Raw genomic sequence first — 57,671 nt, forward strand, 5'->3', positions numbered from 1 at the left:
GTCGGTCGGTGCGTCGGTCCCGGCGAGCGGGACCGGCGGTGACGGTGTCTCCGCCGACCACCGCGTGCCGGCGGCAGCGGATGCCGGGACGACCGCCCGGGCGGCGGTCGAGGTCGTCCGGTCGCTGCAGCGCGGCGAGCAGCCGGACACGGGAGACCGCCGCGGGCGCAGCGGCGCCGGGGACTGACGTCGGGACCCGGGCCGGCGGACCGTCGCGATCAGCGTGACCGGGCGAGGGGCCGGGCTCGGGAGCGGGGCCGTGTGCCGGCTCGGCTCAGTGCCACCAGGCCGGGAACGACAGGGTGATCGTCTCGACCAGGGACCTCCGGGAGCGTCGGGGTCCGGCCAGCCACGCCTCGATCGCGCCGACGAAGCCCTGCGCCACGAACCCGGCTGCGACGTCGTCGAGCAGGGGCGGGCGTGACGCGGGGTCGAGCTCGCGGATGTGCTGCGCGCTCGACACCGTGAAGTGCTGGACGAGCAGGCGGTGGAGGGAGGCGTCCTCGGTGTCCGGCAACCCGCGGGCGTAGATGTCGCGGTGGGCCACGACGTGCTCGACGACGGCGTCGATGCCCCGGCGCGTGATGGCGGCGAGCTCGTCCTCGCCGGCCCCGCGGGCGGAGGCGGTCCGGCGAGCCTCGACGTCCTCCTCGCGGATGCGGTCGAGCTCGGGCGTCAGCACGTCGGCCAGGAGCGATCCGGGGGAGACGGCGTGCGAGTAGAACGTGGCGCGGTTGATGCCGGCTGCGCGCGTGACGTCGGCGACCGTGATGGCGGAGACCGGGCGGTCGGCTGCGAGTCGGAGGACCGCCTCACGCAGTGCTGCCGTGGTGTGCACGATCCGGGCGTCGACCACGACACCACCCCCTCTTCGTTCCGTCCGCACGAGGCGGCTGTCGAGCAGTCCGACGTTACCGCACGGCGACCGCGCGGACTGGACGAGGAGCGCAGTGTGACGGGCGCGTTGCGGTCGGGGCGTCGCGAGAGCGCTCACGCAGCCCGTAGGATGGTTCCGGGGCCGAATCGATTCGAGTCGATCCGCCCCGGTCCTGCTCGGTCGGTCCTGACGTCCACCACGTCGACGGCGACCGGCCCCGATCCCGTCTCTCCTGCACCCGACCCCCTGTGAAGGACCGCTCGTGACCGCGCCCGCAACCACCGGCTCGCTCCGCGTCGTGCTGCACCCCGGTGACTCGCTCACCCGGCGGCAGCGCCTCGTCTACGTCTTCGTGCTCGGCGCGCTCACCGCGCTCGGGCCGTTCACCATCGACCTGTACCTGCCGGCGTTCCCGTCGCTCGAGCGCGAGTTCGGCATCAGCGAGGGTGCGGTGCAGCTCACGCTCACCGCGACCACGCTCGGGTTCGCGGTCGGGCAGCTGCTCGTCGGGCCCTGGAGCGACAAGGTCGGCCGGCGTCTGCCGCTCATCATCGCGACCTCGGTGCACGTCGCGGCGTCGGTCGGCGCAGCGCTCGCGCCGAACGTCGAGGTGCTCGCGCTCTTCCGCGTCCTGCAGGGCATGGGGGCCGCGGCCGGCGGTGTCGTCGCGATGGCAACCGTGCGCGACCTGTTCGGCGGCAAGCCCCTCGTCCGGATGCTCTCGCGCCTGGCGATGGTGAACGGCCTCGCGCCGATCCTCGCGCCGCTGATCGGCTCGCAGATGCTGCAGTTCGTCAGCTGGCGCGGCGTCTTCGTGTTCCTCGCGTGCTACGGCGCAGCCGTCGTCATCGCGTCGTCCCTGCTCATCGTCGAGACCCTGCCGCCGGCTCGGCGGAAGGAGGCCGGCCACTCGACGATCGGGCAGCGCTACGAGGCCCTGCTCTCCGACCGGATCTTCGTCGGCGTCGCGCTCATCGGGGCGATGGTCTTCAGCGGGCTCTTCTCGTACCTGTCGGCGTCGCCGTTCCTGTTCCAGACGGTCTACGGCCTCGACGCGCAGCAGTACGGCCTGCTCTTCGCCGTGAACTCGATCGGCGTCGTCGTCGGCGTGCAGGTGTCCTCGCGCCTGGCGCAGCGGGTCGGCCCGCAGTGGATCCTCGCCTGCTCGACGGCGACGCTGTTCGTGTCCGCCGTCGCGATCGTCGTGCTCGACCAGCTCGGTGCGGGTCTGGTCGGGGTCCTCGTGCCGCTGTGGTTCTTCATCGCGGCCTGCGGGTTCACGTTCCCGCTCGTCCAGGTGATCGGTCTCGCCGCGCACGGGAAGGAGGCCGGCACCGCCGCGTCGCTCCTCGGCGCACTGAACTTCGGGGTCGCCGGGCTCGTCTCGCCGATCGTCGGGTGGCTCGGCATCACCGCGGCGACACCCATGGCGAGCGTGATGGCCTGCACGGCGGCGGTCGCCGTCGTCGTGCTCTGGGTGGTCGTCCGGCCGCGGACCGTGCCGGCGCTCTCGCACTGACACGTCGCACAGCCGGACGTCGTCACGACGAGCGGACCGGAGGGTCGACGCGTCCGTAGGCTGCGGACATGACCGACGCGGTGGAGCAGGCACGGGCAGCGGCAGCAGCGGCGCAGGCGGCGGCCGAGGAGGCACGGCGGCTGGCGGACGAGGCGGCTCGTCGGGCCGAGGAGCTCGCGGCGGCGCTGAGCCGCGCGGCCGACGCGAGCGCGGTACCGGAGGCGACCGGGGTGCCCGACGCGAGCACGGCCGCACGCGGGACGACGCCGGGGACGGCCACCGAGCCTCCGGGCCGCGCGCCGCTCGACGCGACCACCACGCCGGAGGCGACGATCGCGTCGACCACACCGCCGAGCGCACCGCAGTCCGGCCCTCTCGGGCCGGAGGCCGTCGACGCGATCCGCACCGGGTACGCCGTCGAGGGCACCGCCCTGGAGCTCGGTGCCCTCGTCAACGGTCGCCCGCTGCCCGACGTCCAGGTCCGGATCCCGCTCGGCATGCTCAACCGGCACGGCCTCGTGGCCGGTGCCACCGGCACGGGCAAGACCCGCACGCTCCAGTTGCTCGCGGAGCAGGTCGCCGCGAACGGCGTCCCGGTGTTCGCGGCCGACGTCAAGGGCGACCTGTCCGGGCTCGCCGTGGCCGGGCAGCCGGACGAGAAGCCCCTCGCTCGCACCGAGGCGATCGGCCAGGACTGGCGGGGCGTCGCGAGTGCGGTGGAGTTCTACTCCCTCGGCGGGCAGGGCACCGGTGTGCCGATCCGGGCGACCGTCTCCGGGTTCGGTCCGCTCCTGCTGGCCAAGGTGCTCGGCCTCAACGCGACGCAGGAGTCCTCGCTCGGGTTGGTGTTCCACCACGCCGAACGCGCCGGGCTGCCGCTCGTCGACCTGTCGGACCTGCGCGCCGTGCTGACCTACCTGGTGAGCGACCAGGGCAAGGCGGAGCTCGCGGAGCTCGGCGGGTTGTCGAAGCAGACCGCCGGTGTGATCCTGCGCGAGCTGGTGACCTTCGCCGACCAGGGTGCGGACCGCTTCTTCGGGGCACCCGAGATCGACACCCGTGCGTTCCTGCGCACCGCCCCGGACGGCCGCGGGATCGTGAGCCTGCTCGAGGTGCCGGGCGTGCAGGACCGGCCCGAGGTGTTCTCGACGTTCCTGATGTGGCTGCTCGCCGACCTGTTCAACGAACTCCCCGAGGTCGGCGACACCGACCGGCCGGCGCTCGTGTTCTTCTTCGACGAGGCACACCTGCTCTTCTCGGGGTCGTCGAAGGACTTCCGCGAGCAGGTCGTCCGCACCGTGCGGCTCATCCGTTCGAAGGGTGTCGGCATCGTGTTCGTCACGCAGACGCCGAAGGACCTGCCCGACGACGTGCTCGCACAGCTCGGCTCGCGGGTGCAGCACCAGCTCCGTGCCCACACGCCGGACGACGCGAAGGCGCTGCGGGCGACCGTGTCGACGTACCCGACGAGTGACTACGACCTGGGGGAGGTCCTGACCTCGCTGGCGACCGGCGAGGCGGTCGTGACGGTGATGAACGAGGACGGCGCACCCACGCCGGTGGCGTGGACCCGTCTGCGCGCGCCGCAGGGATCGATGGACGCGCTGCCGTCGGACGTCCTGGAGGCGCTGGTCGCCTCGTCCCCGCTCCTCGCCCGGTACGGCACCACCGTCGACCCCGAGTCGGCGCGTGAGCTCCTGGCCGCCCGCATGGAGTCCGCCGCCGCGGACGCCGCCGCAGCGCAGGCGCAGGCGGATGCCGAGCAGGAGGCTGCGCGCGCCGCCACGGCGGCGGCGAAGGAGGCGGCCGCGCAGGCTGCGCGGGACGAGCGCGAGCGGAAGGCCGCACAGGCGGAGTACGAGCGGACGCAGCGCGAGTTCGAACGCGCGGAGCGGGCAGCGGCGGGTCGCCGGTCGCGATCGACGTCGACACGGACGTCGCGCTCGGCCGGGCGCACTGCGGACGACCCGCTCGGCGGACTGCTCGGGAACGGCCTCGGGCAGACCATCGCGAAGGAGGTCGTCCGGGGCATCTTCTCGACGCTCCGCCGCCGCCGCTGAGCTGCTGCCGGCCCGGTGCCGCGCGTCGCCTCGGCCGGTCTCAGCGGGTCAGGAGGCCGACGGCCTCGACGGCGAGCAGGCCGGCCACGATGCACGCGGTCGCCGCGCCCACCGCGAGCACACCCCCGCGGCGCTCGTACCAGGTGCGGCTCGTGGGCCAGCGACGGGTGGCCTCGCGGACGTGGACCGGTCGGCGCTCGTGCTCGACCGGCACGCCCAGCACCTCGACCACGCGGTCGAGGGCGTCGTCGCCCCAGACGTCGCCGCGCAGCCGGAAGAGGTGCGTGCCGTCGGCGTCGAACGCGAGGAGCTCACGCGTGGTGCGGTCGGGCGATGCGCCGTACGTCGGGGTGACGACGAGCCGGTCGATCCGCTCGCGGGCGATGCGACGGTTCGGGGTGAGGACCGCGTTCAGGGCGACGACGTCGGCGTCGATGCCGAGGAAGGCCTGACCGAGTCGGACGAAGAGGACCCCGACCAGCACGGCGACGGAGACGACGAGCCCGGCGACGAGGACCCACCAGCGCTCCGGCAGCGAGGCCCAGACGAGCGCGACGGCGAGGGGGACGGCGGAGCAGACCACGCTGAGGACGGTCGACCGGACGAGGGAGCGCCGCGGGCGGAGGACCACGTCGTGGACCGGCGTCCGCAGACGCCCGGCAGCTGACACCGTCGCTTCCCCCACCTGGGTCTCCTCACCCCTCGGGCGCACGGGCAGACCGATCTGCCACCCCGCGGGCGACGCCCCTGCCGCCCGCTGCACCGTGTCCGACCCGTCCCGGGGTCGTCCGTCTGCACAGGATAGGGCGAAGCGGGGGCGGAGGACAGCCCGTTCCACCCCCGTTGGGCGTTTCCCGGCCAGGACGGGCCGAGCGGGGTGCGAGCGTGTCCCGCGAGTGGGGGACTCCGCGGGCCGCAGCCGGGGCCGCGCCGGTCGGGAGCCGTGCCGGTCGGGAGCCGTGCCGACGGGGACGTGCGCCACCCGGGAACGACGAAGGGCGCGTCCTGCTGGACGCGCCCTTCGGTACTGCTGGCGGAGAATGGGGGATTCGAACCCCCGAGGGCTTGCACCCAACACGCTTTCCAAGCGTGCGCCATAGGCCACTAGGCGAATTCTCCTCGTGCCACCTCGCGGTGACGACACCCCATGGTACAGGTTCGCGGGGGTGGTCACGACCACGTCCGTCCACGGCCCCGTCGACTCCCAGAGCGCACGGTGTGCCCGCGACTAGCCTGGAGGGGTGTCGACCCGCATCTACATCACGTCAGCAGAAGGACACACGGGCAAGAGCACCGTCGCGCTCGGTGTCCTCGAGACCCTCGCACGCTCCGTCGGACGCGTCGGCGTGTTCCGACCGGTCGCACGGTCGGTGGCCGAGCCGGACTACGTGCTCGAGCTCCTGCTGCAGCACAGCGCGGTGGGGCTCTCCTACGACGAGGCCGTCGGCGTGACCTACGACGACGTGCACGCCGACCCGGATGCCGCCCTCGGCACGATCCTGAACCGGTTCGCCCAGGTCGAGCGGCAGTGCGACGCCGTCGTGGTGCTCGGGTCCGACTACACCGACGTCGGCAGCCCGACCGAGCTATCGTTCAACGCCAAGGTCGCGGCGAACCTCGGCGCGCCCGTGCTGCTCGTGCTCGGCGGTCGGGACTCCTCGGAGCGTGGCGTCCGCACGCCCGAGGCGATGGCGCAGGTCGCGGACGTCACCACGAGCGAACTCCGGGCGGCGCACGCCCAGCTGCTCGGCGTCGTCGTGAACCGTGCGGACCCGGACGCCCTGGCCGCGATCGTCCAGAGCGTGGAGCACGCCGTGCGCGACGACCACCCGGACACCCCCGTGTGGGCCATCCCGGAGGACCGGGTGCTCGTGGCGCCGACGGTGCGCGCCCTGCTCGAGGCGACGGGTGCCACGCTCGTCCGCGGTGACGAGGCGCTGCTCGACCGGGAGGCCCTCGGCACGGTGGTCGCCGGCATGAGCATGGAGAACGTGCTGCCGCGGCTCATCGAGGGCGGGATCGTCGTCGTGCCGGGGGACCGCAGTGACGTGCTCCTCGCGACCGTGCTCGCGAACCAGTCCGAGACCTTCCCGAGCCTGGCGGGCGTGATCCTCAACGGCGGGTTCGAGACCTCGCCGCAGATCACCCGACTGCTCGAGGGCCTGTCGAGCTCGCTGCCGATCGCCCGGAACGACCTCGGCACGTACGACACCGCGCTCCGCATCACCCACACCCGGGGGCGCCTCGCCGCGGACTCACCCCGCAAGGCCGACCTGGCACTGGCGCTCTTCGAGCAGCACGTCGACGCCGACGCGCTGCGCGACCGCCTGCAGCTCACCCCGTCCGGGGTCGTCACGCCGCTCATGTTCGAGCACGGGCTGCTCGACCGCGCGCGTGGGTACGGCAAGCGGATCGTGCTGCCCGAGGGCGACGACGACCGCATCCTGCACGCGGCGTCGACGCTGCTCGCGCGACAGGTGTGCGAGCTCACGATCCTCGGCGAGCCGACGTCGATCCGGGCACGCGCCACCGAGCTCGGCCTCGACCTCGACGGTGCGCAGCTCGTCAGCCCGTTCGACCCCGAGCTGCGCGAGCGCTTCGCCGAGGAGTACACGCGGCTCCGAGCACACAAGGGCATGTCGATGGAGCTCGCGCGGGACACCGTCACCGACGTGTCCTACTTCGGCACGCTCATGGTGCAGCTCGGACTCGCCGACGGCATGGTGTCCGGGGCGAAGCACACCACCGCGCACACCATCCGACCGTCCTTCGAGATCATCAAGACCCGGCCGGACACCTCGATCGTCTCGAGCGTGTTCCTCATGGCGCTCGCCGACCGCGTGCTCGTCTACGGTGACTGCGCGGTCATCCCCGACCCGAGCAGCGAGCAGCTCGCCGACATCGCGATCTCGTCGGCGGAGACGGCCACGCAGTTCGGCATCGACCCGCGCGTCGCGATGCTGAGCTACTCGACCGGCGACAGCGGCACCGGTGCGGACGTCGACAAGGTGCGTGCCGGGACGGCCTTCGTCCGGGAGCGCCGCCCGGACCTGCTCGTCGAGGGACCCATCCAGTACGACGCCGCCGCCGATCCGACGGTCGCCCGCACGAAGATGCCGGACTCGCCCGTGGCGGGCCGGGCGACGGTGTTCATCTTCCCCGACCTCAACACCGGCAACAACACGTACAAGGCCGTGCAGCGCTCGGCTGGTGCGGTCGCGATCGGACCCGTCCTCCAGGGCCTGCGCAAGCCGATCAACGACCTGTCCCGCGGTGCGCTCGTCAGCGACATCGTGAACACGGTCGCCATCACGGCCATCCAGGCCGGCACCGCGACCGACGCGGCCTGACCGACCATCGCCGACCGCGACCAGCCCACCCGCCCGCACCGCGCCTCCAGACCGTCCCGAGAAAGGCACCCCACCGTGATCGCAGCCCTCGTCGTCAACTCCGGATCGAGTTCGTTCAAGTACCAGCTCATCGAACTCGAGGGCGAGCGCACGCTCGCCTCCGGGCTCGTCGAGCGCATCGGGGAGTCGTCGGGGGCGTGGAAGCACACCAACGCGCTGACGGGGGAGTCGTCGTCGAACGACGCGGCGTCCGTGCCCGACCACGCGGCCGGCTTCCAGGCGATGATCGACGCCTTCGCCAAGGTCGGGCCGTCGTTCGACGAGCACCCGCCGGCGGTCGTCGGACACCGCGTCGTGCACGGGGGGACCACCTTCGACGCGGCCACCGTCGTCACCGACGAGGTCGAGCAGCAGATCGAGGACCTGAACAGCCTCGCGCCGCTGCACAACCCCGCGAACCTCGAGGGCATCCGCGCGGCGAAGCAGGTGTTCTCGGACGTGCCGCACGTCGCCGTCTTCGACACCGCGTTCCACCAGACCATGCCGCCGCACGCCTACACGTACGCGATCCCGGCCGACCTCGCCGAGCGGTACCGGATCCGCCGGTACGGCATGCACGGGACGAGCCACAAGTACGTGTCCGAGCAGACCGCGGAGTTCCTCGGCCGCCCGCTGGCCGAGCTGAAGACGATCGTGCTGCACCTCGGCAACGGGGCGTCGGTCGCGGCGATCGACGGCGGGCGGTCGATCGAGACGTCGATGGGGCTCACGCCGCTCGAGGGCCTCGTGATGGGCACGCGCTCCGGCGACCTCGACCCGGCGGTGCTCATCCACCTGCACCGCGAGGCCGGCATGTCCTTCGACGACCTCGACACGATGCTCAACAAGCAGTCCGGTCTGCTCGGCCTCACGGGCAACGGCGACATGCGCGACGTGCAGGACGCGGCGCTCGGCGGCGACGACGAGGCCGAGGCGGCGCTCGCCGTGTACCGGCACCGGATCCGCCGCTACGTCGGGGCCTACACGGCGCAGCTCGGCGGGCTGGACGCCGTCGTGTTCACCGCCGGGGTGGGGGAGAACAACGCGCTGCTGCGGCGGCGCGTGCTCGCCGGGCTCGAGCACCTGGGCATCGAGGTCGACGCCGACCGGAACGAGCTGCACTCGAAGGAGGCCCGGCTGATCTCGACCGACGCGTCGCGGGTCGCGGTGCTCGTCGTGCCGACGAACGAGGAGCTCGAGATCGCCCGGCAGTCGGCGGCGGTCGCGCTGTAGGGCCGTCGGGCTGTAGGGCCGTCGGGCTGGTGGCACGGCGTGGCGGCTGGTGCGGCGTGCCGCGGTGCCTGGGCCTGCGCCTGGTGCTGCGCCGTCGCCGAGGCGCCGCCAGCCACTCGAGACGCCGCCATCTCGTCGAGACGCCGCCACTTCCGACGGCGTCTCGCGTTGTGGACGGCGTCTCGCGCTGACGCCGGCGTCTCGCGCTGACGCCAGCGTCCCGCCCGCGTCAGCTCAGGGCGTGGAGGGCGGCCGGGATCGGGGTGTTGCCGCTCGTCACCTCGAACTGCACCCCGACGGCGGTGTCGTCGAGCAGTGCGTGCAGGACGAGGGCGGCGACGTCCGCGCGGGGGATCGACCCGCGGGGGACCGTCCGGCCGACGTGCACCGTGCCCTGCGGCGGGGTGTCGAGCAGTGCTCCCGGGCGGATGATCGTCCAGGCCAGGTTCCGCATCCGGATGTTCGCATCGGCCTCCGACTTCGCGCGGAGGTACACCTGGAAGACGTCCGCCTCCGTCCGGGCAGGGACCACGGCACGCTCGCGGTCGTAGGCGTCGGCACCCATCGCCGACACCATCACGTACCGCTGGATCCCGATCCGCTCCGCCGCGTTCGCCAGGGTGATCGCCGCGTCGCGGTCGACGGATTCCTTGCGGTCGGCGCCGCTGTTCGGCCCGGCACCCGCGGCGAAGACCACGGCGTCGACGCCACGGAGGCGCAGCGCCAGCTCGTCGTCGTCCACCTGCTCCAGGTCGACGACCAGGGCCGTCGCGCCCTGCTGCTCGACGTCGGTCACGTGGGCAGGGTTGCGGATGATCGCGACGGCGTCGTGGCCCGCGTCGGTGATCAGGCGGGCGAGGAGCAGTGCGATCTGGCCGTGTCCTCCGGCGATGGCGATCTTCATGCGTCCGATACTGCCCGGAGCATCCGGTAGACTTCCGGAGGCTCCTCACGTGACGCCATCCAGGCCAACTCCCCCAGGGCGGAAACGCAGCAAGGGTAACCGGGCTCTGGCGGGTGCGTGAGGAGTCTTCTTCGTTCCGGGGCGAGGACGCAGCCGGAGCGACCGGGGCTGTGTCGTCCTGTGCGTGAGGAGTCTTCTTCGTTCCGGGGCGAGGATGCAGCCGGAGCGACCGGGGCTGTGTCGTCCTGTGCGTGCGGAGTCTTCTTCGTTCCGGGGCTGTGTCGTCCTGTGCATGGGAAGTCTTCGCCGTTCTCCGGCAGATCCGCGATGGTTCCGGTACGCCGAGCGGACTCGCCGACGAAATCTCGTGCAACCTCGTGCGCGGTTCCTGTTCATGTGTAAAGATCACCCTCAGGAACCCCCAACCAGGGTTCCGACCCTCTCCCGTCTCACCAGCGGGGGAGTCCGAGGATCAGGTGGCAGGCGAGCCTGCCAGGAAACGGGACACGCATGCGCAGGCACGTGTCGCTCCGGGGTACCCCTGTGCCCGCAGGAGCGGTCAACTGGACACGATGGATCACCGGCGACGGGAACCGGGCTCGACGACGAGCTCCCGGTGACCGGAGCCTCCTCCTGCGCGGCGGTGTCGTCGCCACGGTGACGGCATTGCTCGCCGCCACCGTGGCGATCCAACCGGCTGCAGCGGCGCAGACGGACGTCGCCGAGGCCGAGGGCTTCCTGCTCAGCGGTTCCGGCATCGTCGACGTCGACGCGCTCGCCCAGCTCCGCGGTGCCTACTCCGCGAGCAGCGCGAGCACGGTCGGCGGGACGACGAACCAGCCGCTCGACCTCACCGCGCTGAACAGCTTGGGCGTCCGACTGTCGAACAACGTCGACCTGCTCGGCGCGAACGGCATCCTGACGCTCGGTGTCGACGGGCAGTTCGCGACGACCTCGCAGACGGGCGCCCGCGGTTCCTCCGGCCTCGTCGGCAACGACGGGGCGATCGGCGTCGGGAGCGGCACCGGGGCCGGTGCGTCGACGCTGAACCTGAACCCGCTGCTGACCCGGGTCCGCGCGGACTCGACCGTGCTGTCGAACGCGCAGCTGCAGGTGGGCGCGCTCGCCTCGACGATCAGCGCCACACGTGGTGCGACGGTGAGCACCGCGAGCGACTACCGCATCGCCGGCGCGAACCTGCAGCTCACCAGCCCCGCGGTGTCCCGACTCGCGACGACCCTGCGGGCGAACGTCGCGCCGCTGTCCGCCTCGGTGAACACCGCGCTGAGCGGAGCGGTGACGACCGACGCGGTCACGGGGGCGTTGGGATCGCTGCTCTCGCCGCTGGTGTCCGTTCGGAACACGAGCGTCCAGACGACCGCGAACCTCGATCTCGGGCCGACCATCGACGGGGTCCTCGCGCAGCCGATCACGGACGGTGCGGTGACCATCACCCCGTCGACCGGTTCGATCACCGTCGACCTCGACACGTTGACGCGGCTCAACGACCAGCCGGCGAACACCCCCGTGCTCACCGATGCTGCGGTCGCCGCGATCAACAGCAGCATCACGAACATCCTCGGGACACAGCTCCCTGCCACCCTGAGCACCGCCGTCACGAACGCGGTCGACGCCGCACGGGTGCGCGTCCAGGTCAGTGCCACGCTCAGCGCGGCCGGGGCGGTCAACCTGCCGATCAACGTGACCGTCGACTCGACCATCGGTGCGCTCGCCGTGTCGGGCGCGGCCACGCCGCAGGTCTCCGTGTCGACGGGAACGATCCTCGGGATCAACGTCGCCCCCGTGCTCGGGACGCTCGTCAGCGGCACCGTCGTCCCGGCCCTCCAGACCGCGGTGCGGCCGCTGGCGAACTCCGCCGCCCTCACCCAGCTCAGCACCACGCTCACCACCACCACGACCGCGGTCGCGACGGCGCTCTCGCCCGTCGTGCTCCTGCTCCGTCAGGTGGTCGACCTGACGGTGAACGCGCAGGACGACCCCCGCTTCCGCGACCCTCGCGGGTACGACCCAGGGGCGCAGAGCGTGACCGCCCTGCGCCTCACGGTGCTGCCGGGACTGAACGCCGCGACGGTCGACCTCGCCACCTCCACGGTGCGCGCCACGGCGTTCCTGGCCCCGACGATCACCGCACCCACGGCAGGGCAGCAGTTCAGCGTCCCGACCGACACCTCCACCCGCTCGGTGACGGTGCGCGGGACCGGTGAACCCGGTGCCGGCATCGCGCTCGCCGCGGGCGGTGGCCTGACCGCCCCCGCGACGGTCGCCCCCGACGGCACCTGGACCGCCACACTCGCGGACGTCCCGGTCGGGGACCGGACCGTCACCGCGACGCAGACGGTCGGCGGCGCCGCCGCGGGCACCGCGACGCAGGCCTTCTCGGTCGTCGCGCAGCGTCCGCTGGTCATCGACACGCCCACTGCCGGGCAGCAGTTCACCACGACCGGGACCACGACCCCGGTGACCCTCACCGGCACGTCCACCGCGAACGCGCGGATCGACGTGACGATCGGCGACGACGTCACGGCGAGCGGCACGGCGGACGGCAACGGCGTCTGGAGCGTCCCCGTCGACGCGGTCCCGGTCGGGCTGCAGACGGCCAGCGTGACGCAGACCGTCGGCGACACCACCTCGGCCGCGGTGACGCGGGACTTCGAGGTCGTCGCCGCTCGGACGCTGACCATCGACACTCCGGCCCCCGATGCGGTCCTGCCGCTCGTCGGGGACACCCGCGCCGTCGTGCTCACCGGTGCTGCCGAGGGCGGTGCCCGCGTCGACGTGACGCTCGTCGACGGTCTGACCGCCACCACCACGGCGAACACGAACGGCACCTGGACCGCCACGGTCGAGGACGTCCCCGCGGGCGACTACACGGCCACGGCGACCCAGACCGTCGACGGCACGACGAGCGCTCCGGTGACCCGTGACTTCTCGGTCACCGCCGTTCCCGGCATCACCATCGAGGAGCCGACCGACGGAGCCGTCCTGACGGTCGCCGACGCCACGTCGACCACCCCGGTCACGGTGACCGGCACCGCTGCGCCGAACGCGTCCGTCGCGGTCGACCTCGGCGGCTCCTTCACGGCGATCACCGAGGCGGACGACGACGGCGACTGGACCGCCACCTTCCCGGGGGTCCCGGTCGGTGAGCGCACGATCACCGCGACGCAGACGGTCGCCGGCACCACCTCGGCGCCCGTCACCTCGGCCTTCGAGATCGCCGTCGGTGCCCCGCTGACGATCGCGACCCCTGCGGACGGCGCCACCGTGCCCGTCCTCGACGCCGACTCGACCGCCGACCTCGACGTCACCGGGACCGCCGAGCCCCGGGCCCGGGTGTCGGTGTCGCTCGGCGGCGGCCTCACGGCCACGACGACGGCCGACGGAGACGGTGACTGGAGGACGACGGTCGAGGACGTGCCCGTCGGTCGGTACACCCTGACCGCGACGCAGACCGTGAACGGCACGACGTCGCCGGCCCAGCAGCGGATCGTCTCGGTCGTCCCCGCGGCAGCGCTGCAGGTGACCGCACCGGTGCAGGGCGCGACGACCGTGGTCGCGAACGACGACGACACGGTCGACGTCGACGTGACCGGGACGGCGCAGCCCGGTGCGGAGGTCGACGTCGTGCTCGACGAGGGAGCGCCCGTCACGACGACGGTGGACGACGACGGCACCTGGTCGGTGACCCTGCCGGACGTCGGGACCGGCGGTCACACCGTGACGGTCACCCAGACGGTCGGCGGACAGACCTCGCCGGCGATCGAGCGGGACATCTCGATCGAGGTCGGTGACGACCTCGAGATCACCGCTCCCACCGAGGGGCAGGAGATCCCCGCCACGAGCACCGGCGATGCGTCGGTCGTGGTCCGCGGGACCGCGGAACCGGGTGCGACGGTCTCCGTCAGCATCGACGGGGCAGCACCCGTCGACGTCGTGACCGGCCCCGCTGGCAACTGGGTCCTCGACCCGGTGCAGCTCGGGACCGGCCAGCACACCGTCGAGGCCGTGCAGACCGTGAACGGCACGACCGGTCCCACCGAGACGCGGGACTTCACCGTCGTCCCGGGCACCGCCATCACCATCGACAGCCCGGCCGCCGGCTCGCGCTTCGTCGTGGTCGACGGGGACGCCACCGCCACGGTGACGATCAGCGGTGTCGCCGAACCCGGCGCAGCCGTGACGGTGACGGTCGGTGACCTCGAGCTCTCGACCACCGCAGCCGACGGCGACGGGACCTGGTCGGTCGACGCAGCGGGGCTCGCCCCCGGTGACTACACGATCGACGCGGCACAGTCGCTGAACGGCGCGAGCACGGACGCCCTGCCCGTGGGCTTCCTGGTCGACGCTGCGGCACCCCTCGCCGTCACGGCTCCCGGCACGGCGGCGATCACGGTCGCCGGCGACGACGTGACCCGTGACGTGACGGTCACCGGCACCGGGCAGCCCGGCGCGGCGATCGTCGCGACGATCGACGACGAGGAGCCCGGAGCGACGACCACGGTCGCCGCCGACGGGAGCTGGTCCGTCACCTTCGAGGACGTCGGCGTCGGGACGCACCCGGTGTCGGTCACGCAGACGCTGCCCGGCGGGGTCTCCAGCCCGGCGACGTCCGACCCCGTGACCCGCGACGTCACGCTCGTCGCCGCGGACGACGTGCTCATCACGTCGCCCGAGGACGGCGCGGTCCTGCTCGTCCCGGACGATGACACCACACGTGACGTGACGGTGTCCGGCACGGCAGAGCCGAACGCACCGGTGGCGGTCCGTGTCGGCGACGCCGAGGCCTCCACGACCGCGGACGACGACGGCGACTGGACGGTCACCGTCGGCGGCGTCGGCGTGGGCGAGCAGACGGTCACGGCGACGCAGACGGTCGGCGGCACCACCGCCTCCAGTGCGGAGCAGACGCTCACGGTGCGCGCAGGCCGACCGCTCGCGCTCACCAGCCCCGACGACGGTGACGTCATCACGGTCGCCGACCCGACCGGTACGGCCGACGTCGTGGCGGCCGGCACGGCCGAGCCGGGCGCTCCGGTGACCGTCACGCTCTCCACCGGGGAACAGGCGATCGTCGAGGCGGACGACGACGGACGGTGGACCCACACGTTCACCGACGTGCCGACAGGTGACCACACAGTCCGGGCGACGCAGGTCGTCGGCGGGTTCACCTCGGCGCCCGTCAGCGCTGGAGTGTCGGTGCGGGCCGGGGCGCCGCTGACCGTCACCACGCCGGCCGGAGCCACGGCCGTCACGGTCGCGGACGACGACGCCACCACCGACGTGGACTTCGCCGGCACCGGCGCGCCGGGGGCGACGGTCACCGTCGACCTCGGTGACGGCGGCACCGCCGAGACGGTCGTCGGCGACCACGGCACCTGGGCGACCACCGTCGAGGACGTCCCGGTGGGGTCCTGGACGGCGTCGGTCACGCAGTCGGTGAACGACACCACGAGCGCCCCCGTCACGCGACCGGTCTCGGTCGTCGCCGCGGCGGAGCTCGTCGTCCGGCAGCCGGAGGGCACCGTCACCGTCGCGGACGACGCCGCCACGACGACCGTCACGGTCGCCGGTGACGCCGAGCCCGGCGCCACCGTGACGGTGACCGTCGACGACCGAGACCCGGTCGACGTGACGGTGGGCGACGACGGCACGTGGAGCGTCGACGTCGACGACGTCGCGGTCGGTGAGCACGTCGTGTCGGCGACGCAGACCGTCGCCGGCTCGACCTCGACCACGCCGGTCGAGCGTCCCTTCGAGGTCGTCGCGGCAGCGCCGGTCGTCATCACCGCCCCCGCGGACGGGGACGAGGTGCGGGTCGCCGACGAGGACGCCACGACGACGGTCACGGTGCGCGGCACCGCGGAGCCCGGCGCCACCGTGGTGGTCGACCTCGGCGGCGGGCGTGATGCCACGACCGAGGCCGACGAGGACGGCGACTGGGCGGTCGACGTCCCCGGGGTCCCCGCGGGCACCACGACCGTCAGCGTCACCCAGCAGGTCGGCGGCACCACGTCGCAGCCGGTCACGGTCGCCGTCGAGGTCGTGGTCGCGGCACCGCTGACGATCGCCACCCCGGCCGACGGGTCCACCGTCACGGTCGCACAGGACGACTCCCTCGCGACGATCGTCGCGAACGGGGCGGCCGAGCCCGGTGCCGAGGTCCGCGTGACCCTGGACGACGGCGTCGCGCAGACCGTGACGGCGACCGACGCCGGCACCTGGAGCGTCCGGTTCGACGGCGTCGCGACGGGCGAGCACACCGTCCGGGCGACGCAGACGGTCGACGGATCCACCTCGGGTCCGGTCGTGAACACGTTCACGGTCGAGGCCGGTGCGCCCCTGACGGTCAGCACGCCGACCGACGACCAGGTCGTCACGGTGCCGGCGTCCGACCCGACGGTCGACCTGCCCGTGGCGGGCACCGGCGAGCCCGGTGGCACGGTCACCGTGGTGGTCGACGACGGCGACCCGATCGAGGTGTCTGTCCGTGACGACGGCACCTGGGACACGGTCGTACCGGGCGTCGGTCCCGGCGACCACACGGTCACCGTCGGCCAGGAGGTCGGTGGCACCACCTCCGACCCCGTCGTGGTGGACGTGACCGTGGACGTCGCCGACGAGGACGCCGTCGTCATCACGACGCCGGCGGCCGGCAGCACGGTCCGGATCGTCGGTGACACCACGCCGGTCCGGGTCGTGGGCACGGCAGCGCCCGGCGCAACGGTGTCGGTCACGATCGACGACGGCACCGCCGTCGCGACCACGGCCGACGACGAGGGCGACTGGACGGTCACCGTGCCGGACGTCGCGCTCGGCGGCCACACCGCCTCCGCCACGCAGACCGTGGACGGTCGGACCACCGCAGCACCCGACGTCGCCTTCACCGTCGCCGCCGTGGCCCCGCTGCAGGTGACCGCCCCCGCGGACGGCCAGGTGTTCCCGACGGACCAGGACACGGTCTCCGTGCCGGTCAGCGGGACCGCCGAGCCGGGCGCCACCGTGACGGTCGACATCGACGGCACCACGGTGTCGACGACGGCCGGTGCGGACGGCTCCTGGACGGTGACCGTGCCGGACGTCCCGGTCGGCGACCACACCGTGTCGGCGACGCAGACGGTCGGCGGGGCCGCCTCGGCCCCGGTGACCAGCGGCATCAGCGTGGTCGCCGCGCAGGAGGACGACGTCGTCATCACGGACCCGACCCCGGGTCGCCTCTTCGAGGCCCCCGGGCTCGACAGCACGACCACCGTGCCCGTCTCCGGGACGGCCGCAGCCGACGCCGCGGTCGAGGTCCGGCTCTCGACCGGGCAGGTCCGGACGACGACGGCCGGCGGCGACGGTCGCTGGAGCGTCACCTTCGAGGAGGTCCCGGCCGGTGACTGGACGCTGCAGGCGACGCAGACCGTGGACGGGGACACCGCCGACTCGCAGGTCGTGCCGATCGTCGTCCGGGTCGCCGACCCCCTGACGGTCACCTCGCCCCTGCCCGGGGCCCGGCAGACGGCCGGTGCCGACGGCACCGCCACCTGGCAGGTCACCGGGACGGCGGACCCGGGTGCGACCGTCACGGTCCGCAGCGACGCGGGAGACCCCGTCGTGACGACCGCGGCTGCCGACGGCTCCTGGTCGGTGTCCGTGGAGCTCGGGGTCGGTGCGCACACCTTCACGGTGACCCAGACCGTCGAGGGTGCCACGTCCGCCGCCCAGACGGTGCCGGTGGTGGTGGTCGCCGCCCAGCCGGGTGAGCCTGGGCAGCCTGGAGAGCCGGGTCAGCCTGGAGAGCCTGGGGAGCCGGGTCAGCCGGGTGAGCCGGGTGAGCCGGGTGAGCCTGGGCAGCCTGGAGAGCCGGGTCAGCCTGGAGAGCCTGGGGAGCCGGGTCAGCCCGGTGAGCCGGGTGAGCCTGGGCAGCCCGGTGAGCCGGGTGAGCCTGGGCAGCCCGGTGAACCTGGGGAGCCTGGAGAGCCTGGAGAGCCTGGAGAGCCTGGGGAGCCTGGGGAGCCTGGGGAGCCTGGGGAGCCTGGAGAGCCTGGAGAGCCTGGAGAGCCTGGAGAGCCTGGAGAGCCTGGAGAGCCTGGTCAGCCTGGTGAGCCTGGTGAGCCCGGTGAGCCTGGTGAGCCTGGTCAGCCTGGTCAGCCCGGGGAGCCCGGGGAGCCCGGTGAGCCCGGGGAGCCTGGTCAGCCTGGTCAGCCCGGGGAGCCTGGAGAGCCGGGTCAGCCTGGTCAGCCCGGTGAGCCGGGCCAGCCGGGCCAGCCGGGCCTGCCGGGTGGCTCCGGGAACGGAGCCGGCACCGGTACCGGAGTGATCGGTACCGGCAACGGATCGGGTCTCGCTGCCGGCAACGGTTCCCTCGGCAACGGATCCGGCAACGGCAACGGCAACGGCACCGGCACCGGCACCGGCACCGGCACCGGCACCGGCACGGGATCCGGATCCGGCAACGGTTCCGGTCGCGACCTCGCCTTCACCGGCGCGGACGTCGCCCAGCTCGCGGGTGCCGCCGGCGGCCTGGTGGTCCTCGGGTTCCTGCTGCTCGGTCTCTCCCGACTGGCACGCCGCATCCGCCGCGGGCGCGCCTGACCGTCCGCCCACACCGACCGCACCGCGCCTCTCGTCCGTCGTCACGACGGCCGGGAGGCGCGGTGTCGTCCCGCCCCTCGTCGCCCCCTCCACAGGTGGTCGCCGAGGGCGTCGCGCTGTCGGCCGTCCCGGCTACCCTTGGTTCGTGGTCACCGCCCTGTATCGCCGTTACCGGCCCGAGAACTTCGCCGAGCTGATCGGTCAGTCGCAGGTCACCGACCCGCTGCGGACCGCCCTGCGGACGAACCGTGTGAACCACGCCTACCTGTTCAGCGGGCCGCGCGGGTGCGGCAAGACGACCTCGGCGCGCATCCTCGCCCGGTGCCTGAACTGCGAACAGGGCCCGACGGACACGCCGTGCGGCGTCTGCCCGAGCTGCGTGGAGCTCGCCCGGGGTGGCGGGGGATCGCTCGACGTCATCGAGATCGACGCAGCGAGCCACAACGGCGTCGACGACGCGCGCGACCTGCGCGACCGCGCCGTGTTCGCACCGGCGCGCGACCGCTACAAGATCTTCATCCTCGACGAAGCGCACATGGTGACGCCGCAGGGCTTCAACGCCCTGCTCAAGCTGGTCGAGGAACCGCCGGAGCACGTGAAGTTCATCTTCGCGACCACCGAGCCGGAGAAGGTCATCGGCACCATCCGCTCCCGGACCCACCACTACCCGTTCCGGCTCGTCCCGCCGGCCACGATGCTCGAGTACGTCGAGCAGCTGTGCGAGCAGGAGTCGGTCTCCGTCGCACCGGGTGTCCTCCCGCTCGTCGTCCGTGCCGGTGGGGGGTCGGTGCGAGACACGCTGTCGCTGCTCGACCAGCTCATGGCCGGCAGCGAGGACGGCGCGATCGCCTACGAACGCGCGGTCGTCCTGCTCGGCTACACCGACGCTGCGTTGCTCGACGACGTCGTGGACGCGCTGGCGGTGGCCGACCCCGCCTCGGCCTTCGCCGCGGTCGACCGCGTGGTGCAGACCGGGCAGGACCCGCGTCGCTTCGTCGAGGACCTGCTCGAGCGACTCCGTGACCTGATCGTCGTCGCGGCGACGAACGAGAGCGCCGCAGCCGTGCTGCGCGGGATCTCTCCCGAGGAACTCGACACCATGACCCGGCAGGCCGGTGTCTTCGGTGCGACGGCCCTGTCGCGGTCCGCCGACATCGCCAACCGCGCGCTCACCGAGATGACCGGTGCGACGTCGCCCCGACTGCACCTCGAGCTGATGACGGCGCGCATGCTCGTGCCCGAGGTCGACGACACCCAGCGCGGTGCACTCGCCCGCGTCGAGCGGCTCGAGCGTCGCGTCGGTGTCGGCGACGCCGGCGGACACCAGGCTCCCGCCGCGGTCGAACGACCGCAGGCTGCACAGCAGTCCTCCGCGGGCGCTCCGGTTCCGCGCACGGGAGCGGGCAGCGCCCCGGCGCAGGCCGGCTCCTCGCCGGCGACCCCGGCTGCGCAGCCCGCTGCGTCGACCGCGACCCCGACCCGAGCAGCGGCGCCGACCCGACCGGACCAGGAGCCCGCCGATCAGGCTCCGACGACCGCGCGTGACGCCGAGCCGCGGGACCCCGGCGCGACCGTGCGCGATGCCGCTGCCTCCTGGGCGGCCGTGGCGACGCCCCCGAGCCAAGGTCCGGCCGGCGGCCCGACCGATCGGTCTGCGGGCCGACCGGCGGAGCAGAGCGCGTCGAGTGCGACGACGACGGCACACCCGACCGAGCAGCACCAGCACGATCCGTCGGGCACCGCGAACGCGTCGTCCACCGGGCAGGGGACGGCCGTCGGCGACGAGGCGGTCGTCCGACCGGTCGCCGCCGTCGGCTTCCAGCAGCTCCGCGACGCCTGGCCCCAGGTCGTCGAGCACGTCCAGCGCGCCCGGCGTTCGGCCTGGTCCGTGGTGGTCACGGCCCAGGTGACGGCCCTGCGCGAGGACGTGCTGACGCTCACCTTCCCCAGCCAGCAGGACGTGGCGTCGTTCAAGGAGATGTCCGACCCCGCGACGAGCGTCAGCGAACTGCTCCGCTCGGCGATCATCGACGTCCTCGGCCTGCGGGTGAAGTTCGTCGCCCGTGGGCCGGGACAGCAGCGCTCGGCCGGTGCTCCCGCGTCGGAGCCGGGTCGGCAGACGTCGCAGCAGCAGCCGACGCGACCGCACGTGACGTCGGAGGACACCAGCCAGCAGCAGGCCGCGCGCCAGCAGTCCGCACCGCCGCAGCCAACGACTGCCGAAGGGCCGACGCAGCAGCAGCAGCAGCACCCGACTGCGCCGCAGCAGCAGCCGACCGCACCGCAGCAGCAGCAGCAGCCGACCGCACCGCAGCAGCCGAGCCAGCAGCAGCAGGCGAGCCAGCAGCAGGCAAGCCAGCAGCAGCAGGCGAACCAACAGCAGGGCGTATCTCAGCAGCCGACCACACGGCAGCAGCCGGCCACGCCCAGCGCTCCGGTGACCGACTGGGCCGTCGCCACGATCCCGGCGACCGACCCGACCGCCGGCGCCGTGCCCGAGCACCTCGAGCCGGGCTGGTCGGCACCGTTCGGGACGACCGACACCGGGGAACCGGTCGTGCCCGTCGCACCGGTCTCCGACCCCGCCGCCGACGCGGCCCTCGCTGCACAGCTCCGTCCGGCCTCCGCGCTCGGCGGTGCCGGAACACGCCCAGCCCGTGCTGCTGCGCCGAGCGACCCGACACCCGACGCACCGGGAGCGCCGGCACCGGCCGCAGGCGCAGCGCCCGCACCGGCCGCAGCCGCAGCGCCCGCATCGGCAGCGCCCGCCGCGCCGGGTACCGCGGCCGCCGCACCCTCCGGTGGGCCGGACGTCCCGGTCGACGACTACCCGCTCGACGACGAGCCCTACGACGACGGTGCTCCCTTCCCCGATCCGGGAGCGCACGCGTCCTCGGGTGTTCCGAGCCAGCGACCGACGCGGGCACCAGCACCGCAGGCAGCACCGGCGCAAACCGGCTCAGCACAGGCCGCGCCCGAGCAGGCAGCACCCGAGCAGGCAGCACCTGCGCAGGCAGCACCGACCCAGGAGGCGGCTGCGCAGCCAGCTCCGGCACGGACCGCTGCACCCCAGGTCCGTCGGACGCCGGTCGCTGGTCGGTACGGCGAGGCGGTCGTCCGTGAGATCCTCGGCGCGCAGTTCATCGAGGAGACCGCCCTGCACGAGGAAGGCGCCTGATGTACGACGGGATCGTCCAGGACCTGATCGACGAGTTCGGTCGGCTGCCGGGCATCGGCCCGAAGTCGGCGCAGCGCATCGCGTTCCACATCCTGCAGACCGAGTCGTTCGACCCGGCACGACTGTCCGAGCTCCTGGCCGAGGTCAAGGAGAAGGTGCGCTTCTGCGAGGTCTGCGGCAACGTCACCGAGAACGTGCGGTGCAGCATCTGCCGTGACCCCCGTCGGTCGCCGTCGGTGATCTGCGTCGTGGAGGAGGCGAAGGACGTCGCCGCCATCGAGCGCACCCGCGAGTTCCGTGGGCTCTACCACGTGCTCGGCGGAGCGATCAGCCCGATCGACGGTGTCGGTCCGGACGACCTGCGGATCCAGCAGCTGATGACGCGGCTGGCCGACGGCACCGTGGACGAGGTCATCATCGCCACCGACCCGAACCTCGAGGGCGAGGCGACGGCGACCTACCTCAGCCGACTGCTCGTCCCGATGGGCATCCGCACCACGCGACTCGCGTCCGGGCTGCCGGTGGGTGGTGACCTCGAGTACGCCGACGAGGTGACCCTCGGCCGCGCCTTCGAGGGCCGACGCGTGGTCGGTCACTGACGGACGTGCGCGCAGGATCGTTGCGTCGAGCCCGCCTCGCACGCAACATCCGCGGAACACCCTCTACGATTGACAGACCGCGCGACCGTCGCGGAACCGTCGTCCCCGGGAGTACCAGCCAGTGGCCCTGATCGTGCAGAAGTTCGGTGGATCGTCCGTCGCGGACGCCGAGAGCATCAAGCGCGTGGCGAAGCGGATCGTCCAGACGAAGAAGGCGGGCAACGACGTCGTCGTGGCCGTCTCGGCGATGGGCGACACCACCGACGAGCTCGTCGACCTCGCGCACTCCGTGACGCCGATCCCCGCCGGTCGTGAGCTCGACATGCTGCTCACCGCGGGGGAGCGCATCTCGATGGCGCTGCTCGCGATGGCGATCAAGAGCCTCGGGGTCGAGGCATCGTCGTACACGGGCAGCCAGGCCGGCATGCTCACGGACGCCCAGCACGGCAAGGCCCGCATCGTCGACGTCACCCCGAAGCGCGTGCGCGAGGCGCTCGACGCCGGGCACGTCGCGATCGTGGCCGGGTTCCAGGGGTTCAACCGCACGACGGGCGAGATCACCACGCTCGGTCGCGGTGGGTCGGACACCACCGCCGTCGCGCTCGCCGCCGCGCTCGACGCCGACGTCTGCGAGATCTACACCGACGTCGACGGCATCTTCACCGCGGACCCCCGCGTGGTGCCGAAGGCCAAGAAGGTCGACCGGATCACGAGCGAGGAGATGCTCGAGCTCGCCGCCTCCGGCGCCAAGGTCCTGTACATCCGTGCCGTCGAGTACGCCCGTCGGCACGGCGTCACCCTGCACGTCCGCTCCTCGTTCAGCAACGCCGAGGGCACCATCGTCTACAACCCTGCAGAGGGGGAAACCGTGGAAGAACCGATCATCACCGGCATCGCCGGAGACCTCTCCGAGGGGAAGATCACCGTCGTCGGCGTGCCCGACACCCCCGGCAAGGCCGCCGAGATCTTCACGATCGTGGCCCGCGCCGGCGCCAACATCGACATGATCGTGCAGAACGTGTCCGAGGCGGTCACGGGCCGCACGGACATCTCGTTCACGCTGCCGAAGGACCAGGGCCAGGGCGTCCTGACCGCGCTCGAGGTCGCCAAGGCCGACATCGGCTACTCGGGCATCCAGTACGACGACCAGATCGGCAAGCTCGCCCTGGTCGGTGCCGGCATGCGGACCAACGCCGGTGTCTCGGCGGCGCTCTTCCGCGCCCTGCACGAGGCGTCCATCAACATCGAGATGATCTCCACCTCGGAGATCCGCATCTCGGTCGTCACGCGCGCCGACACCCTGAACGAGGCCATGCGCGTCGTGCACCAGGCCTTCGGGCTGGACGCCGACCAGGAAGCCGTCGTCTACGCCGGCACCGGGCGCTGAGCCCCGCGCCGACACGACCCACGAGCAGGAGCACCACATGAGCACCACCGTCGCCGTCGTCGGCGCCACCGGCCAGGTCGGCGCCGTGATGCGTCGCCTCCTCGAGGAGCGCGCGTTCCCGGCTGACCACGTCCGGTTCTTCGCGAGTGCCCGGTCCGCCGGTTCGACGCTGTCGTTCCGCGGCGAGGAGATCGTCGTCGAGGACTCCGAGACCGCCGATCCGTCGGGCATCGACATCGCGCTGTTCTCGGCCGGTGCCACGGCGTCACGCGCCCTCGCGCCGAAGTTCGCGGCGGCGGGTGCGGTGGTCGTCGACAACTCGAGCGCCTGGCGGATGGACCCCGAGGTGCCGCTGGTCGTGAGCGAGGTCAACCCGCACGCGATCGACGACGCCCCGAAGGGCATCGTCGCCAACCCGAACTGCACGACGATGGCGATCATGCCGGTCCTCAAGGTGCTGGACACCGAAGCCGGGCTGCGCCGTCTCGTCGCGACCACCTACCAGGCCGTGTCCGGGTCGGGCCTCGCCGGAGTCGAGGAGCTCCTCGGCCAGGCGCGCGCGGCGCTCGAGCAGGACACCGCGGCGCTCACCCACGACGGTTCGGCGGTGACCTTCCCGGAGCCGGTCAAGTACGTCCGACCGATCGCCTTCGACGTCGTCCCGCTCGCGGGCAGCATCGTCGAGGACGGCATGGGGGAGACCGACGAGGAGCAGAAGCTCCGCAACGAGAGCCGCAAGATCCTCGAGCTGCCCGACCTGCTCGTCGCCGGGACCTGCGTGCGCGTCCCCGTGTTCACCGGGCACTCGATCTCCGTGCACGCCGAGTTCGCGCAGCCGCTCTCGCCCGAGCGGGCGGCGGAGCTCCTCGCCACGGCCCCGGGCGTCGAGCTCGCGGACGTCCCGACTCCGCTGCAGGCAGCCGGTCAGGACCCGTCCTTCGTCGGCCGCATCCGCGCGGACCAGTCCGCGCCCGACGGCCACGGCCTGGTCCTCTTCGTCAGCAACGACAACCTGCGGAAGGGCGCTGCGCTCAACGCGGTGCAGATCGCCGAGACGATCCTCGAGCGGCGCGCGGTCGCCGCGTAGCGAGCGCCGTCGCCGACGCGACACGTGACGGACGGGAGGCCCGTGGCGACACCGCCACGGGCCTCCCGTCCGTCGTCCCGACCGTCAGGATCGGGACCGAGCGCGACGTCGTCGGTGCAGCAGCGCGCCGGTCCCGGCGGTGAGGAGCGCGAGCGCGACGGCGAGGGGTCCGGTCACCTCGGTGCCGGTCCAGGCGAGGCGCCCCTGCGGCGCGGCGTCGGCGGTCCGGGCGGTCGTCGCCGGTCCTGGCGACGGTCCGTCCGCGCTGGGCTCGCCGGTCTGGTCGGCCTCACCGGGGGTCCCGGTGCCGCCCGTGCCTCCGGCACCGTCCCCCGGGGACGGTGCGTCACCCGGATCGGTGCCCTCGCCGTGCCCGGGGTCGGGGTCGGGGTCCGGACCGTCGCCGGCGCCGGGCCCTGCGGACACGACGACCTCGACGGGGACCGGCGGCGCGAGCTGACCGGCGGGGGTCGAGGCGAACAGTTCGAGGGTGTACGTGCCCTCGGTGAGCGCATCGATCGGCGAGCAGGACCAGTGTCCGGCGTCGTCCGCACCTCGATCGGCGGCATCGGCCTCGCAGACCACCGTCCCGTCGCGGACGACGACGACGTGCGCGCCGGGCGTGGCGGTGCCCGAGAGGCCGGAACCGGGTGCCAGGTCGGTCTGGTCGAGCGTCGGTGCGACGACGGGGCCCTCGGTGACGAGTTCGATGTCGGACCCCGCGGTGCCGAGCGCCAGGAGCGCGCCGTTCGCCTGCAGGCCGAGCTCGAGGCCGTTCGCCGGTGAGGACGGGTCGTCGGCGGTGAACCGGACGACGTGGGGTGCGGGGCTCGTGGTGCGGACCTGGAGACAGCCGGAGGGGACGGCGGCGTCGACCAGCACGGCGAAGGGCAGCCCGGGGCCGTTGAGGGCGGACACGCACATCGACCCGACGACGAGCGGACCGGTGGTGCCGGGCGCGGGGTAGTGCGCGGTGTCGGCGGCGACCGGGCGGGTGTCGAGCACGGGCTGGCCGTCGCGGTCGGCGACGGCGACGAAGCCGGTGGTGCCGACGACGTGGAAGGTGCCCTCCAGCGTCGCAGCGGGTGCAGCCCGTGGCTCGGGCTGCGGCGAGGGGAGCGGGTCGGCCATGGCGGCAGGGCCGAGCAGGAGCGGGGCGATCGCGGCCGCGGGCAGGAGCGGGAGCGCGAGACGGGCGCGCAGGGGGTGGTTCACGGTGGGGCCTCCGGGAGGGGACGGTCGATCGGGACCGTGAAATGGTGCCACATCCGGAATGTCGTACTTCACTAGCAAGTGCGATGGGTACGACCAGCGCCCCGCACCCGGACGATGCCCCCGGGCGACCCAGCGGCAGCGGGTAGGATCGTCGTGTGGCAGTGAAGCAGGTGGACCCGATCGACGTCGTCCTGATCGGGGGAGGGATCATGAGCGCCACGCTCGGCGCCATCATCCACCGCCTCGAACCCACGTGGAAGATCCGCGTGTACGAGCGGCTCGGCTCGGTCGCGCAGGAGTCCTCGAACCCGTGGAACAACGCCGGGACCGGTCACTCCGCGCTGTGCGAGCTGAACTACACGCCGGAGATGCCGGACGGACACGTCGACATCGCCAAGGCCGTGACCGTCAACGAGCAGTTCCAGGTCTCGCGGCAGTTCTGGGCGCACCTGGTCGAGACCGGCGCGCTCCCGCAGCCGTCCAACTTCATCAACCCGACCCCGCACATCTCCTTCGTGTGGGGCGAGGACAACGTCGAGTACATGCGCAAGCGGTACGAGGCGCTCAAGGGCCACCCGCTCTTCGCGGGCATCGAGTACTCGGACGACCCGGCGCAGATCCGCAGGTGGGCGCCCGCGCTCATCCCGGGGCGCAAGAAGGACCAGCCGGTCGCTGCGACGTACTCGGCCGCCGGCTCGGACGTCGACTTCGGTTCGTTGACGCAGCAGCTCTTCGACGAGCTCGAGATCGCCGGTGTCGAGTTCGAGCCGTCGCACCAGGTGCAGAAGATCACGCGGTCGAAGGTCTCCGAGGGGTGGGCGCTCGACGTCCGCAACGAGATCGGTCGGTCGACGCAGCGCATCGCGGCGAAGTTCGTCTTCGTCGGCGCCGGCGGCGGGGCCCTGCGCCTGCTGCAGAAGTCGGGCATCCCGGAGATCCGCGGGTACGGCGGGTTCCCCGTGTCCGGCGAGTTCCTGCGCACCGACGACCCCGAGGTCGTGCAGAAGCACGCGGCGAAGGTGTACGGCAAGGCGAGCGTCGGCGCTCCGCCGATGTCGGTGCCGCACCTCGACACCCGGATCGTCGAGGGCAGGGCGTCGCTGATGTTCGGCCCCTACGCCGGGTTCAGCCCGAAGTTCCTCAAGCAGGGCTCGCTGCTCGACCTGTTCCGGTCGATCCGACCGCACAACCTGCGACCGATGCTGAGCGTGGCGTTCTCGAACTTCGACCTGGTCCGCTACCTGGTCGGGCAGCTCCTGGCGTCGAAGCAGACGAAGTTCGACGCCCTCCGCGACTTCATGCCGACCGCGGAACCGGAGAACTGGCACCGCATCACGGCCGGGCAGCGCGTGCAGGTCATCAAGCCGGACCCGGAGAAGGGCGGGGTGCTGCAGTTCGGCACCGAGGTCATCACCTCGGCCGACGGCTCGATCGCCGGCCTGCTCGGCGCGAGCCCCGGTGCGTCCACCGCGGTGCCGATCATGCTGACGATGCTGCAGCGGTGCTTCCCGGACCGGTGGGAAGCCTGGGCCCCGATGGTGCGGACGATGGTGCCCACGTACGGCAAGGACCTCGGCGCCGACCCGCAGCTCGCCGACGAGACCCTCGAGCACACCGCGAAGGTCCTCGGTCTGCACCACTGAGCCCCGCCGCTCGGGCGACTTGCCCCTGGTTCGAACGTGTGTTCGAATGAGGGCATGCGGTGGAGCGGGCAGTCGATCGGAGCGGAGCGCGGTGACGCCCTGCCGGGGCTCGAGTCGAACAGCGGGTTGGTGCGCAGCGTCACCACGCCGGAGTTCGCCGGGGTCACCTTCCACGAGGTCCTGGCGAAGAGTGCCCTGAACCGTGTGCCGGCTGCCGACCGCAGCGGCACCTACGGGTGGACGATCAACCCGTACCGCGGCTGCAGTCACGCGTGCGTCTACTGCTTCGCGCGGCCCACGCACACGTACCTGGAGTTCGACGGGGGCGCCGACTTCGACCAGCAGATCGTCGTGAAGACCAACGTCGCGGACGTCCTGCGCCGTGAGCTCCGGAAGCCGTCGTGGGACCGGCACCCCGTCGCGCTCGGCACCAACACCGACCCGTACCAGCGTGCCGAGGGGCGCTACCGGTTGATGCCCGGGGTCATCCGCGCGCTGGCTGATTCGGGCACCCCGTTCAGCATCCTGACGAAGGGGACGCTGCTGCGGCGTGACCTGCCCACGTTGGTCGACGCGGCACGGAGCGTCCCGGTCGACCTGGCGATGTCGATCGCCGTGTACGACGACGAGCTGCAGCAGCAGGTCGAGCCCGGGACCCCGACGACCGCCGCCCGGTTGGCGACCGTCCGGGCGATCCGCGACGCGGGGCTCGAGTGCTCGGTGTTCCTCATGCCGGTGCTCCCGTTCATCACGGACACGCGCGCGCACCTCGACGAAGCGATCGGTCGCGCGGCCGAGGCCGGTGCCTCGAGCGTCATGTACTCCGCACTGCACCTGCGTCCTGGCGTGAAGCCGTGGTGGGCGGCCTGGCTGCAGCGGACCCGTCCCGACCTCGTCGCGCGCTACCGCTCGATGTACCTCGACAACACCTACGCGCCCGCGGACTACCGCCGGTGGCTCGCGGACCGGGTGCGTCCGATCCTGGCCGCGCACGGTCTCGGACTCGGCCGGGTGGACCCGGCGACCGGTTCGATGGGGTTCAGCGACCGGCAGGCGCACCTCGTACCCGGCGAGCGGGCCGCGGCGGCGACCGCTCCGCGTGCACCGCGTCCGGGGTCGGGCGACACCGGACCGCGCGCCCTCGTCGGGTCGGTCATCACGAACGCGGGCATCACGAACGGGTACCGCGTCCCGGTGTCGCTCGACGAGCAGTCCCGCCCGACCTCGTCGCCGCTCAAGCGTGCCGACCCCGACTTCGACCGACGCGGTGCCGGGACGACCGTGATCGGAGGCCCGTCCGGACCGACCCTGTTCTGAGGAGCGTCCACCTTCCGCGTTCGGGGGACACCCTGTGTCGGTGATCGGCGGTAGCATCGAGCGGGTCGCCGGATCGTGCTCGTTTCGGGGTACACGACCGGCCCCCGGGACGGTCGCGTCACACGGCGACCGGACGACTCTCGGAAGGACCATCGACCCGTGCTCGGCATCCCCACGCACCTCGCTCCGCGAGTGAACGCGTGGTCGACCGTGCGCGCCTTCCACGCAGCGGCGATCGGATCGGTCGTCGCCGCCGCCGTGACCCTGCTGCTGTACCGACTGGCCGAGCCCGACGTGCGGGTCGCCGGGGCCGTGCTCGCGCTCCTCCCCATGCTCGCGATGATCGGCGTGCACGTGCAGTTCGGCACCTGGCGCTCGGCCGTGGCCTTCCTCGTCACCGGCGGGGTCTGCACGTGGTGGTTCACCACGATCGTGCAGCGCGAGGTGCCCGCCGGCTGGGTGACGAGCTACCTGGTGTCGCTCGCGGTGATCCCGCTCGTGCTCGTGGGCGGGGCCGGTGCGGTCGCGAGTCGCGTCGTCGTCTGGTCGTTCGGCGGGTTCCTGGTCGGTCGGCTCGCGACCGGGATCGCGGTGCTGCAGGCGGACGGGCCGCCCCGACCGCTCCTCCTCGCCTGGGTCACCCTGGGCTTCGTGGTCGCCCTCGTGCTCTTCACCAGCCGGAACACCGCGCGGTCCGAGCGCGTCCAGCCCGAGCTGCTCCGGTCCGCTCGCGAGGAGCACGTGTCCGCCTACCGGGCCGGGGTCGAGGCCGAGGCCGCGGCGATCCTGCACGACACGGTGCTCAACCACCTCGGTGCCATCGCGCTCGCTCCCGACGGCCCCATGGACCCGCAGCTGGCGCGCACGGTCGAAGCCGACGTCGCGATGCTGACCGGGAAGCAGTGGCTCGCGTCGTCCGACCCGACGTCCGAGCCGGACCCGGCCCTCGCCGGTGCCGCGTTCGACGCGATGGTGGACGAGCACCGGGCGGAGGGGCTCGCGGTCGCGGTCACCGGTGATCCGGCTGCCCTGGCGCGGCTCGACCCGTCGGCGGCGACGGCACTGCTCCGGGCCGTCGGGCAGTGCCTGGCGAACGTCCGCAAGCACGCGGGGACCGACGAGGCCGAGGTCAGCGTCTTCGACGACGGCTCGTCGTGCACGGTGATGGTGGTCGACGACGGCCGCGGGTTCGACGAGCAGGAGACCGGCAGCGACCGGATGGGGCTGCGCGGCTCGGTCCGGGAACGCATCGGCCGGGTCGGCGGTGACGTCCAGGTGTGGTCGTCGCCGGGATCCGGGACGAGCGTCATGATGACCGTGCCCTACACGAGCGAGGACGCGGCCCGCGCCGACGGAGCACACACCGGCGGCGTACGGACCGGCGGCGCACGGACCGGCGGCGCGGCGTCGTACGCCGTCACGGGTGAGTCCGACCGCGGAGCCGCCCGGTGAGTCGCGTCGACGCGGTGCGGGCCGCAGTCCGGGGCGCTCGGACCGCACAGCAGTGGGACCCGCTCGGCGCGATGGGTTCCCGCCCCCTCGCCGTCCTGCTCGGTGCGGCCGGCGTGCTGTGGGCGCTGCTCGTGTCGGTGTTCGACCGCGACGTGGTCGGCAGCCCGACGCTCAGCGCCCTCACGGTGCTGCTCCTGGGCGCGTCGGGCGCGGTCGTGATCGCGTCGTCGTCGCCCTTCCGGGCGCCGTTCCCGCGCTGGGCGTACGTGCTCCACGTCGTGCTGCTCGGCGCAGCGTCGGCCGCGAGCGTCGCGGCGCAGTGGGGGCCGGACCGCAACGCGCTCAACGACTTCATGTGCCTGCTCACCGCCACCGGGATCGTGACGGTCGCGCCCTACCGGCCGTGGCGGGACCTGGCGGTCGGCGGGCTCGTCCTGGCAGCGGTCGACGCAGCTGCCTGGGGCACCGCCGCCGCCGTGTTCCCGCACCAGGTACCGGTGTCCGTCGCCGCCTTCCTCGCCGCCGCGCCGACGCTGGTCCTCACCGCGGCGTCCGTCGTGTTCGCGTGGACCTTCGGCGGCCTGGCGGAGCGCGTGCAGATCCGTGCGGGCTCGTACTCGGTGGCGCGTGCCGAGCGGGACGGCATCGCCGCGCGCGTGCAGCAGGACCGCTCCGTGATCCTCGCGCGCGACGTCGCCCCGTTCTTCGCCGAGCTCCGGACGCGTGAGGTGATCACCGACGCCGACCGCGCCCGCGCCCGTTCCATCGCGGACGGCATCCGGCAGGCCATGGTCGCGGACGCCGACCGGACGTGGCTCGAGTACGCGGTCGCCGTCGAGGGCGGGTCCGCCGAGTCGGTGGACGACCCGGACGGCCTCATCGCGACGCTCGACACCGACCAGCGGACCGTGCTCCGGACGTTCCTCCGTGCGGCGCTCGGCGCAGCGACGGTGGACCCCGCGCGGTTCCGTGCCACGGTCCGCCGTTCGCGCGAGCCCGGTGCCCCACCCGACCGCGTCGAGGTCCGCACGGAGCTCGCGGTCGACGACTCGGACGTCGGCATCCACCGCACGTTCGACCCCTACTTCGCGGTGCTCCGCGTGACCTTCCCCGACCTCGACGTCGCCGTCCGACCATCGTCCCTCGCACTAAGGTTCTCCTATGACCAGCACTGACCCGAACCGGACCACGGAGGGCGTGCCACCGCTCCCGCAGCCCGGAACCCGACGCGTGCGGCTGGCGATCCTCGACGACCACGAGGTGCTGCTCGACAGCCTGTCGAGCTGGATCGCCGTGAACGCCTTCGACTTCGACCTCGCCCTCACCGCGCACACGTGGCTCGAGATGGTGCACAGCGAGAACTTCCCGACGGACCTCGTCTTCCTCGACTTCCAGCTCAAGGAGCCGGTGTCGATCGAGGCCCGCGTGCGCACCTGTCGTGCTGCCGGGGCGAAGGTCATCGTGCTCTCGAGCGTCGACAGCCGCGAGTCCCGCGACCGTGCCCTGGCTGCCGGTGCGGCCGCGTTCCTGTCGAAGTCGCTGCCGATGCGCGAGGTCATGGACGTCGCGCGCGAGGTCATGGGTGTCTCGCGGGAGACCCCGGCGCAGCGCGACTGGCGCCCGCTGCCGACCGGCGCGAGCGCGCACCAGCGCCCGAAGCTCAGCGCGGGCGAGGAAGAGGCACTGCGCCTGTACGTGTCCGGCTACTCGACGAACGAGGTCGCCGCGCAGATGAACGTGCAGTACGAGACCGCCAAGACCTACCTCCGCCGCGTCCGCGAGAAGTACAGCAAGGTCGGCCGTCCCGCGTCGAAGAAGTCGGACCTCATCCGTCGTGCCGCCGAGGACGGGTTCCTCGCGTAGTGGCGAAGCTCTACTTCCGGTACGGCGCGATGAACAGCGGCAAGAGCACCGGGCTGCTGCAGGCCGCGTACAACTACGAGGAACGCGGGCAACGCGTGCTGCTGGCGAAGCCGTCGGTGGACACCAAGGGCGACCGTGAGATCGTCTCCAGACTCGGCGTCACACGCTCCGTGGACGTCGTCTTCGCGCCCCACGACGACGTCCGGCACGCGGTCGCCGACGCCGGTGCCACCGACCCCGAGTCGGATCGGCTCGACGGCATGGTGCGTCCGGTGAGCTGCGTGCTCGTCGACGAGGCGCAGTTCCTCACCCCGCGCCAGGTCGACGACCTGCTCCGCGTCGCCGTGCTCGACGAGGTCCCCGTGCTCGCCTACGGCATCCGCACCGACTTCCGCACCGAGGCGTTCCCCGGCAGCGCGCGACTGCTCGAGGTCGCGCACTCGCTCGAGGAGCTCAAGACCATCTGCCGGTGCGGTCGCAAGGCCGTGTTCAACGCGCGCAAGGTCGACGGCCGCTTCGTCTTCGACGGGTCCCAGGTCGCGATCGACGGGGTCGACGTCACCTACGAGTCGCTCTGCGCGAACTGCTACCTCAGCGAGTCGGGCGGGCGGCTCGACGGCGAGCTCGCCCACTGATCCGACCCACGTCCGACAGGTGGGCCACCGCCGGACGGGAGGCACGGTGCGGCGCCGCCACGCGCCTCCAGGCCGGCCCGTGGCGCGGAATGCGCGCACGCCGGCGACGGTTGTCGTCCGCATGAGCGACGCCACCGTGCACCTGTCCGTCCTCGACCTGGCCACCCGCGAGTACGGCCAGTCGAACACCGAGGCCCTGCAGGGGTCGATCGACATGGCCGTGCACGCCGAGCAGCTCGGCTACGAGCGTGTCTGGGTCGCCGAGCACCACGGCATGCCGGGCATCACCTCGTCGGCGCCCGCCGTGCTGCTCAGCGCCGTCGGTGCCGCGACCTCACGCATCCGGATCGGCTCCGGCGGGGTGATGCTCCCGAACCACGCACCGCTCGTGATCGCCGAGCAGTTCGGCACGTTGCGCGCACTGTACGGCGACCGCGTCGACCTCGGCATCGGGCGCGCACCGGGGACCGACGGCGCGACGGCGATGGCGTTGCGCCGCACCGACCGGCTGGACGTCGACGACTTCCCCCAGCAGCTCGCCGACCTGATCGGCTTCTTCACCGGCATGGACGCGTCGAACCCGCTGTCGCGCATCCGTGCGGTCCCGGGCTACGGCGACGTGCCGGAGTTCTGGCTGCTCGGTTCCTCGGGCTACAGCGCGCAGGTCGCCGGCGCGCTCGGGGTGTCGTTCGCCTTCGCGCACCACTTCGCGTCGGACAACACCGAGGCGGCGCTCGCGCTGTACCGCGACTCGTTCCGCCCGTCGCGCTTCCGGCAGACCCCGAACGCCCTCATCGGCGTGCAGGTCGTCACCGACGAGGACCCCGCGATCGTCGAGGAGCAGAGCGCTCCGGGGATGATCTCGTTCATCCGGATGCGACAGGGCGCCAAGCCCGAACCGGTGTCCATGGACGAGGCCCGCGCGTACGAGTTCTCGGACCTCGAGCGCCGGTTCATCGCCGCGCGGACGGAGCGGCAGGCCTACGGCGACCGCGAGCACGTCGCCACGAAGATCAACGAGCTCGTCGCGTCCACCGGTGCCGACGGGGTGATCGTCGCGCCCGGTGCCGCCCAGGCGCGCTACCGGCACCAGGCGCTCGACGTGGTGGCGTCCCTGCAGGCCGAGGGCCGCCTGGTGCCGGCGGGGGCGACGGTCTAGCGGCCGGGCGCCCGCTGCGGGCGTCCAGCCGTGGGAGCCGTCAGGCCAGCAGCCCGAGGCGCGTCGCGGCGGTGATCGCGGCGACGCGCGTCCCGACGTCGAGCTTCCGGTAGACGTTGTAGACGTGCCGCTTCACCGTGCCGACGGCGAGCCCGAGTTCGGTGGCGATCTCGGCGTTGGACCGCGCATCTGCGACGAGACGGAGCACCTCGAGCTCGCGGTCGCTGAGCGGTGACCCGGCGCGGGCGTCGGTGACCAGGTCGACCGGGAACGTCACGGGACCCGCGCCCCTGCGGGTCGCTCGGACGATCCGGTCGACGAGCTCCCGGCTCGGGGTGTCCTTCGTCACGAGGTCCACGGCTCCGGCGTCGAGCAGCGCGCGGCGGAGGACGGCGTCACGGTGCATCGTCAGGACGACGACGCTGATGTGCGGGTGTCGGCGGCGGACGGTGGCGATGGTGGTCCGCGCCGGTGGCCCGTCGAGCTCGACGTCGAGCAGGAGCACGTCGATCGCGGCCGCCTCGGGGGAGTCCAGCACGTCGGACGGGCGCTCCCCGTGCGCGACGACCCGGATCGTCGGGACCGCTGCCAGGATCGTGGCGAGCCCCTCGCGGAAGAGTCGGTGGTCGTCGACGATCGCGACGTGGGTGACGGCGGTCACATGGCTCCCCTCGGGACGGTCAACCGGACGACGGTGCCCGAGCCCGGGGCGCTCTCGACGTCCAGTCGGGCGCCGAGCACACCGGCCCGCTCACGCATGGTGCGCTGCCCGAGGCGGCCCTCGGCGACGGCGTCGGGAGCGAACCCGGGGCCGTCGTCCCGCACCGTCACGACCACCGTCCCCGGCGACCACGCGAACTCGACGGACGCCGCGGACCCGGGCGCGTGCTTCCGCCGGTTGGTCAGCGCTTCGAGGAGGATCGTCAGCGCCTCCTCGGCCTTCCAGTTCGGCAGGGTGCCGGCGACGCCCGTCGTCGTGATCACCAGGCGGTCGTCCCCCGGGAACAGGTCGTCCACGTGCCGCCGCAGGGCGTCGTCCAGCCGGTCCTGGCCGACCCTGGCGTGCAGGGAGAGCGCGAGGTCCTGCACGTCGGTCAGCGCCCCTCGGAGCAGCCGCGCCGCGGACTCGAGCTGCGCGGTCCGCTCCGCCTCCGCTGGATCGGTGAGCAGCACCAGGTCGAGGCGCTGCAGTCCCGCGAGCACCCCGTGTGCGACACGGTCGTGCAGGTCGCGGGCGATCTGCTCCCGCGAGTCGAGGTTCGTCGAGGTCACCCGTTGCCGGAGTGCCTCCGTGTACGCGATCGCCCCTGCGGGGAACCGACTCCAGACGCCCGCGTGCAGTGCCCGGGTGGCGCGGAGGACCTCGTCCGTGGTGCGCGCTCCGACCTCGTCGACGAAGACCGGCAGGTAGGCGTCGAACAGCATCTCGGCCGCCAGCATGGCCCCGGCGGGGTGCTGTGCACGCTCGGCGTGCAGGACGCCGGTCGCGAGGTGCTCGGGGTCGAGGTACCGGTCGCTCACGACACTCGCGGCCCCGTCGCCGGTCGCGTAACGCTCGTGGGCCTCGCTGATCATGGACGTCACGTTGTCCAGGAGGCTCTGTGCGAGGACCGGGTCGTCGGCGAGCTCGGGGAAGTGCGCGCCGATCTCCGCGAGGACGGTGGCGAGCGGGGCGGGGATCGTCATGACGGTTGCGAGCGTAGCGGCCCCGGTCTCGTCGACGTGCTCGACGGCCGAGCGTTGTGTCGTCGGACACAGGCGGGGAGGAGCGTCCCGGGAAAGCAACAGGGCCCCGATCCGAGTGGATCAGGGCCCTGCTGTTCTACTGTCTCAACACAGTGTCGGGGTGACAGGATTTGAACCTGCGACCTCCTCGTCCCGAACGAGGCGCGCTACCAAGCTGCGCCACACCCCGCGGTGTGGTTGCTCCGAACCGGAGCGACCAGGAAAGTCTACCGGACGTTCGAGGGTGCTCACGACCATTCGCGGTACACCCGGGCGCGTCGCGGCCGCTCGGGTCAGGAGGTCTTCGCGGTGAGGGTCACGACCACGGCCTCGGGGCGGCAGGAGAACCGCACCGGAGCGTAGATCGACGTGCCGATGCCCGCCGAGACCTCGAGCCACGACCAGTGCCCACGGTGCTGCCACCGGTGCAGACCGCTGACGTACTGCCGGGGCAGGTCGGAGTTCGTGACGAGTGCACCGACCCCGGGCACCTGCACCTGACCACCGTGCGTGTGCCCGGCGAAGACGATGTCCGCACCCTGGTCGACGAAGGCGTCGAGGACGCGCCGGTACGGGGCGTGGGTGACGCCGATCGCGACGGGGGAGGGGCCGTCCTCGTCCTCGGTCCACGGCACGGCGCTGCGCATCTCGTCGACGTTGGTCGGCAGCAGGTCGAGGCGGTCCCAGTCGCGGTGGGCGTCCGAGGTGCCGAACAGTTCGAAGCGCGACCCGCGGAGCTCGATCGCGTGGGCCTGGTCGTTGACGTCGAGCCACCCGAGCGACTCGAAGAACGCGGTCTGCCGGTCGATGTCGAGCTCGACCGGACGGCGACCGGTGGGGTGGCTGCTCGGGCCGCTGAAGTACTTGAACGGGTTCCGTGGGGAGGGGCCGTAGAAGTCGTTCGAGCCGTGCGCGAAGGCGCCCGGGACACCGCGGAACGGTTCGAGTGCGTACTCGACCGCGGTGTTGGCCGTGGGGTGCCCGAGGTTGTCGCCCGTGTTCACGACGAAGTCCGGCTCGACCAGGCTCAGGTCGCGGAGCCACTGCTGCTTGTCGGCCTGCCAGGGCGCCATGTGGATGTCGGAGAGGTGCAGGACGGTGACGTCCCGGGACCCCGGCGGCAGCACCGGGACCGTCTCCCAGCGGATGCCGAAGCGGCGACGTTCGACGAGGGAACCCCACGCCGCCGTCGCCGCTCCGACGGCCGCGCCCGCTGCGATCACTCCCAGCGCGGCGCGACCGCGACTCACTTGCAGTCCTTCGGTGCCTTGCCGTCCTTGTTGCCGAACAGCTGCAGGGTGACGGTCGCGTCCTTCCCGACCGCGGTGCCCTCGCCCGGGTCGACCGCCGCGACGGTGCACTTGTTGCCGTCGTCGCCCTTCGCGTACTCGCCGGACAGGGCGACCTTCGTGAAGCCGGACTCCTGCAGGACGTTGCGGGCATCCCCGACGCTCTTGCCGGTGACCTGGGGCACCGTCGTCTGGCTGCCGTCGGTCGTGTACACGGTCACGCTGGACCCGGTCGACAGGAGCGACCCCGGACCCGGAGAGGTGGACGAGACCGTGCCCGGCGTGCCACCGCCCGGCTGCGCACCGCCGTCCACGTAGGTGAACCCGGCGCCGGCGAGCGTCGCGCGGGCCGCGTCCGCGGTCTTGCCACGGACGTCCGGCACGTTGACGCTGTTCCCACGCAGCGCGGTCTGCGACGGCGTCGGGAACGGGTCGGCCGGGTGCAGCTGGTTGATCGGGATCATCGCCTGCTGCCACACGTGCGCACGCTGCGACGCGTAGGAGCCATACCCCGCGGTGTTGTAGTAGTGGCGCAGGTTGTTCTTCGCGCCGTCGGTGTTGCCCTGCCAGTAGGCGGTCGCGACCTTCGAGCTCGCGCCGACGAGCCAGATCTGGTCGGCGTCGTCGGTGGTACCCGTCTTCGCGAACAGCTGCGTGCCGTCCGGGGTCTGGGCGCCCTGGGCGGTGCCGTACTGGATCGTGCCACGCATCGCGAACGCAGCGGTCGCGGCGACGCTCGGGTCGAGTACCTGCTTGCACTGCTTCGGCTGGCCGCCGAGCTCCTTGCCGGAGGCGTCGGTGACCTGGTCGATCGCGATCGGTGCGCAGTAGGTCCCGCCGTTGGCGATGGTCGCGTAGGCCGAAGCCATCGTCAGCGGGGCGATGGTGTTGGTCCCGAGGATGGACGACGGGTACGCGTTCAGCTCCGTCTTCTCGTCGGCGGAGTGCACACCGAGGTCCTGGGCCGTCTGCCGGATGTCGCACAGGTCGAGCTTCGCGGCCATCGACGCGAACGCGGCGTTCACGGACAGGGCGGTCGCACGGGCGACGGTGAACTGGCCCCGCTCACCCGCCGAGTCGTTCTTCGGAGCCCACGGGGACGTGATCGTCGAGCCGCACTGCGTCCACTGGGACGTGTTGTGCGGGGTGCCGTTGACGCTCTCGTTCAGGCCGTGCCCGGCCTTGAGCCAGTCGAGCAGCGTGAACACCTTGTAGGTCGAACCGACCTGGAAGCCGATCGAGCCGCCGTACTCCTTGTCGACGCTGTAGTTGATCGACGTCGCCGTCGGCGGGGACTGCAGGGACTGGTCGTAGTCCTTGTTCTGCGCCATCGTGAGGATGCGGCCCGTCGATGCCTCGACCGAGTTGAGCGCGCTGCCGAGCTGCAACCGCGACTCGGTGTTCGGGTCGTAGGTGTTCAGCAGGTCCTTCTGCTGCCCGTTCAGGTTGATGTCGAGCGACGTCTGGATCTTGTACCCGCCGTTGCGCCACGCCTGGTCGCGCTCCTTCTGGGTCCCGCCCAGCTGCGACATCTGCTTGACGACCTTGACCGCGTAGTCGCAGAAGAACTGCGCGCCGTTGCCGGCCGCCGACTGGCAGCCCTGGTTCGGCTCGGTCAGGTGCACGTAGTCCGCGGGGTTCGAGGCGATCGCCTGGTCGAACTCGTCCTTGGTCAGGTGCTTCTGCGCGTACATCGACTTGAGGATGACGTCGCGGCGAGCCTTGTTCGCCTCGTAGTTCTTCTCGTTCGCCAGGTTGCGCGTGTTCGGGGACTGCACGATCGCGAGGATCGAGGCCGCCTCGGCCGGCGTGAGGTCGGTCGCCGACTTGTTGAAGTAGTGCTGTGCGGCGGCCTGCACGCCGTACGTCTGGTCGCCGAAGTAGGCGATGTTGAGGTACCCGGTCAGGATCTCCTTGTGCGAGTACTTCTTCGCCAGACCGATGGCGAGCTTCATCTCCTCGAGCTTGCGGGGGATGGTCTGCTCGACGGCGTCGTTGTACGCCTTCTGGCGCTCTTCCTCGGACGGGAGCTCGAGGGCCTGCTGCATCTTGATGTTGCGGACGAGCTGCATCGTCAGGGTCGAGCCACCGCCGGACTCGCCGAGGCCGCCGGCGATGCTGCCGACGCCGGCGCGGACGAGCGAGGTCATGTCGACGCCACCGTGGTCCCAGAAGCGCTTGTCCTCGCCGTCGATCGCGGCGTTCTTCAGCTGGTCGCTGATCTGGTCGTACTTGAGCTCCTCGCGGTTCTGGTCGTAGACCGTCGCGAGCTTGACCGGTTGCCCGTTCGCGTAGGCGTAGATCTCGTTGCGCTGCGGGAGGTCACCGATCTCGATGTACTCCGGCAGGGACTCGAACACGCCGATGGTCGAGGTCGTCGTGACGCCGGCGACGGCGATCGCCGGGGTGACCCCGATCGTGACCAGCAGACCAGCGAGCGCACTGAAACCGACGAAACCGACGAAGGCGCCGATCGCGGAGACGGGCTTGGTCCGCGAGGCAGACTTCTGGGCAGACATAGGATGCAGCCTAAACGACGCCCACGACTGAAAGGCTGGCAAGGAACCGCATGACTCAGTGGGAGTACTTCACCGCTCCGTTGTTCATCCACAACACGGCCGCGATCCTCAACAACTTCGGTTCCGAGGGGTGGGAGCTGGTCCAGGTCGTCAGCGGCCCCGAGGGCGGGCTCGTCGCCTACCTGAAGCGCCCGAAGGCCGACGCGTGAGCACCGCCGACCGCCTCGCGGAGCTCGGTCTGACGATCCCGGAGGTGGCTGCGCCCGTCGCCGCCTACGTGCCGGCCGTCCTCACCGGGCAGTACGTGTACACGGCCGGGCAGCTGCCCTTCGTCGACGGGGCGTTGTCGGTCACGGGCAAGGTCGGTGCCGCGGTCGACGCGGACACCGCCACCGCCCAGGCGCGCGTGGCCGCGCTCAACGCCCTCGCCGCAGTGCAGTCGGTCGCGGGCTCGCTGGACCGGGTCGCCCGGGTCGTCAAGGTGACGGTGTTCGTCGCGTCGGACCCGTCCTTCACCGGGCAGCCCGCGGTCGCCAACGGCGCGTCGACGCTCGTCGGCGAGGTGTTCGGGGACGCCGGCGTCCACGCGCGCAGCGCGGTGGGCGTGGCCGTGCTCCCGCTGGACGCACCGGTCGAGGTCGAGCTGGTGGTGGAGCTCACCGACTGACCGACCGTCGGCGACGCAGCTGACGCGAGCCGCGCCTCCAGACCGGTCGGGAGGCGCTGCTCGCGTCGTTCCGGCTACATGAGCTCTGCGATGGTCGCCATGATCGTCGGGTCGGCGAGCGTCGTCGTGTCGCCGATGCGACGGCCCTCGGCCGCGTCGCGCAGCAGGCGACGCATGATCTTGCCCGAGCGGGTCTTCGGCAGCTCCGGGACCACGACGACCTGCCGGGGCTTCGCGATCGCACCGATGCGCTTGCCGACCCAGTCGCGGAGTTCCTTCGCGACCGCGTCGCGGTCGGCACCCTCGGCCGCCTCGGCGGTCAGGATGACGAACGCGACGACGGCCTGGCCGGTCGTCTCGTCCGCGGCACCGACGACGGCGGCCTCGGCGACGCCCTCGTGCCCGACCAGGGCCGACTCGATCTCGGCGGTGGAGAGCCGGTGGCCGGAGACGTTCATGACGTCGTCGACGCGACCCTGCACCCAGATGTCGCCCTGCCCGTCCAGCCGCGCGCCGTCGCCGGCGAAGTAGCGGCCGGGGAAGCGGCTCCAGTAGGTCTCGACGAAGCGGTCGGGATCGTTCCAGATGCCACGGGCCATCGACGGCCACGGCTCCGTGATCGTCAGGTAGCCGCTCTCGCCGGGGTCGGCGCGGTGGCCCTCCTCGTCGATGATCTCGGCGACGATGCCCGGCAGCGGGGTCTGTGCGGCTCCGGGCTTCAGCTTCGTCACGCCGGGCAGCGCCGAGATCATGATCGCGCCGGTCTCGGTCTGCCACCAGGTGTCGACGATCGGCGTCCGGTCGTGGCCGATGACCTGCCGGTACCACTGCCACGCCTCGGGGTTGATCGGCTCGCCGACGCTGCCGAGCAGGCGGAGGGACTCGAGGCTCCGCGCCTCGGGGATCTGCCGGCCGGCCTTCATCGCGGCGCGCACGGCGGTCGGCGCGGTGTAGAGGACGGTGACGCCGTAGCTGTCGACGATGTCCCACCAGCGGCCGGGCTGCGGCTCGTCCGGGGTGCCCTCGTAGAGCACCTGCGTGACGCCGTTCGCGAGCGGGCCGTAGACGACGTAGGAGTGCCCGGTGATCCAGCCGATGTCGGCGGTGCACCAGTAGACGTCCTTCTCCGGGTGCATGTCGAAGACGTTCCGGTGCGTGTAGGCGGCCTGTGTCAGGTAGCCGCCGGAGGTGTGCACGATCCCCTTCGGCTTCCCGGTGGTGCCCGAGGTGTAGAGGACGAACAGGGGCGTCTCGGCGGGGAACGCCCGCGCCTCGTGCTCGGGGGCTGCCTTCGCGAGCTCGTCGTGCCACCACAGGTCGCGGTCGTTCCAGGCGATGTCGTTGCCGCCGCGCCTGACCACGAGCACGTGCTCGACGGAGTCGGTGCCCTCGCCGGCCAGTGCCTCGTCCACCGCGGGCTTCAGCGGGGAGACCGCGCCGCGCCGCCAGCCCCCGTCGGCGGTGACGACGAGCTTCGCGCCGGCGTCCTCGATGCGGGCGCGCAGGCTCTCGGCGCTGAAGCCGCCGAAGACGACCGAGTGGACGGCGCCGATCCGGGCGACGGCGAGCATCGTGACGACCGCCTCCGGGATCAGCGGCATGTAGACGACCACGCGGTCGCCCTGCGCGACGCCGAGGTCGGTGAGCATGTTCGCGGCGCGTTGCACCTCGGCGGTGAGTTCCGCGTAGGTGATCCGGCGCGTGTCGCCGGGTGCACCCTCGAAGTGGATCGCGACCCGGTCGCCGTTGCCCGCGCGGACGTGCCGGTCGAGACAGTTCTCGGCCACGTTGAGGGTGCCGTCGTCGAACCACTTCGCGAACGGCGCGCCCGACCAGTCGAGTGTCCGGGTGAACGGTGTGCGCCAGTCGAGCAGGGTCCGGGCCTGGTCCGCCCAGAACGCCTCGCGGTCAGCGGCGGCCGCCTCGTGCAGGTCCTCCCGCGCGACGGCGTCCGCGACGAAGTCCGCCGGCGGAGCGAAGGTCGGGCCGTCCTCGTGGCGTTCGTCGGCCTGGGTCGGTGTGGACATCGGTGTCCTCTCGCATCGTTGCGGCTGGGGTGCAGTCGGAGACTACCCCCGGTGCGGGACCGTGCTGCGGGGCCCCGCGGACATTCCGGCCGAGGGGTTGCCGAGCACGGGTCGTCATGGGGTACAGTGGTTCCTGCCGGACTCGTTTCCGGTGGCACCGGGCCGGATTCCCCCCAATCCACCGATGTCAAGGCGGCACCGGTTCCCCCCAACAGGTGCCGCCTCTTCTTTTTCCCCGACGCCTGTTGCGCAGCGTGTCCGGGTGGCACGGCTCGATCGGCGTCCTGGTGCCGAAGAGTGGACAGACTTGTCCACGTCCTCGTTGCAGGGCCGCTCGCGACGGCGTCCGCTCGGAGGGTGCCCGGGCGACCGGCCGCCCGGCCCGGTGCCGTCGGTTCCGCACGGTCGCCTGCGGACACCGAACGGGGTACGGCTTTGCGTAACGGGGTACAACACGGCACCTCGAGGGTGTCGAGCGGGAGCCGTCCACACGACATACCGATTCCTGCCGTGGCCGCCGCCGACCGACCTAGCGTCGACCGCATGCACCGCCACCGAGCCGACGCCCCCGGGGCCGATCACGACGCCACCGGTCCCGGCGCCCCTGCTGAGCCGGGCGGCGTGCCGTTCCTGCCGGGCGCCGCGCGTGCTCGGCGTCGCAGGGCCCTCGATCCGTCGGTGTTCGAGGAGCTCGCGGCCCTGGTCGCTGACGCGGAGACGACCGACGTGCTCGTCGTCGGCGGGCAGGGCACCTGGATCGACCGGGGTCGCGGCCTCGAACGCGTCCGCCCCGAGCTCCCGGAGCGGCGTGCGCGAGCGCTCGCCGCCGAGCTCGTCGCCCTCGGCGGCCGTCACGTCGACGAGACCACGCCGTGCGCCGACGTGCGGCACGGCGACGGGGTGCGCGTGCACGTCGTCCTCGCGCCGGTGTCCGTCGGCGGCACCGCGCTGTCCGTCCGGCTGCCGAGACCGGAGCGCCCGACGCTCGCCGGCCTGGAACGTCTCGGTGCCTTCCGTGTCGTCCCCCGGGCCGTGCTCGAGGACGCGGTCGCCCGGAGGCGCAACGTCCTGGTCACGGGTGCCACCGGCAGCGGGAAGACGACCGTGCTCGCGGCGATGCTCGGCGCGGTGCCGCACGACGAGCGGATCGTCACGGTCGAGGACACCGCGGAGCTCCGGGTCGAGCACCCGCACGTCGTCACGCTCGAGGCGAGACAGGCGACCGCCGAGGGCACCGGTGCGCTCGGGCTCGACCGGCTCGTGCGCGAGGCACTCCGGATGCGCCCGGACCGGTTGGTGGTGGGGGAGTGCCGGGGTGCCGAGGTCCGTGAGCTCCTCGGGGCCCTGAACACCGGGCACGACGGCGGGGCCGGCACCCTGCACGCGAACGGTCTGGCCGACGTCGGAGCGCGGCTCGAGGCCCTCGGGGCACTGGCCGGTCTCGGCCCGCAGGCACTCGCGCGACAGGTCGTCAGCGCGGTCGACCTCGTCGTGCACGTCGAGCGGCGGTCGTCGTGGCGGGGGATCACGGCGGTCGGGACGTGCGGGATCGACCGCGACGGGCGGCTCGAGGTCCGCCCGGTCGGACGCGCCGGCCCGTGAGTCGCCGCCACGGTCGGGTCGGTCCGGACGCAGCTGGAGCCGCGCGCGTGCTGGACCGGGTCGCGGTGCTCGTCGGTGCGGGGGTGCCACCACCGCGGGCCTGGGCCCTCCTGGGTGGCGTGCCCGAGGCCGACGCTCCCGCCTGGCAGGACGTCCGCCTCGTCCTGCAGGTGGCGGAGCGGACCGGGGCGCCCTCTGCCGGTGCCCTGCGCGCCCTCGCCGCGGCGATGCGCCGGACAGCCGCGTCCGACCGTGCCGTCCGGGTCGCCCTGTCGGGACCGCGCACGAGTGCTCGGGTCGTGCTGGCGCTGCCGCTCCTCGGGCTCGGACTCGGTTCGGTGTGGGGCGCGGACGCGTTCGTCGTGCTCCTCACCCGGCCGGTCGGGTGGATCTGCTGCGCAGCGGCGGCAGGACTCGTGCTCGTCGGGCAGCGCTGGACCCGACGGCTGGTCGACGCCGTGACGCCGGACGGGCACGTGCCGGGCGTCCTGCTCGACGCGTGGGCGGTGGCGCTGACCGGTGGTGGGTCGTGGCAGTCGGCGGAAGCAGCCGTGCGCGGAGCCCTCGGAGCAACCGCCGGTGACGGGGTCGAGGCGGCGCGGCTGCACGAGGTGCTGGTCCTGAGTCGTCGCGCCGGGGTGCCCGCCGCGGAGCTGCTGCGCGCCGCTGCCGAGGACGCCCGGGACGACGCCGCTGCGGCGGGCCTCGCTGCGGCGGAGCGACTGGCCGTCCGGCTCGTGCTGCCGCTCGGCGTGTGCGTCCTGCCGGCGTTCGTCCTGGTGGGCGTCGTGCCGGTCGTGGTCGGGGTCCTCTCCTCCACCGTCGGTGGTCTCCGCTGAACCGTCCACAGACCGACCCGCCGAGCGTCGGACGGTGCCCCCGGTGGGCGAACGTGGGACCACCACAGAGAGAGGGGAACACCATGACCGACTCGACACCTCCGCAGCCGACACGGGTCCCGGCGCCGGTGCCGTCACCGGGAGACACGGCGGGCGTCGCCCGAGGGTGGGCCGCGAGCGTGCACGTCCCCGCTCGTCCCGGTGCCGGACGTCGTCGGTGCCGCCCCGGGGACGACCGCGGGTCGGCCACCGCCGAGTACGCCGTCGTCATCCTCGCCGCGGTGGCGTTCGCCGGTGTGCTCGTCGCCGTGATGCGCTCGGGCGAGGTCCAGCAGATCCTGACCGACCTCGTCCGCGGGGCACTGGTCCCGTGACCGGGCTCCGTCCGTCCGCGTCCGACCGCGGCAGTGTGACCGTGGAGTTCGCCGTCGGGCTCCCGGTCGTCGCCCTCGTCCTGGTCTCCCTGGTCGCCGGCGTGGTCCTGGTCGACCGTGCCGGGCGGCTCGGGTCGGTCGCCGGCACGGCGGCACGGGCGCTCGGGCGCGACGACGAGCGGACGGCCGCCGCGGCACTCGCCACCGTGCCCGGTTCCACCTCACGGGTCCGCCACGAGGACGGTCTGGTGTGCGTGGACGTGCAGGGGACCCCGGCCGGTCCCTTCGCGGTCCTGCCGCTCCGCGCGACCGGCTGCGCGGCAGGAGGGGGCGGATGACGCGGCCGTCGGGACCCGACCGGCGCGTGCGGCCGACCGGGACCGTCGCGGTCCGCAGGGCACCGGACCGCGGTTCGGTGACCGTCGCCCTCGTCGCCGTGCTGGCGCTCGCGCTGCTCGTCGGCTCCGCGGCGCTCGCCGGTGCTCGGACGCGCGTGCTGCTCGAACGGACGCGCACCGCCGCCGACGCCGCAGTGCTCGCCGCCGCTGCGGTGCTCGTGCACCGTCTTCCCGGCGCCCCCTGCGCCGTCGCCGGACGCGTGGCACGCGCCAACGGTGCCGCACTCGACGCCTGCGCCACCGCGGGCTCCGCCGCCCGGGTCCGGACGGTGGCGGGCTCCGGACCGTTCGCCGTGAGCGCAGTGGCCGTCGCCGGGCCGCCACGCGGGCTGCCCGACCAGTGTGTGTATGGTGTGCACGTCGGCCCCCGGTCACCGTTGTCCCGGTCGACCCGGACACCGTTGCGGTCCTGGGCCGGCGCGCACCATCGATCAAGGAGTCACGTGCCAGGCACGAAGAAGCTCGTGATCGTCGAGAGCCCTGCGAAGGCGAAGACGATCGCGCAATACCTCGGCGACGGATACGAGGTCCAGGCGTCCGTCGGACACATCCGCGACCTCGTCGAGCCCAAGAACCTGCCGGCTGAGCTCAAGAAGGGCTCCCTCGGGAAGTTCTCGGTCGACGTCGACAACGGCTTCGAGCCCTACTACGTCGTCTCCGACGCGAAGAAGAAGACCGTCACCGAGTTGAAGCGCGCCCTGAAGGACGCCGACGAGCTCTTCCTCGCAACAGATGAGGACCGCGAGGGCGAGGCGATCGCGTGGCACCTCCTGCAGGTGCTCAAGCCGAAGGTGCCGGTCAAGCGCATGGTGTTCCACGAGATCACCAAGGAGGCCATCCAGCGTGCGAAGGAGGCCACCCGTGAGCTCGACACCGCCCTGGTCGACGCGCAGGAGACCCGCCGCATCCTCGACCGTCTCTACGGGTACGAGGTCTCGCCGGTGCTGTGGCGCAAGGTCGGCCCCGGGCTGTCCGCCGGTCGTGTGCAGTCGGCGGCGACGCGACTCGTCGTCGACCGGGAGCGCGAGCGCCTGGCGTTCGTGTCGGCGAACTACTGGGACCTGACGGCTCGGTTCGAGAAGGTCGGCGACACCGCCTTCACGGCGCGCCTCGCCCGACTGCAGGGCACCCGTGTCGCCTCGGGTCGCGACTTCGACGACCGCGGCGCGCTCAAGGGCGAGGCCGTCCGCCTGGACGAGGCCTCGGCCGCGGCGCTCACCACCGTGCTCGAGCGGGCCGGCGACGCCGTCGTCCGCAGCGTCGAGTCGAAGCCGTACACCCGTCGGCCCGCCGCACCGTTCACGACGTCGACCCTGCAGCAGGAGGCGGCTCGCAAGCTCCGCTTCTCCGCTCGGCAGACGATGAGCGTCGCGCAGTCGCTGTACGAGAACGGCCACATCACCTACATGCGTACGGACTCCTCGTCGCTGTCGCAGCAGGCGATCACCGCCGCGCGCAAGCAGGCCTCGGCGCTGTACGGGCCGGAGACGATCCCCGACAAGCCACGCAGCTACGCCGGCAAGAGCAAGAACGCGCAGGAGGCCCACGAGGCCATCCGCCCCGCCGGCGACACGTTCCGCACCCCGTCCGAGATGAACGGCGTGCTGCGGGGCAACGACTGGAAGCTCTACGACCTCATCTGGAAGCGGACGGTCGCCTCGCAGATGGCCGACGCCAAGGGTTCGACCGCGTCGGTCGTCCTCGGCATCACGTCGACCGACAGCGTCGCAGGGGTCGCCTCGACGGCGAACGGGACGGACGCCGAGTTCACCGCGTCGGGCACCGTGATCACCTTCCGCGGCTTCCTCAACGCCTACGAGGAAGGCCGCGACGAGGAGCGCCACGGCGGGGGCGAGAACGGCGATGCCAAGCTCCCACAGATGGCCGAGGGCGACCACCTCGGCGTCACCGAGGTCGAGGCCAAGGGCCACGACACGTCGGCTCCGCCGCGTTACACCGAGGCGAGCCTGGTGAAGACGCTCGAGGAACTCGGCATCGGTCGTCCGTCGACCTACGCCGCCATCATCTCGACGATCATGGACCGCGGGTACGTCACGCAGCGCGGGAGTGCCCTCGTCCCGAACTGGATCGCGTTCAGCGTGGTCCGGCTCCTCGAGGACCACTTCGGCGACCTCGTGCAGTACGACTTCACCGCCGGCATGGAAGAGGACCTCGACCGCATCGCGAGCGGCGACGCCGACCGCACCGACTGGCTCAAGGGCTTCTACTTCGGCGGCGACGACCACCGCGGGCTCCGGACCGTCATCGACAACCTGGGCGAGATCGACGCGCGCGACATCAACTCCGTCGAGCTCGCGCCGGGTCTGACCCTGCGGATCGGGCGGTACGGCCCCTACATCGAGGTGCCGAGCGACGACCCCGAGAAGCCCCGTCGCGTCAACGTGCCCGAGGACCTGGCGCCCGACGAGCTGACGACCGACAAGGCCCGCGAGCTCGTCGAGGCACCCGTCGTGGGCGACCGCGTGGTGGGCATCAACCCCGAGACGGGCAAGGAGGTCCTGGCGAAGGACGGTCGCTTCGGGCCGTACGTCACCGAGCGCACCCCCGAGCCCGAACCGACCGTCGACCCGTCGACGGGCGAGGTCACCGAGCCGGCCGCCGATGCAGCACCCGCAGCCGCGGACCAGGCGACCACCACCGCGAAGGGCGCGAAGGCCCCCGCGAAGAAGACGACGAAGAAGGCCGCGGCGCCGAAGGAACGCACCGCGTCGCTCTTCAAGTCGATGGACCCGCAGACCGTGGACCTCGAGACCGCGCTCAAGCTCCTCGACCTGCCCCGCGTCGTCGGCAAGGACCCGGAGTCCGGCGACGACATCACGGCGCAGAACGGTCGTTACGGCCCGTACATCAAGAAGGGCACGGACACCCGCACGCTGCCGAGCGAGGACGCGATCTTCGAGATCGACCTGCCCGGTGCGGTGGAGCTCTTCGCGCAGCCCAAGTACGGCGGCCGACGCGCTGCCACGGCCGCGCTCAAGGAGTTCGAGGCGGACCCCGTGTCCGGGAAGCCCATCAAGGTGAAGGACGGCCGCTTCGGTCCGTACGTCACCGACGGTGAGACGAACGCGACGATCCCGCGCGGCGAGGACGTCGAGACCGTCGACCACGCCCGTGCCGTGCAGCTGCTCGCGGACAAGCGTGCCAAGGGGCCGGTGAAGAAGAAGGCGCCGGCGCGGAAGACCGCGGCCAAGAAGAAGTGACCGGGCGCTTCATCACGCTCGAGGGCGGCGACGGCGCGGGCAAGACCACCCAGGCCGAGCTCCTCAGCAGATGGCTCGAGGAGCACGGTCGGACGGTCGTCCGCACGCGTGAACCCGGCGGCACGGAGCTCGGGCAGCGCATCCGCGAGATGGTGCTGCACGAGCGCGGGCACGTCTCGGCGCGCGCCGAGGCCCTCCTCTACGCCGCGGACCGGGCGCACCACGTCGAGACGGTCGTCCGCCCCGCGCTCGCCCGGGGGGAGGTCGTCCTGCAGGACCGGTACATCGACTCGTCGGTGGCGTACCAGGGCGTTGCACGGGGTCTGGGTGCCGAGCGCATCCGCTCGGTGTCCGACTGGGCGGCCGACGGCCTGCTCCCGGACCTGACGGTGCTGCTCGACCTCGACGTCACGGTCGGGCGGAGCCGGGTCGCGGCAGCTCGGGGCGACGTCTTCGACCGCCTGGAGTCCGAGGCGGCGTCGTTCCACGAGACCGTCCGACGGGCCTTCCTGGACGCTGCCGATGCGGAGCCGGAACGCTTCCTCGTCGTGGACGCCGGGCAGCCTGCCGACACGGTCCACCGCGCGGTCCGCGCCGCGGTCGGTGCCGTCGTCGGGATCGCGGACGAGGACGGTCCGGCGTGACGGTGGCTGCTGACAGGATGTCCTCGTGAGCGTGTGGGACGGCCTGACCGGACAGGACGACGCCGTCGCGGCCCTGCGCAGTGCGGCCGAGGCTCCCGACGGGACCGGTGGCATGACCCACTCGTGGTTGATCACCGGGCCGCCCGGGTCCGGCCGGTCGAACGTCGCCACCGCCTTCGCTGCCGCCCTGGTCGGTGCCGGAGCGGACGACGACCACGCCCTGCGGCAGATCACCGCGCGCACGCACCCCGACGTGTCGGTGCTCACCACACAACGCGTCATCATCACGATCGACGAGATCCGTCAGCTGGTGACGTCGTCGTACTACTCGCCCTCGGTCGGTCGGTACCGCGTGGTGATCATCGAGGACGCCGACCGCATGACGGAGCGCACCTCCAACCTGCTGCTCAAGGCACTCGAGGAGCCGCCGGAGCGGACGGTGTGGATCCTGTGCGCGCCGAGCGAGGCGGACCTGCTACCGACGATCCGGTCCCGCGTGCGCTCGGTGCGGCTCCGGGTGCCCGACGTCGCGTCCGTCGCGGAGCTCATCGTGGCCCGGACCGGGGTCGACCGGGCCCTCGCGACCGATGCCGCGCGGCAGGCGCAGAGCCACATCGGGATGGCGCAGCGACTGGCGACGAGCGAGGACGCCCGCACACGCCGACGCCGGACACTCGAGACCGTGCTCGGGGTGCGCTCGGTCGGCGACGCCGTGATGGCCGCCGCCGAGCTCCTGGCGGTCGCCGACGAGGACGCCAAGGCGATCACGCAGCAGCGGGACGGCGAGGAGCGGGACGCAGCCCTGCGGTCACTCGGCGTGGAGCCGGGCGGCACGGTGCCACCGGCGCTGCGGTCGCAGCTGCGGGCGCTGGAGGAGGACCAGAAGCGCCGGGCGACCCGCAGCCTGCGCGACGGACTCGACCGGATCCTCGTCGACGTCTCGTCGCTGTACCGCGACCTGCTCCTGCTCGGCCTCGGTGCGCCGGCAGAGCCGGTGAACCTGTCGATGCGCGACCAGCTGGACCGGGCGCTCGAGGTGGTGCCGCCGTCCGCGGCGCTCGAGGTGCTCGACGCGGTGTCGCTCGCCCGCTCGCGGATCGCGGCGAACGTCGCGGCACTGCTCGCGCTCGAGGCGCTGCTCGTGACCGTGGCCCGCGCGACCCGCTGACCCGCGTGGCCCGCTGACCCGCGCGACCCGCTGGCCCGCGCCACCCTGACCCGTGCGGCCCGCGCCACCCTGACCCGCGCGGCCCGGACCGCCGTGACACCGGACCCCTGGCGACCGGGGTCGCGGGGCGGGCGTGCGCCGTGCCTCCCGGCCGGTCAGCCTCCACCCACCGGACCCTGCGCGACCCCGCAGCCGATCGCCCCGACCACCGTGAGAAGATCGCGACATGCCCGAAGCCGCACCCGGACTGCGTGAGCGCAAGCGCCGCGCCACCCGTCTCGCGATCCAGCAGGCCGCCCTGCGGATCGCACTCGACTCCGGCTGGCCCGCCGTCACCGTCGACGAGATCGCCCGACGAGCGGACGTGTCCCCGCGGACGTTCTTCAACTACTTCCCGAGCAAGGAACAGGCGCTCCTCGGGGACGACCCGACGCTGCCGACGGGACCGGCGCTCGACACCTTCCGCGCCGGGGGACCGAGCGGCGAGCTCCTGTCCGACCTCGGCACCCTGCTCGTGCACGCGACGGGCGAGCTGGTGGAAGAACGCGGGCTGCTCGCGGAACGGCAGCAGGTGCTCCGCGCCGCTCCGGAGCTGTTCACGCGGCGGATGGCCTCGATGAAGGAGTTCCAGGCCGAGATCGAGGAGGCCGTGGCGGGGCGGCTCGCGGACACGGAACCCGACCTGGCGTCGGACCCAGACGCGCTGCGGCGCCGCGCCCGGCTCGCGTCGGTGGTGGCGCTGGCAGCGCTCCGACACGCCTGGTGGGAGTGGTCCGACGGGGCCACCGAGACGCAGCTGACCGAGGAGCTCCAGCGGTCGTTCGACGAGCTCGGCGCGCTCGTTTCGCGTTCGCTCGTCTGAACCTGTATAGTCATTGCTCGTGCCGCTCCGGGAACGGAGCGTCCGCCGCCTTAGCTCAGTCGGCAGAGCGATTCACTCGTAATGAATAGGTCGTCGGTTCGATTCCGACAGGCGGCTCGACACCGGAACCCCCGGTCGGACACTGTCCGACCGGGGGTTCCGTCGTTGTCGGGCCGCTCGGCTAGGGCAGGTAGTAGGTCGGGTTCGGCAGCTTGACGCTCCGGTCCGACGATCCGCCGAGCAGGTCGCTGTACTGGTCGCCGAGGTTCGCGACCACGTCGTACCCGCCGCCGGCGGGGGACTCGATGTGCGCCCGGGTCTGCGCCTTGTACTCGACCGTCGTGCACTTCGCGGCGGCGCAGGTCACGTACGACGGCTGCTGGGAGCTGCCGGTGCCGGTCCACTTCGTGTAGTAGGTCCGGTTCCCGCCGGTGGTCGCGGCGAACTGCGGGTAGCCGACGGCGTGCAGGTTCGCGATGGTGGCGTCCTGCTGCGCCTCGTTCCGACCGGTCACGCCGATGACGGTGCAGCCCGCCTGCTGCGCGGCGGCGACGAGCGTCGGCATGCCCGGCGTCGCGGGGAAGCGCTGGTCCTGCACCCACTCGTCCTGCAGTGCGGGGTCGAACACGAAGTGCATCGCGGCGACCTCCATGTCGTAGGTCCACAGCGTCGTGTCGTCGGCGTCCAGGACGATCGCCGGGTTGCGGTGCTGCTGCCGGGCGACGGAGCACTGCCGGGCGATCGCGGGGGCCTGTCGTGCCACGAGCCGGGCCGTCTCGCGGACGTAGGGGGAGTCGGTGCGGTTCGCGAGTCCGGTGCCGGGGTCGCCGTAGTAGGTGGCGATGGTCTTCTTGACGGAGTCGATGTTCGGGATGCCCTCGCCGCCCTGCGTGGCGCCGGAGGAGCCGTCGGCGGCCATCGTGAAGTGGGTCCTCGGGGCGAGGCGCGGTTCGCGCACGCCGGGCAGGTCCGCCGAGGGCAGGGAGTACGTGGGGTTCGGCAGCTTCAGCGTCCGGTCGGCGTACCCGCCCTGCAGGTCGCTCCACTGGTCACCGACGTTCAGTGCGATGTCGTAGCCGAGGTCCTGCTCGATGTGCTTCCGGGTGAGTGCCTTGTACTCGACGGTGGTGCACTTCGCGGCTGCGCAGGTGATCCAGGACGGCTGCTGGGACGCGCCGGTCCCCGTCCACTTCGTGAAGAAGTGGTCCTCGGAGAAGGCCGTGTAGCCCACCTTCGCCAGGTTCTGCACGGTCGCCGTCTTCTGGTCGTCGGTGCGGCCGGTCAGGCCGAACACGGTGAAGCCCATCGCCTGCGCGCGGTTCACGAAGCCGACCATGGACGGGGTCGCGGGGAAGCGCTGGTCCTGCACCCAATCGTCCTGGCGCGCGGGGTCGAAGACGAAGTGCATGTCCGCGACCTCCATGTCGTAGGTCCACAGCGTGGTGTCGTCGGCGTCGAGGACGATCGCCGGGCGCTGCCCGTGCCGGACGGCGCGGTCGTGGATGCGGCGGAGCTGGCGCGTCTCGCGGTCGACGATCGACCGCACCTCGCGGACGTAGGGGGAGTCGGTTCGGTTCGCGAGTCCGGTGCCGGGGTCGCCGTAGTAGGTGGCGATGGTCTTCTTGACGGAGTCGATGTTCGGGATGCCCTCGCCGCCCTCCGTGGTGCCGGAGGAGCCGTCCGCGGCCATCGTGAAGTGCGTCCTCGGGGCGAGCGAGGAGTCGGGGCCGTGAGCGGGCGGCGTCCAGCCGTGCGCGTCGGCCGGCGCCGCGGTGAGGACGGTGGACACGACGAGGAGTGCCGCGCTCGTGGCGACGGCGGTGCGGAGGGATCGGCGCATGGAGACCTGGTGACCTTCGAGTCGGGGACCGCCCCCGATCGGGGGACAGCAGCACGCTAGTTGTCGGTCAGCCGAGTGGTCCATGTGGGTCCGTACAGGTGCCTGCCGCGTCGTCGCCCGGCGACCGGCTGGTAGACAGGTGCCATGACGGTTCGCTGGGGAGTCATCGGTACGGGCGGCATCGCCCACTCGTTCGTGGCGGACTGCACCGCCGCGGGGATCGACTTCGTCGCGGTGGGGAGCCGCACGCGCGAGTCCGCCGAGGCCTTCGCCGCGGAGCACGGCATCACCCGCGCGCACGGCTCCTACGCGGACCTGGTCGCCGACCCGGACGTCGACGCCGTCTACGTCGCCACACCGCACTCGCGTCACGCCGAGGACGCCCTGCTCGCGATCGACGCCGGCAAGCACGTCCTGGTCGAGAAGGCGTTCACCATCACCGCGGCCGAGGCGCGTCGGGTGGTCGACGCCGCCCGCCGCGCCGACGTCGCCGTGACCGAGGCGATGTGGACCCGCTTCCTGCCGCAGATGCGGATGATCCGCGAGCTCGTGGCCGAGGGGCGCATCGGACGCCCGCGCCTGGTCGAGGCCACCCACCACCAGGCCCTGCCCAGCGATCCCCGCCACCGGCTGAACGACCCGGCGCTCGGCGGCGGCGCGATCCTCGACCTCGGCGTGTACCCGATCTCGTTCGCGGTGGACGTGCTCGGTGTGCCGACCGCGGTCACGGCCGTGGGCACGCTGAGCGACCAGGGCGTCGACACCCAGATGGGCCTGGTGCTCACCCACGAGGGCGGTGCCCAGTCGATGATCCACTTCAGCCTGGACCTGCGGAGCCCGAACACCGCGTCGATCATCGGCGAGGACGGGCGCATCGACCTCGACGACACCTGGTACACGCCCACCACGTGGCGGCTCCGTGACCGCGACGGCACGGTCCTCGAGGAGTTCGACTCGCGCGAGGAGCTCGCCGGCTACGCCCACGAGGCGCGTGCGTTCGAGGCGATGGTCACCTCCGGGACGCACGAGGGCGGCCCGATGGACCCCGAGGAGACGATCGCGATCACGGCCGTCATGGACGAGGCCCGTCGGCAGGTGGGCGTCCGCTACGCGGCCGACGACGACGGATCGGACGCGCCGTCGGCCGACTGACGTCCGCCGGCGGGTGCGCCGGTGACCGATCCGGTCTGGAGGCTCCTCCCGCGGTTCCGTAGGATCGGTCGCGATGTCCGACCAGCAGCCCACGTCGAAGTCCGTCCCGGCACGCCTCCGCGGCGCCGTCGGGTCCCTGCGCCGCTCCGCGGCTCGCCGACCGGTCCCGTGGATCGCCGGTGGTCTCGTCGGTGTCCTCCTGCTGGGCTCGGGCGCCTCGGTCGCCGTGGCTGCCGCGACGATGCCGTCCCGCCCGTCCGCGGCGACGCGGTCGGCCGCCGCGACGACCGCGCCGTCGGACACGCCCCGGAGCTCCGCGACACCGAGTGCGACGCCGACGGACGAGTCCCGCTCGGTGCCGGACGACGCCGCCGGCCCGTCGGCCCTGCGGACCTGCACGATCGACGCCGCGGCCTCGGCAGCCGGCCTCGGGTCCTTCGAGGGCTTCGTCATGGACGCGGAGTCCGGGGAGACGCTGTTCTCGCGGAACGGGGAGGAGGCGGCACAGACCGGCAGCGTGATGAAGACGCTGACGAGCGCCACGGCCCTCGCGGTCCTCGGCGGCGACCACCGCATCCCGACCACGGTGACGAAGGAGGCCGACGGCACCGTCGCGCTCGTCGGTCACGGCGATGCGACGCTCTCGGCCGGCAACGGCACGGTGTACCCGGGCGCGCCGACCCTCGCGCAGCTCGCACAGCAGGTGAAGGCGGCCCTCGGTGACGCCCCGGTGACGACGATCGTCGCCGACGACAGCTACTGGGACGACGCCGACGCGTGGGACCCGACCTGGCCGGAGAGCGAGCGCACCATCGGGTACCAGCCCCGGGTCACCGCGCTCATGGTCGACGGCGACCGGGCGAACCCGGCCGCTGCGACCTCGCCCCGCTCCACCGACCCGGTCGGTCGCGCCGGAGCAGCCTTCCGCACGGCACTGGCGAACGCGGGCGTCGCAGGAGCCGGGAACGCGCAGGTGGTGCAGCGCGCGACCACGAGCACGGACCAGATCGCCTCGGTCTCCTCGCAGCCGGTGTCGACGTTGATCGGGCAGATGATCCCGAACTCCGACAACACCCTGGCCGAGATGCTGGCGCGCGTCTCGTCGAAGGAGTCCGGTGCAGGCGGGTCGGCGGCGTCGCTGACCGGCGTCTACCAGGAGGCACTCGCCGGCTACGGCGTCGATCCCGCGGGCATCACGATCGAGGACGGCTCGGGGGAGAGCGCGGCGAACGCGGTGTCGCCGTCCTTCGTCGCCCACCTCATGGTCGCGGTCGCCGCGGGGGATAAGGGCCTCGGCGTGCTGTCCGGGGCGCTCCCCGTCGCCGGCGTGTCCGGCACCCTGTCGAGCCGGTTCACGGGGGAGAACGCGGTGGCGCGCGGCAAGGTGCACGCGAAGACCGGGTGGATCGACAGCGCGAACACGCTCGGCGGGTACATCGACGCGGCGGACGGCCGACGCCTCACCTTCGCGTTCTACGCGATCGGGTCTCCGCGTGCCGCGGCACTGCCGGCGCTCGACGCCGTCACCGCGGCGACGTACCGGTGCGGTGGGAGCCTGACCTCGTCCTGACGTCCACGCAGCCGCAGGGTGCCGGGTGCAGGATGGGTACATGGCCAGGGCACTGCTCGTCGTCGACGTCCAGAACGACTTCACGGAGGGCGGCGCGCTCGGTGTGACCGGGGGCGCGGCCGTCGCGGAGCGCATCAGCGCGTTCCTCCGTCGGCACGCGGACGAGTACGACCTCATCGTCGGCTCCCGCGACTGGCACCACGGCGACGACGACAACGGCGGACACTTCGCCGGACCCGAGGGGCCGGACTTCGTGGACACGTGGCCGGTGCACTGCGTCGGTGGCACGCCCGGTGCGGCGTACCACCCGGACCTCGACACGAGCGTCATCGACGTCGACGTGTTCAAGGGGCGGGGCCGGCCGGACTACTCGGCGTTCCAGGCGAGCACGGACGACGGCACCGCGCTGCCGGACCTCCTCGCCGACCGTCGGGTGACGACGGTGGACATCGTCGGCATCGCCACCGACCACTGCGTGCGCGCCACGGCGCTCGACGCGCGGGCCGCCGGGTACGACGTCGCCGTCTACGACGACCTCGTGGCCGGGGTGGACCCGGACCGCAGCGCACGGGCCCTGGACGAGATCAGCGCGGTCGGCGGGCACGTCGACCACAGCGACATGGACGAGGGGCTCGCGAACCCCGGAGGAGCAGTACTGTGACCGCACCCACCACCACGACCAGCGGACCCGCCCCGGCCGGCCCGACCACCACCGTCTCGGACGACCACGTCACCGTCGCCGACGTCCCCACCGGGCTGTTCATCGGTGGCGAATGGCGTTCCGCGAGCGGCGGCGCGACCTTCCCCGTCCGCGACCCCAGCACGGGCGAGGTCCTCGCCGAGGTCGCCGACGCGACGCCCGAGGACGGCATCGCCGCCCTCGACGCCGCCGTGGCCGCGCAGGAGGCCTGGGCCTCGACCGCGCCGCGGCGACGGTCGGACATCCTCCGCCGGGCGTTCGACCTGGCCCACGAGCACGAGGACGACCTCGCCGCCCTGATGACGCTCGAGATGGGCAAGCCCCTCGCCGAGTCCCGGGGCGAGGTCGCCTACGGCAGCGAGTTCCTCCGGTGGTTCTCGGAGGAGGCCGTCCGCATCTCGGGTGACTACCGCACCAACCCGGAGGGCACCGGACGCGGCATCGTGCTCCGACGCCCCGTCGGTCCCGTCTACGCGATCACGCCGTGGAACTTCCCCCTCGCGATGGCGACGCGCAAGATCGGCCCGGCACTCGCGGCCGGCTGCACGGTCGTGCTGAAGCCGGCGGACCTCACGCCGCTCACGACGCTCTTCCTGGTCGAGTTGTTCCGCCGCGCCGGGCTGCCCGACGGCGTGCTCAACGTGGTGCCCTCGCGCGATGCGAAGGCGCTGTCGGAGCCGATCATCGCCGACCGCCGGCTCCGCAAGCTCACCTTCACCGGTTCGACGCCGGTCGGGTCGGCACTCCTCAAGCAGGCCGCCGACAACGTCCTCAAGACGAGCATGGAGCTCGGCGGCAACGCTCCGCTCCTCGTCTTCGACGACGCCGACCTCGACGAGGCGGTCACGGCGGCGATGCAGGCGAAGTTCCGCAACGTCGGCGAGGCCTGCACGGCGGCGAACCGCTTCTTCGTGCAGGAGGGCATCGCCGAGTCCTTCACCGCGGCGCTCACCGCGAAG

41 protein-coding genes, 3 tRNA genes and 1 other RNA gene (2 of these 45 only partly in view) are annotated in these 57,671 nt (G+C 72.6%); 33 read left to right on the plus strand and 12 right to left on the minus strand.

The genetic code is table 11. From position 1 onward, the window contains the following. Window positions 1-187 carry the end of a substrate-binding domain-containing protein gene (locus PIJ49_RS00895; RefSeq protein ID WP_066655196.1) on the plus strand. 383 nt of this gene lie to the left of the window's left edge, so only the last 187 of its 570 coding nucleotides appear in the window; its start codon lies off the left edge, out of view; it ends in the stop codon at window positions 185-187. Window positions 188-274: 87 nt separating this feature from the next. On the opposite strand, the gene PIJ49_RS00900 is transcribed toward PIJ49_RS00895, so the two are convergent. After that, entirely contained in the window at window positions 275-856 is a 582-nt protein-coding gene (locus tag PIJ49_RS00900) for a TetR/AcrR family transcriptional regulator (protein ID WP_066655190.1), read from the minus strand. Window positions 857-1,139: 283 nt separating this feature from the next. On the opposite strand from PIJ49_RS00900, the gene PIJ49_RS00905 reads away from it, so the two are divergent. Beyond that, window positions 1,140-2,396: a multidrug effflux MFS transporter gene (locus PIJ49_RS00905; protein WP_271825268.1), complete on the plus strand. Its 1,257-nt coding sequence runs from the start codon at window positions 1,140-1,142 to the stop codon at window positions 2,394-2,396. A 68-nt stretch (window positions 2,397-2,464) separates the two neighbouring features. Continuing rightward, complete coding sequence (locus PIJ49_RS00910; RefSeq protein WP_271825269.1) at window positions 2,465-4,456, plus strand: helicase HerA-like domain-containing protein; 1,992 nt, start codon at window positions 2,465-2,467, stop codon at window positions 4,454-4,456. A 40-nt stretch (window positions 4,457-4,496) separates the two neighbouring features. Here the strand turns inward: PIJ49_RS00910 and PIJ49_RS00915 are convergent, their stop codons facing one another. Beyond that, window positions 4,497-5,141, minus strand: a complete 645-nt coding sequence (locus PIJ49_RS00915) for a hypothetical protein (protein WP_271825270.1) — start codon at window positions 5,139-5,141, stop codon at window positions 4,497-4,499. Between the two features lie 346 nt (window positions 5,142-5,487). Further along, a tRNA-Ser gene (locus PIJ49_RS00920) sits at window positions 5,488-5,575 on the minus strand. 122 nt (window positions 5,576-5,697) lie between these two features. Here PIJ49_RS00920 and pta point away from each other — a divergent pair. Both pta and PIJ49_RS00930 read left to right on the plus strand, forming a co-directional pair. Next, on the plus strand, window positions 5,698-7,806 hold the full coding sequence (gene pta / locus PIJ49_RS00925) for a phosphate acetyltransferase (RefSeq protein WP_209685079.1): 2,109 nt from the start codon (window positions 5,698-5,700) through the stop codon (window positions 7,804-7,806). 75 nt (window positions 7,807-7,881) lie between these two features. Next, window positions 7,882-9,078 carry an acetate/propionate family kinase gene (locus PIJ49_RS00930; protein ID WP_271825271.1) on the plus strand — a complete coding sequence of 399 codons (1,197 nt, stop codon included), beginning with the start codon at window positions 7,882-7,884 and terminating at the stop codon, window positions 9,076-9,078. A 229-nt stretch (window positions 9,079-9,307) separates the two neighbouring features. Here PIJ49_RS00930 and PIJ49_RS00935 read toward each other — a convergent pair whose 3' ends face one another. Next, window positions 9,308-9,982: an SDR family oxidoreductase gene (locus tag PIJ49_RS00935; protein ID WP_271825272.1), complete on the minus strand. Its 675-nt coding sequence runs from the start codon at window positions 9,980-9,982 to the stop codon at window positions 9,308-9,310. Window positions 9,983-10,018: 36 nt separating this feature from the next. Between PIJ49_RS00935 and ffs the strand changes: the two genes are divergently transcribed. From ffs to PIJ49_RS00965, 6 genes are all read left to right on the plus strand, one after another. Continuing rightward, an RNA gene (gene ffs, locus PIJ49_RS00940) (signal recognition particle sRNA small type) lies at window positions 10,019-10,115 on the plus strand. Window positions 10,116-10,648: 533 nt separating this feature from the next. Beyond that, complete coding sequence (locus PIJ49_RS00945) at window positions 10,649-18,580, plus strand: Ig-like domain-containing protein (protein ID WP_271825273.1); 7,932 nt, start codon at window positions 10,649-10,651, stop codon at window positions 18,578-18,580. A gap of 145 nt (window positions 18,581-18,725) precedes the next feature. Continuing rightward, window positions 18,726-21,758, plus strand: a complete 3,033-nt coding sequence (locus PIJ49_RS00950; RefSeq protein WP_271825274.1) for a DNA polymerase III subunit gamma and tau — start codon at window positions 18,726-18,728, stop codon at window positions 21,756-21,758. Further along, entirely contained in the window at window positions 21,758-22,357 is a 600-nt protein-coding gene (gene recR / locus PIJ49_RS00955) for a recombination mediator RecR (RefSeq protein ID WP_066655176.1), read from the plus strand. The genes PIJ49_RS00950 and recR overlap by 1 nt, the downstream gene beginning before the upstream one ends. 121 nt (window positions 22,358-22,478) lie before the next feature. Then, a complete protein-coding gene (locus tag PIJ49_RS00960; RefSeq protein ID WP_066655175.1) occupies window positions 22,479-23,744 on the plus strand; it encodes an aspartate kinase in 1,266 nt (421 codons plus the stop codon). A 37-nt stretch (window positions 23,745-23,781) separates the two neighbouring features. Next, window positions 23,782-24,831, plus strand: a complete 1,050-nt coding sequence (locus PIJ49_RS00965; protein WP_271825275.1) for an aspartate-semialdehyde dehydrogenase — start codon at window positions 23,782-23,784, stop codon at window positions 24,829-24,831. An 84-nt stretch (window positions 24,832-24,915) separates the two neighbouring features. Here the strand turns inward: PIJ49_RS00965 and PIJ49_RS00970 are convergent, their stop codons facing one another. Next, window positions 24,916-26,046 carry a hypothetical protein gene (locus PIJ49_RS00970; protein ID WP_271825277.1) on the minus strand — a complete coding sequence of 377 codons (1,131 nt, stop codon included), beginning with the start codon at window positions 26,044-26,046 and terminating at the stop codon, window positions 24,916-24,918. A 155-nt stretch (window positions 26,047-26,201) separates the two neighbouring features. On the opposite strand from PIJ49_RS00970, the gene PIJ49_RS00975 reads away from it, so the two are divergent. From PIJ49_RS00975 to PIJ49_RS01005, 7 genes are all read left to right on the plus strand, one after another. Then, the gene (locus PIJ49_RS00975) at window positions 26,202-27,689 is read left to right on the plus strand and encodes a malate:quinone oxidoreductase (RefSeq protein ID WP_271825278.1); all 1,488 of its coding nucleotides are present in this window, start codon (window positions 26,202-26,204) and stop codon (window positions 27,687-27,689) included. 54 nt (window positions 27,690-27,743) lie between these two features. Continuing rightward, entirely contained in the window at window positions 27,744-29,006 is a 1,263-nt protein-coding gene (locus PIJ49_RS00980) for an Rv2578c family radical SAM protein (protein WP_271825280.1), read from the plus strand. 159 nt (window positions 29,007-29,165) lie between these two features. Then, window positions 29,166-30,458 (plus strand): sensor histidine kinase, encoded by a 1,293-nt coding sequence (locus tag PIJ49_RS00985; RefSeq protein WP_271825282.1) that lies wholly within the window; start codon window positions 29,166-29,168, stop codon window positions 30,456-30,458. Beyond that, window positions 30,455-31,633, plus strand: a complete 1,179-nt coding sequence (locus PIJ49_RS00990) for a hypothetical protein (RefSeq protein WP_271825283.1) — start codon at window positions 30,455-30,457, stop codon at window positions 31,631-31,633. The genes PIJ49_RS00985 and PIJ49_RS00990 overlap by 4 nt, the downstream gene beginning before the upstream one ends. Continuing rightward, entirely contained in the window at window positions 31,620-32,321 is a 702-nt protein-coding gene (locus tag PIJ49_RS00995) for a response regulator transcription factor (RefSeq protein WP_235426346.1), read from the plus strand. The genes PIJ49_RS00990 and PIJ49_RS00995 overlap by 14 nt, the downstream gene beginning before the upstream one ends. Further along, window positions 32,321-32,956 (plus strand): thymidine kinase, encoded by a 636-nt coding sequence (locus tag PIJ49_RS01000; protein WP_066655166.1) that lies wholly within the window; start codon window positions 32,321-32,323, stop codon window positions 32,954-32,956. The genes PIJ49_RS00995 and PIJ49_RS01000 overlap by 1 nt, the downstream gene beginning before the upstream one ends. A gap of 121 nt (window positions 32,957-33,077) precedes the next feature. Beyond that, window positions 33,078-34,115 (plus strand): LLM class flavin-dependent oxidoreductase, encoded by a 1,038-nt coding sequence (locus tag PIJ49_RS01005; protein ID WP_066655165.1) that lies wholly within the window; start codon window positions 33,078-33,080, stop codon window positions 34,113-34,115. 40 nt (window positions 34,116-34,155) lie between these two features. Here PIJ49_RS01005 and PIJ49_RS01010 read toward each other — a convergent pair whose 3' ends face one another. The 5 genes from PIJ49_RS01010 to PIJ49_RS01030 all read right to left on the minus strand — a co-directional run bounded on the left by PIJ49_RS01010 (window position 34,156) and on the right by PIJ49_RS01030 (window position 39,648). Next, on the minus strand, window positions 34,156-34,776 hold the full coding sequence (locus PIJ49_RS01010) for a response regulator transcription factor (protein WP_271825285.1): 621 nt from the start codon (window positions 34,774-34,776) through the stop codon (window positions 34,156-34,158). Continuing rightward, the gene (locus PIJ49_RS01015; RefSeq protein WP_251154642.1) at window positions 34,773-35,801 is read right to left on the minus strand and encodes a sensor histidine kinase; all 1,029 of its coding nucleotides are present in this window, start codon (window positions 35,799-35,801) and stop codon (window positions 34,773-34,775) included. The genes PIJ49_RS01010 and PIJ49_RS01015 overlap by 4 nt, the downstream gene beginning before the upstream one ends. 155 nt (window positions 35,802-35,956) lie before the next feature. Then, window positions 35,957-36,030: transfer RNA gene (locus PIJ49_RS01020), tRNA-Pro, on the minus strand. 103 nt (window positions 36,031-36,133) lie between these two features. Beyond that, window positions 36,134-37,090 carry a metallophosphoesterase gene (locus PIJ49_RS01025; RefSeq protein ID WP_271825287.1) on the minus strand — a complete coding sequence of 319 codons (957 nt, stop codon included), beginning with the start codon at window positions 37,088-37,090 and terminating at the stop codon, window positions 36,134-36,136. After that, window positions 37,087-39,648, minus strand: coding sequence for a transglycosylase domain-containing protein (locus PIJ49_RS01030; RefSeq protein WP_271825288.1), 2,562 nt, complete (start codon window positions 39,646-39,648; stop codon window positions 37,087-37,089). The genes PIJ49_RS01025 and PIJ49_RS01030 overlap by 4 nt, the downstream gene beginning before the upstream one ends. 50 nt (window positions 39,649-39,698) lie before the next feature. Between PIJ49_RS01030 and sp36 the strand changes: the two genes are divergently transcribed. Continuing rightward, a complete protein-coding gene (gene sp36, locus PIJ49_RS01035) occupies window positions 39,699-39,857 on the plus strand; it encodes a Sp36 family protein (RefSeq protein WP_182046010.1) in 159 nt (52 codons plus the stop codon). Then, window positions 39,854-40,315 carry a RidA family protein gene (locus PIJ49_RS01040; protein ID WP_066655154.1) on the plus strand — a complete coding sequence of 154 codons (462 nt, stop codon included), beginning with the start codon at window positions 39,854-39,856 and terminating at the stop codon, window positions 40,313-40,315. The genes sp36 and PIJ49_RS01040 overlap by 4 nt, the downstream gene beginning before the upstream one ends. Before the next feature lie 74 nt (window positions 40,316-40,389). On the opposite strand, the gene acs is transcribed toward PIJ49_RS01040, so the two are convergent. Further along, window positions 40,390-42,342, minus strand: a complete 1,953-nt coding sequence (gene acs, locus PIJ49_RS01045) for an acetate--CoA ligase (RefSeq protein ID WP_271825290.1) — start codon at window positions 42,340-42,342, stop codon at window positions 40,390-40,392. Window positions 42,343-42,885: 543 nt separating this feature from the next. On the opposite strand from acs, the gene PIJ49_RS01050 reads away from it, so the two are divergent. From PIJ49_RS01050 to PIJ49_RS01090, 9 genes are all read left to right on the plus strand, one after another. Continuing rightward, window positions 42,886-43,944, plus strand: coding sequence for a TadA family conjugal transfer-associated ATPase (locus tag PIJ49_RS01050; RefSeq protein WP_271825291.1), 1,059 nt, complete (start codon window positions 42,886-42,888; stop codon window positions 43,942-43,944). After that, entirely contained in the window at window positions 43,941-44,783 is an 843-nt protein-coding gene (locus PIJ49_RS01055; protein ID WP_209685104.1) for a hypothetical protein, read from the plus strand. Before PIJ49_RS01050 ends, PIJ49_RS01055 begins: the two co-directional genes overlap by 4 nt. Window positions 44,784-44,962: 179 nt before the next feature. After that, window positions 44,963-45,157 carry a DUF4244 domain-containing protein gene (locus PIJ49_RS01060; protein WP_066658434.1) on the plus strand — a complete coding sequence of 65 codons (195 nt, stop codon included), beginning with the start codon at window positions 44,963-44,965 and terminating at the stop codon, window positions 45,155-45,157. Further along, complete coding sequence (locus PIJ49_RS01065; RefSeq protein WP_066655141.1) at window positions 45,154-45,495, plus strand: hypothetical protein; 342 nt, start codon at window positions 45,154-45,156, stop codon at window positions 45,493-45,495. Before PIJ49_RS01060 ends, PIJ49_RS01065 begins: the two co-directional genes overlap by 4 nt. 503 nt (window positions 45,496-45,998) lie before the next feature. Continuing rightward, window positions 45,999-48,776, plus strand: coding sequence for a type I DNA topoisomerase (gene topA / locus PIJ49_RS01070; protein WP_209685275.1), 2,778 nt, complete (start codon window positions 45,999-46,001; stop codon window positions 48,774-48,776). Continuing rightward, a complete protein-coding gene (gene tmk, locus PIJ49_RS01075; protein WP_066655139.1) occupies window positions 48,773-49,420 on the plus strand; it encodes a dTMP kinase in 648 nt (215 codons plus the stop codon). The genes topA and tmk overlap by 4 nt, the downstream gene beginning before the upstream one ends. Before the next feature lie 25 nt (window positions 49,421-49,445). Next, complete coding sequence (locus PIJ49_RS01080) at window positions 49,446-50,588, plus strand: DNA polymerase III subunit delta' (RefSeq protein WP_209685105.1); 1,143 nt, start codon at window positions 49,446-49,448, stop codon at window positions 50,586-50,588. Between the two features lie 226 nt (window positions 50,589-50,814). Next, a complete protein-coding gene (locus tag PIJ49_RS01085) occupies window positions 50,815-51,450 on the plus strand; it encodes a TetR/AcrR family transcriptional regulator (protein WP_066655137.1) in 636 nt (211 codons plus the stop codon). Between the two features lie 44 nt (window positions 51,451-51,494). Next, a tRNA-Thr gene (locus tag PIJ49_RS01090) sits at window positions 51,495-51,567 on the plus strand. Between the two features lie 64 nt (window positions 51,568-51,631). Here the strand turns inward: PIJ49_RS01090 and PIJ49_RS01095 are convergent. Then, the gene (locus tag PIJ49_RS01095) at window positions 51,632-53,290 is read right to left on the minus strand and encodes an HAD family acid phosphatase (RefSeq protein WP_271825292.1); all 1,659 of its coding nucleotides are present in this window, start codon (window positions 53,288-53,290) and stop codon (window positions 51,632-51,634) included. A gap of 144 nt (window positions 53,291-53,434) precedes the next feature. Here PIJ49_RS01095 and PIJ49_RS01100 point away from each other — a divergent pair, with 144 nt between their 5' ends. The 4 genes from PIJ49_RS01100 to PIJ49_RS01115 form a co-directional block, all read left to right on the plus strand. Further along, on the plus strand, window positions 53,435-54,442 hold the full coding sequence (locus PIJ49_RS01100) for a Gfo/Idh/MocA family protein (protein ID WP_271825293.1): 1,008 nt from the start codon (window positions 53,435-53,437) through the stop codon (window positions 54,440-54,442). A 73-nt stretch (window positions 54,443-54,515) separates the two neighbouring features. Next, entirely contained in the window at window positions 54,516-56,012 is a 1,497-nt protein-coding gene (gene dacB, locus PIJ49_RS01105; protein ID WP_271825295.1) for a D-alanyl-D-alanine carboxypeptidase/D-alanyl-D-alanine endopeptidase, read from the plus strand. Between the two features lie 40 nt (window positions 56,013-56,052). Continuing rightward, complete coding sequence (locus PIJ49_RS01110; protein WP_066655131.1) at window positions 56,053-56,673, plus strand: isochorismatase family protein; 621 nt, start codon at window positions 56,053-56,055, stop codon at window positions 56,671-56,673. A 95-nt stretch (window positions 56,674-56,768) separates the two neighbouring features. After that, window positions 56,769-57,671, plus strand: the 5' portion of a protein-coding gene (locus tag PIJ49_RS01115; RefSeq protein ID WP_245172296.1) for an NAD-dependent succinate-semialdehyde dehydrogenase. The gene runs 525 nt beyond the window's last position; only the first 903 of its 1,428 coding nucleotides appear in the window; its start codon is at window positions 56,769-56,771; its stop codon lies beyond the right edge, outside the window.

Source organism: Curtobacterium uvaldense (assembly GCF_028307415.1).
Lineage (GTDB): Bacteria > Actinomycetota > Actinomycetes > Actinomycetales > Microbacteriaceae > Curtobacterium.

Coding starts and splice junctions, on each gene's coding strand:
- PIJ49_RS00910 (WP_271825269.1), top strand. CDS start 2,465: ATGACCGACGCGGTGGAGCAGGCACGGGCAGCGGCAGCAGCGGCGCAG.
- PIJ49_RS00935 (WP_271825272.1), bottom strand. CDS start 9,982: ATGAAGATCGCCATCGCCGGAGGACACGGCCAGATCGCACTGCTCCTC.
- recR (WP_066655176.1), top strand. CDS start 21,758: ATGTACGACGGGATCGTCCAGGACCTGATCGACGAGTTCGGTCGGCTG.
- PIJ49_RS00965 (WP_271825275.1), top strand. CDS start 23,782: ATGAGCACCACCGTCGCCGTCGTCGGCGCCACCGGCCAGGTCGGCGCC.
- PIJ49_RS00980 (WP_271825280.1), top strand. CDS start 27,744: ATGCGGTGGAGCGGGCAGTCGATCGGAGCGGAGCGCGGTGACGCCCTG.
- PIJ49_RS00995 (WP_235426346.1), top strand. CDS start 31,620: ATGACCAGCACTGACCCGAACCGGACCACGGAGGGCGTGCCACCGCTC.
- PIJ49_RS01005 (WP_066655165.1), top strand. CDS start 33,078: ATGAGCGACGCCACCGTGCACCTGTCCGTCCTCGACCTGGCCACCCGC.
- PIJ49_RS01015 (WP_251154642.1), bottom strand. CDS start 35,801: ATGACGATCCCCGCCCCGCTCGCCACCGTCCTCGCGGAGATCGGCGCG.
- PIJ49_RS01030 (WP_271825288.1), bottom strand. CDS start 39,648: ATGTCTGCCCAGAAGTCTGCCTCGCGGACCAAGCCCGTCTCCGCGATC.
- sp36 (WP_182046010.1), top strand. CDS start 39,699: ATGACTCAGTGGGAGTACTTCACCGCTCCGTTGTTCATCCACAACACG.
- acs (WP_271825290.1), bottom strand. CDS start 42,342: ATGTCCACACCGACCCAGGCCGACGAACGCCACGAGGACGGCCCGACC.
- PIJ49_RS01050 (WP_271825291.1), top strand. CDS start 42,886: ATGCACCGCCACCGAGCCGACGCCCCCGGGGCCGATCACGACGCCACC.
- PIJ49_RS01085 (WP_066655137.1), top strand. CDS start 50,815: ATGCCCGAAGCCGCACCCGGACTGCGTGAGCGCAAGCGCCGCGCCACC.
- PIJ49_RS01095 (WP_271825292.1), bottom strand. CDS start 53,290: ATGCGCCGATCCCTCCGCACCGCCGTCGCCACGAGCGCGGCACTCCTC.
- PIJ49_RS01100 (WP_271825293.1), top strand. CDS start 53,435: ATGACGGTTCGCTGGGGAGTCATCGGTACGGGCGGCATCGCCCACTCG.
- dacB (WP_271825295.1), top strand. CDS start 54,516: ATGTCCGACCAGCAGCCCACGTCGAAGTCCGTCCCGGCACGCCTCCGC.
- PIJ49_RS01110 (WP_066655131.1), top strand. CDS start 56,053: ATGGCCAGGGCACTGCTCGTCGTCGACGTCCAGAACGACTTCACGGAG.